Annotated in this window: 47 protein-coding genes (2 of these 47 cut by a window edge); 30 read left to right on the forward strand and 17 right to left on the reverse strand. The window is 32.8% G+C overall.

The window, feature by feature from the left end:
• The 3 genes in view from menD to IMCC3317_RS05860 are tightly spaced (at most 34 nt apart) and all read right to left on the reverse strand, a layout consistent with a single transcriptional unit that may run on beyond the window.
• Positions 1-1,111, reverse strand: partial view of a 2-succinyl-5-enolpyruvyl-6-hydroxy-3-cyclohexene-1-carboxylic-acid synthase gene (gene menD / locus IMCC3317_RS05850; protein WP_170293841.1) — the 5' portion only. It extends 635 nt beyond the left edge of the window; only the first 1,111 of its 1,746 coding nucleotides appear in the window; the start codon lies at positions 1,109-1,111; its stop codon lies beyond the left edge, outside the window.
• A 34-nt stretch (positions 1,112-1,145) separates the two neighbouring features.
• Positions 1,146-2,240: a chorismate-binding protein gene (locus IMCC3317_RS05855; protein WP_228054962.1), complete on the reverse strand. Its 1,095-nt coding sequence runs from the start codon at positions 2,238-2,240 to the stop codon at positions 1,146-1,148.
• Between the two features lie 12 nt (positions 2,241-2,252).
• Positions 2,253-2,672 carry a hotdog fold thioesterase gene (locus IMCC3317_RS05860; protein ID WP_160128575.1) on the reverse strand — a complete coding sequence of 140 codons (420 nt, stop codon included), beginning with the start codon at positions 2,670-2,672 and terminating at the stop codon, positions 2,253-2,255.
• A 79-nt stretch (positions 2,673-2,751) separates the two neighbouring features.
• Here IMCC3317_RS05860 and IMCC3317_RS05865 point away from each other — a divergent pair, with 79 nt between their 5' ends.
• The 3 genes from IMCC3317_RS05865 to IMCC3317_RS05875 all read left to right on the forward strand — a co-directional run bounded on the left by IMCC3317_RS05865 (position 2,752) and on the right by IMCC3317_RS05875 (position 8,201).
• Entirely contained in the window at positions 2,752-3,396 is a 645-nt protein-coding gene (locus tag IMCC3317_RS05865; protein ID WP_160128576.1) for an alpha/beta hydrolase, read from the forward strand.
• A 354-nt stretch (positions 3,397-3,750) separates the two neighbouring features.
• Positions 3,751-5,853, forward strand: a complete 2,103-nt coding sequence (recQ, locus tag IMCC3317_RS05870) for a DNA helicase RecQ (protein WP_160128577.1) — start codon at positions 3,751-3,753, stop codon at positions 5,851-5,853.
• Between the two features lie 695 nt (positions 5,854-6,548).
• Positions 6,549-8,201, forward strand: a complete 1,653-nt coding sequence (locus IMCC3317_RS05875) for an HYR domain-containing protein (protein WP_160128578.1) — start codon at positions 6,549-6,551, stop codon at positions 8,199-8,201.
• Between the two features lie 250 nt (positions 8,202-8,451).
• Here IMCC3317_RS05875 and dnaK read toward each other — a convergent pair whose 3' ends face one another.
• Positions 8,452-10,359, reverse strand: a complete 1,908-nt coding sequence (gene dnaK, locus IMCC3317_RS05880; RefSeq protein WP_160128579.1) for a molecular chaperone DnaK — start codon at positions 10,357-10,359, stop codon at positions 8,452-8,454.
• Positions 10,360-10,690: 331 nt separating this feature from the next.
• Between dnaK and IMCC3317_RS05885 the strand changes: the two genes are divergently transcribed.
• Entirely contained in the window at positions 10,691-12,109 is a 1,419-nt protein-coding gene (locus tag IMCC3317_RS05885; RefSeq protein ID WP_160128580.1) for an L-serine ammonia-lyase, read from the forward strand.
• A 238-nt stretch (positions 12,110-12,347) separates the two neighbouring features.
• Here IMCC3317_RS05885 and IMCC3317_RS05890 read toward each other — a convergent pair whose 3' ends face one another.
• Positions 12,348-12,806, reverse strand: a complete 459-nt coding sequence (locus IMCC3317_RS05890) for a nuclear transport factor 2 family protein (protein ID WP_160128581.1) — start codon at positions 12,804-12,806, stop codon at positions 12,348-12,350.
• Positions 12,807-12,893: 87 nt separating this feature from the next.
• Here IMCC3317_RS05890 and IMCC3317_RS05895 point away from each other — a divergent pair, with 87 nt between their 5' ends.
• The 7 genes from IMCC3317_RS05895 (at position 12,894) to IMCC3317_RS05925 (ending at position 17,581) form a co-directional block, all read left to right on the forward strand.
• The gene (locus IMCC3317_RS05895) at positions 12,894-13,238 is read left to right on the forward strand and encodes a hypothetical protein (protein WP_160128582.1); all 345 of its coding nucleotides are present in this window, start codon (positions 12,894-12,896) and stop codon (positions 13,236-13,238) included.
• Entirely contained in the window at positions 13,235-13,651 is a 417-nt protein-coding gene (locus IMCC3317_RS05900) for a hypothetical protein (protein WP_160128583.1), read from the forward strand. The genes IMCC3317_RS05895 and IMCC3317_RS05900 overlap by 4 nt, the downstream gene beginning before the upstream one ends.
• 63 nt (positions 13,652-13,714) lie before the next feature.
• Positions 13,715-14,590, forward strand: a complete 876-nt coding sequence (locus tag IMCC3317_RS05905; RefSeq protein WP_160128584.1) for a bile acid:sodium symporter family protein — start codon at positions 13,715-13,717, stop codon at positions 14,588-14,590.
• Positions 14,590-15,075 (forward strand): GyrI-like domain-containing protein, encoded by a 486-nt coding sequence (locus IMCC3317_RS05910; protein WP_160128585.1) that lies wholly within the window; start codon positions 14,590-14,592, stop codon positions 15,073-15,075. The genes IMCC3317_RS05905 and IMCC3317_RS05910 overlap by 1 nt, the downstream gene beginning before the upstream one ends.
• 35 nt (positions 15,076-15,110) lie before the next feature.
• The gene (locus IMCC3317_RS05915) at positions 15,111-15,506 is read left to right on the forward strand and encodes a hypothetical protein (RefSeq protein WP_160128586.1); all 396 of its coding nucleotides are present in this window, start codon (positions 15,111-15,113) and stop codon (positions 15,504-15,506) included.
• A 91-nt stretch (positions 15,507-15,597) separates the two neighbouring features.
• Complete coding sequence (gene panB, locus IMCC3317_RS05920; RefSeq protein WP_160128587.1) at positions 15,598-16,416, forward strand: 3-methyl-2-oxobutanoate hydroxymethyltransferase; 819 nt, start codon at positions 15,598-15,600, stop codon at positions 16,414-16,416.
• A gap of 526 nt (positions 16,417-16,942) precedes the next feature.
• The gene (locus IMCC3317_RS05925) at positions 16,943-17,581 is read left to right on the forward strand and encodes an RluA family pseudouridine synthase (protein ID WP_160131872.1); all 639 of its coding nucleotides are present in this window, start codon (positions 16,943-16,945) and stop codon (positions 17,579-17,581) included.
• Between the two features lie 157 nt (positions 17,582-17,738).
• Here the strand turns inward: IMCC3317_RS05925 and IMCC3317_RS05930 are convergent, their stop codons facing one another.
• From IMCC3317_RS05930 to IMCC3317_RS05940, 3 genes are read right to left on the reverse strand one after another with little or no spacing between them, the layout of a single operon-like run.
• A complete protein-coding gene (locus tag IMCC3317_RS05930; protein ID WP_228054964.1) occupies positions 17,739-19,700 on the reverse strand; it encodes a DUF3857 domain-containing protein in 1,962 nt (653 codons plus the stop codon).
• A 48-nt stretch (positions 19,701-19,748) separates the two neighbouring features.
• Positions 19,749-21,701, reverse strand: coding sequence for a DUF3857 domain-containing protein (locus tag IMCC3317_RS05935; protein ID WP_160128588.1), 1,953 nt, complete (start codon positions 21,699-21,701; stop codon positions 19,749-19,751).
• Positions 21,670-24,966, reverse strand: a complete 3,297-nt coding sequence (locus IMCC3317_RS05940; protein WP_160128589.1) for a tetratricopeptide repeat protein — start codon at positions 24,964-24,966, stop codon at positions 21,670-21,672. The genes IMCC3317_RS05935 and IMCC3317_RS05940 overlap by 32 nt, the downstream gene beginning before the upstream one ends.
• Before the next feature lie 273 nt (positions 24,967-25,239).
• Here IMCC3317_RS05940 and IMCC3317_RS05945 point away from each other — a divergent pair, with 273 nt between their 5' ends.
• On the forward strand, positions 25,240-26,277 hold the full coding sequence (locus IMCC3317_RS05945; protein ID WP_160128590.1) for a GMP reductase: 1,038 nt from the start codon (positions 25,240-25,242) through the stop codon (positions 26,275-26,277).
• A 171-nt stretch (positions 26,278-26,448) separates the two neighbouring features.
• Positions 26,449-26,589 (forward strand): hypothetical protein, encoded by a 141-nt coding sequence (locus IMCC3317_RS05950; protein WP_160128591.1) that lies wholly within the window; start codon positions 26,449-26,451, stop codon positions 26,587-26,589.
• 317 nt (positions 26,590-26,906) lie between these two features.
• Here the strand turns inward: IMCC3317_RS05950 and IMCC3317_RS05955 are convergent, their stop codons facing one another.
• From IMCC3317_RS05955 to IMCC3317_RS05970, 4 genes are all read right to left on the reverse strand, one after another.
• Positions 26,907-27,773 (reverse strand): N-acetylglucosamine kinase, encoded by an 867-nt coding sequence (locus IMCC3317_RS05955; RefSeq protein ID WP_160128592.1) that lies wholly within the window; start codon positions 27,771-27,773, stop codon positions 26,907-26,909.
• 106 nt (positions 27,774-27,879) lie between these two features.
• Positions 27,880-28,875, reverse strand: coding sequence for a type I glyceraldehyde-3-phosphate dehydrogenase (gap, locus tag IMCC3317_RS05960; protein ID WP_160128593.1), 996 nt, complete (start codon positions 28,873-28,875; stop codon positions 27,880-27,882).
• 37 nt (positions 28,876-28,912) lie between these two features.
• Positions 28,913-29,899, reverse strand: coding sequence for a 6-phosphofructokinase (gene pfkA, locus IMCC3317_RS05965; protein ID WP_160128594.1), 987 nt, complete (start codon positions 29,897-29,899; stop codon positions 28,913-28,915).
• A gap of 556 nt (positions 29,900-30,455) precedes the next feature.
• On the reverse strand, positions 30,456-34,973 hold the full coding sequence (locus IMCC3317_RS05970) for a translocation/assembly module TamB domain-containing protein (protein ID WP_228054966.1): 4,518 nt from the start codon (positions 34,971-34,973) through the stop codon (positions 30,456-30,458).
• 143 nt (positions 34,974-35,116) lie between these two features.
• On the opposite strand from IMCC3317_RS05970, the gene tsaD reads away from it, so the two are divergent.
• From tsaD to IMCC3317_RS06020, 10 genes are all read left to right on the forward strand, one after another.
• Positions 35,117-36,139, forward strand: a complete 1,023-nt coding sequence (gene tsaD / locus IMCC3317_RS05975; protein ID WP_160128595.1) for a tRNA (adenosine(37)-N6)-threonylcarbamoyltransferase complex transferase subunit TsaD — start codon at positions 35,117-35,119, stop codon at positions 36,137-36,139.
• Positions 36,140-36,356: 217 nt separating this feature from the next.
• On the forward strand, positions 36,357-37,064 hold the full coding sequence (locus IMCC3317_RS05980; protein WP_160128596.1) for a 16S rRNA (uracil(1498)-N(3))-methyltransferase: 708 nt from the start codon (positions 36,357-36,359) through the stop codon (positions 37,062-37,064).
• 286 nt (positions 37,065-37,350) lie between these two features.
• Positions 37,351-37,992 (forward strand): DUF4159 domain-containing protein, encoded by a 642-nt coding sequence (locus tag IMCC3317_RS05985; protein WP_160128597.1) that lies wholly within the window; start codon positions 37,351-37,353, stop codon positions 37,990-37,992.
• A 73-nt stretch (positions 37,993-38,065) separates the two neighbouring features.
• Entirely contained in the window at positions 38,066-38,356 is a 291-nt protein-coding gene (locus IMCC3317_RS05990) for a hypothetical protein (protein WP_160128598.1), read from the forward strand.
• Between the two features lie 2 nt (positions 38,357-38,358).
• Positions 38,359-38,700 (forward strand): cyclic-phosphate processing receiver domain-containing protein, encoded by a 342-nt coding sequence (locus IMCC3317_RS05995; protein WP_160128599.1) that lies wholly within the window; start codon positions 38,359-38,361, stop codon positions 38,698-38,700.
• An 8-nt stretch (positions 38,701-38,708) separates the two neighbouring features.
• Positions 38,709-39,224 carry a TrmH family RNA methyltransferase gene (locus IMCC3317_RS06000; protein WP_160128600.1) on the forward strand — a complete coding sequence of 172 codons (516 nt, stop codon included), beginning with the start codon at positions 38,709-38,711 and terminating at the stop codon, positions 39,222-39,224.
• 36 nt (positions 39,225-39,260) lie between these two features.
• Positions 39,261-40,349, forward strand: coding sequence for an AI-2E family transporter (locus tag IMCC3317_RS06005; protein ID WP_160128601.1), 1,089 nt, complete (start codon positions 39,261-39,263; stop codon positions 40,347-40,349).
• A gap of 3 nt (positions 40,350-40,352) precedes the next feature.
• A complete protein-coding gene (locus IMCC3317_RS06010) occupies positions 40,353-41,537 on the forward strand; it encodes a class I SAM-dependent methyltransferase (protein ID WP_160128602.1) in 1,185 nt (394 codons plus the stop codon).
• A 972-nt stretch (positions 41,538-42,509) separates the two neighbouring features.
• The gene (locus tag IMCC3317_RS06015) at positions 42,510-42,836 is read left to right on the forward strand and encodes an ArsR/SmtB family transcription factor (RefSeq protein ID WP_160128603.1); all 327 of its coding nucleotides are present in this window, start codon (positions 42,510-42,512) and stop codon (positions 42,834-42,836) included.
• Between the two features lie 19 nt (positions 42,837-42,855).
• Positions 42,856-43,329 (forward strand): DUF6428 family protein, encoded by a 474-nt coding sequence (locus IMCC3317_RS06020; protein WP_160128604.1) that lies wholly within the window; start codon positions 42,856-42,858, stop codon positions 43,327-43,329.
• A 170-nt stretch (positions 43,330-43,499) separates the two neighbouring features.
• Here IMCC3317_RS06020 and IMCC3317_RS06025 read toward each other — a convergent pair whose 3' ends face one another.
• Positions 43,500-44,087 carry a phosphatase PAP2 family protein gene (locus IMCC3317_RS06025; RefSeq protein ID WP_160128605.1) on the reverse strand — a complete coding sequence of 196 codons (588 nt, stop codon included), beginning with the start codon at positions 44,085-44,087 and terminating at the stop codon, positions 43,500-43,502.
• A gap of 418 nt (positions 44,088-44,505) precedes the next feature.
• Here IMCC3317_RS06025 and IMCC3317_RS06030 point away from each other — a divergent pair, with 418 nt between their 5' ends.
• The 7 genes from IMCC3317_RS06030 to gwsS all read left to right on the forward strand — a co-directional run bounded on the left by IMCC3317_RS06030 (position 44,506) and on the right by gwsS (position 50,968).
• Positions 44,506-45,219: a glycosyltransferase family 2 protein gene (locus tag IMCC3317_RS06030; RefSeq protein WP_160128606.1), complete on the forward strand. Its 714-nt coding sequence runs from the start codon at positions 44,506-44,508 to the stop codon at positions 45,217-45,219.
• Positions 45,219-45,839: a lipid-A-disaccharide synthase N-terminal domain-containing protein gene (locus IMCC3317_RS06035; RefSeq protein WP_160128607.1), complete on the forward strand. Its 621-nt coding sequence runs from the start codon at positions 45,219-45,221 to the stop codon at positions 45,837-45,839. Before IMCC3317_RS06030 ends, IMCC3317_RS06035 begins: the two co-directional genes overlap by 1 nt.
• Positions 45,836-47,467 (forward strand): ArnT family glycosyltransferase, encoded by a 1,632-nt coding sequence (locus IMCC3317_RS06040; RefSeq protein WP_160128608.1) that lies wholly within the window; start codon positions 45,836-45,838, stop codon positions 47,465-47,467. The genes IMCC3317_RS06035 and IMCC3317_RS06040 overlap by 4 nt, the downstream gene beginning before the upstream one ends.
• A 431-nt stretch (positions 47,468-47,898) precedes the next feature.
• A complete protein-coding gene (locus tag IMCC3317_RS06045; protein WP_160128609.1) occupies positions 47,899-48,150 on the forward strand; it encodes a hypothetical protein in 252 nt (83 codons plus the stop codon).
• 246 nt (positions 48,151-48,396) lie between these two features.
• On the forward strand, positions 48,397-48,612 hold the full coding sequence (locus IMCC3317_RS06050) for a hypothetical protein (RefSeq protein WP_160128610.1): 216 nt from the start codon (positions 48,397-48,399) through the stop codon (positions 48,610-48,612).
• A gap of 100 nt (positions 48,613-48,712) precedes the next feature.
• Positions 48,713-49,732 (forward strand): grasp-with-spasm system ATP-grasp peptide maturase, encoded by a 1,020-nt coding sequence (gene gwsG / locus IMCC3317_RS06055; RefSeq protein WP_160128611.1) that lies wholly within the window; start codon positions 48,713-48,715, stop codon positions 49,730-49,732.
• A 168-nt stretch (positions 49,733-49,900) separates the two neighbouring features.
• Positions 49,901-50,968 carry a grasp-with-spasm system SPASM domain peptide maturase gene (gwsS, locus tag IMCC3317_RS06060; protein WP_160128612.1) on the forward strand — a complete coding sequence of 356 codons (1,068 nt, stop codon included), beginning with the start codon at positions 49,901-49,903 and terminating at the stop codon, positions 50,966-50,968.
• Positions 50,969-51,381: 413 nt separating this feature from the next.
• Here gwsS and IMCC3317_RS06065 read toward each other — a convergent pair whose 3' ends face one another.
• The 4 genes from IMCC3317_RS06065 to IMCC3317_RS06080 all read right to left on the reverse strand — a co-directional run.
• Positions 51,382-52,317 carry an NAD-dependent epimerase/dehydratase family protein gene (locus IMCC3317_RS06065; RefSeq protein ID WP_160128613.1) on the reverse strand — a complete coding sequence of 312 codons (936 nt, stop codon included), beginning with the start codon at positions 52,315-52,317 and terminating at the stop codon, positions 51,382-51,384.
• Between the two features lie 230 nt (positions 52,318-52,547).
• Positions 52,548-54,308, reverse strand: a complete 1,761-nt coding sequence (locus tag IMCC3317_RS06070) for a T9SS type A sorting domain-containing protein (protein ID WP_160128614.1) — start codon at positions 54,306-54,308, stop codon at positions 52,548-52,550.
• Positions 54,308-55,408: a hypothetical protein gene (locus IMCC3317_RS06075; protein WP_160128615.1), complete on the reverse strand. Its 1,101-nt coding sequence runs from the start codon at positions 55,406-55,408 to the stop codon at positions 54,308-54,310. The genes IMCC3317_RS06070 and IMCC3317_RS06075 overlap by 1 nt, the downstream gene beginning before the upstream one ends.
• A gap of 173 nt (positions 55,409-55,581) precedes the next feature.
• A protein-coding gene (locus tag IMCC3317_RS06080; protein WP_160128616.1) for a CHAT domain-containing protein crosses the window boundary here: on the reverse strand, positions 55,582-57,671 show its 3' portion. 652 nt of this gene lie beyond the right edge of the window; the window shows 2,090 of its 2,742 coding nt (coding positions 653-2,742); the start codon falls outside the window, past its right edge; it ends in the stop codon at positions 55,582-55,584.

Raw genomic sequence — 57,671 nt, forward strand, 5'->3', positions numbered from 1 at the left:
AAAATGACTTGTAAGAACTTTCAATCGATTTGGTTTGCCCAAAAAACGATTCAAAGAAATGATTCGGATTCATCTTAAAAAAATGTTCCAAACAGAAAAATGTATCAAACACGCTATTTTCATGAACGTGCCAATGATGTTTTGGTTGGCGCTTCCGCAGAATTGCCTTGACTTTCTTTGAAACTATCATTCCACCAAGCGTTAACAAAATTTCTGGCTGAAACTCATCTAACAATGCTTCATTTTTCTCAATTGGCAAAATCATCTGATCAATTGCGTTGAAAAAAGCATCATCTCGTAAATTAGAAGTCGTTTCCGTAAATACTAAAACTGACGGATCTTTTGCTAAAACTTCTAAATACTTTCGTGAAATTGTATGTGGCGGCAATGTTCCTACCAATACCATTTTTCGAGTAGAACTGCTCCAAATTGTTGCAGCTTTTGCAATCTTTTCAGCGTCAATTTCTTCTTCCAAAACCAACGGTTGCACTTTTGGCGAAACAGTTGGTGCTGCTATCATGTCATACAAAGGTTCATCAAAAGGCGCATTGATATGTACAGGTCCATTTTTTTCAACAGCAGCATTTAAAGCTAGATTAATTTCCTGTTCATTATATGCTTGAATTCCTTGCTGAATCTCGCGTTCCATGTCTGGCGACAGTTGATGCGTTTCACTCAGAATAGTACTCTTATGTGTAATATCTTGTTTTAAATTTGCCTCGTAATTGATGTGATTTTTGAAGATGTGTTTCTGGCGAATCGTTTGTCCGTCACCAACATCAATCAAATATTCTGGTCGGTCTGCCGAAATTACCACCACAGGAACATTGCTATAATATGCTTCTGCAATTGCGGGATAATAATTCAAAACTGCCGAACCTGAAGTACAAATAACTGCTACAGGTTTGCACAATTGCTGCGCCATTCCTAACGCAAAAAAAGCCGCACAACGCTCGTCAACAATACTATATGCATGAATTTTTGGATGTTGCGAAAAACTTAACGTTAATGGCGCATTTCGCGATCCTGGAGAGATCACAACATGATTGATACCTTTGGCAATACAAAGCGAAACCAACGTTTGAGCTAGTGGAATTTTTGAGTATATCATTCGTTCTGTAAAAGTACATTTTTCACATCACTTTTTATAATACTCGCTTCATTATTTGCGATTTTGCAACCGTTTCTTGCCATTCCGATTCCGGATTTGAATCTTTTGTAATTCCGCCGCCAATATAAAGTATTCTTTTGTCGTCAGTTAACTCCATACAACGCAGATTTACGTATAATTCTGAGTTGCTTCTCACAGTTCTGTACGCACTATTTTCCTGATTTTTTCGATTGCGATTTCGAGTCGTTTCTTCACGTTTATTTAATTCTCCTAAATAACCAGCATAGAATTTACGATCATACTTTTCTTCTGCAAGAATAAACGTTTTTGCAGCTTCTGTTGGAAAACCACAAATAGCTGGTGTTGGATGCAAATTTGTAATAATATCGCCAATATTTACAGTCGTAGTCATTCTTCCAGAAATCATCGAACATAAGTGTAACAAACTTCCTGCTTGGTGCGTTTCTGCTTCACTTACCACTAAATTTGTCGTTAAATCTAGTAAACTATTTTTTATATAATCCGTTACAATTTGCTGTTCTTCGAGTTCTTTTTGATTCCAAGAAACAGCAACATTTTCTTGAAACTTTCGCGTTCCTGCCAAAGACATGGTTGTAATTGTATTTCCTTTTGCACTTACCAACGTTTCCGGTGTTGCGCCTGCCCAAAACCCAACTTTCGGATGAAACCAAATGTATACAAACGCCGTTGGATAGTTGATTAATAATTGTTGAAATAATAGAAAAGAATCTTTTTTTGAATCGATTTCTTCTTTTCGTGATACTACAATTTTTTCTATTTCAGAATCTTGAATGGTTTCAATTGCTTTTTGGACTAATTGCTCGTATTTTTTTTTCGCTTCCGCAGAAGGATCATAGATTTCGTTGATGATATTGGCTGATTCAAAATTGGTAATTTCACCTTCAAAAGTTTCATCAAACGGAAGTAAAATAGCTTTCTGAGTCGCATCAAAAGGCGCAAATATAAAACCACTTTCTGTAAAATCTGAAACAGTATGCAACCTATCATCATTCTGAAAAATAACGTTTACAGAAATTGCATTTGATTTGCGATATGCAACAAAAGGAAGTTTTTTATCTAGGTGTTCTTTTAACTTTTTTAGTATCAAATCGAAAGAAAATTATTTTTTTAAAACAATCGTTGTCAATTTACAGAGCGAAATCAAAGCGCCTTCTTCATCTACTACTCTAATTTCCCAAAGATGTGTGGTTCTTCCTTTGTGAATTGGTCGTGCTGTAGCAAAAACTTCGCCCGAAACTTTGCTTTTCAAATGATTTGCCGAAATTTCTAAGCCTTTTACTTTGTATTTTGCCGTATCTATGAATAAATGTGAAGCCGTACTTCCCACAGTTTCTGCCAATGCAACTGTTGCGCCACCGTGTAAAATTCCTTGTGGCTGATGCACGCGAACGTTTACAGGCATTTTTGCGGTTAGGTAATCTTCGCCAACATCTGTATACGAAATTTGCAATGTTTGCAAAAGTGTATTTGGTACAATTGCGTTGAGTTGTTGTAGAATTTCCTGTTTATTCAAATCCATTTAATATATTTATAAACTATTATTGATTACTTTTTTTTTAGAAAGTATAAAAATACAAAACCCAAGCGCAATTATAAAGATGAAAGAAAAAGAAATCTCATACCAAATTACAAATACCTATTCTACGATGAATGAACTGACCGACAAAACAAAAAATGTTTGGTTTGTATGTCACGGAATTGGCTATTTGAGTCGTTATTTTATTACCTATTTTGGTCAGCTAAATGCGGAAGATAATTACATTATTGCGCCACAAGCTTCTTCTAAATATTATTTGAAAAACGAATACAAACACGTTGGCGCAAGTTGGTTGACAAAAGAAAATACTAAGGCAGAAATTGAAAACGTACACGCAAACTTGAATGCTATTTACAATGCTGAACAAATTCCAGAAAATGTGAATTTCTATGTTTTAGGCTTCTCACAAGGTGTTTCTGTTGCAATGCGATGGATTTCACGCTATAAAATTCTTTGTGACAAAATAATTATCTATGCAGGAAGTATTCCATCAGAATTAACAGTAAAAGATTTTGAATTTATCGATCATGAAAAAACAAAAGTGATAAATATTGTGGGAACGCAAGATGAATATTTAACCGAACAACGCATGCAACAAGAACATGAAAAAATGGAGTTACTATTCGGTAAACACTACATTTTCAACACATTTGAAGGCAGACACGAAATGTCCATGAAAGTACTGTTGGAATTAGAAAAAAAATAAAACCTAGTAAACTTACGTACCAATAGTAAGGCGATCACGTAATGGGCTTTCTTTTTTTATCTGTATGTTTGTATCAACGAAAATATAACTGAGCAAAATTTTATTTCCTAAAAAACCTAAATTAACTCAGTCACAAATCAAATAACCAATCAACCAACCAAAAAAGCACAATTTTAAACAAGTTGTGCTTTTTTATTTATCTAATTTTCAAATGATTACAGCGTATTTCCCATTAAATAAATAAAGTATTCATTATTGTTAGTACTATAAATAGTTGTTTTTACAATTTTAAATATAAGTTTCACACTACAAAATCATACATTTCTCGCTATTTTTTTACTTTCTTTGTAAAATATGATAGCCCCGACAAAAATTAAAAGTACCCTAAAAGAGTATTTCGGATATGATGCATTCCGACCACTTCAAGAAACTATAATCAATTCTATTTTTGATGGAAAGGATAACTTGGTGATTATGCCTACTGGTGGCGGAAAATCAATTTGCTTCCAATTACCTGCAATTTTATTGGACGGAATTACGATTGTAATTTCTCCGTTAATTGCATTAATGAAAGATCAGGTTGATGGATTAACGACCAACGGAATTTCGGCAGCATACATTAACAGTAGTCAAAGTGAACCTGAACAACAAGAAATTTATGCTAAGATTGCTGCTGGTGAGATTAAATTATTATACACTGCGCCAGAAAGTTTATCGTATTTAGAGCATGTTTTTAATAGTCAAACTATAAGCTTAATAGCTATTGATGAAGCGCATTGTATTTCTTCTTGGGGACACGATTTTCGTCCTGCGTATACAAATCTTGGTTATTTAAAAAATCGTTTTCCGAATATTCCTATAATTGCCTTGACAGCAACTGCCGATAAAGCTACGCGTGAAGATATTGCCAATCAGTTGAATATTCCGAATGCAACACAACATATTGCTTCTTTTGATCGGAAAAATTTAGAGTTGGAAGTTAGACCTGCAAATGATCGTGTAAAACAAATTATAAGTTTTATAGACGAGCAACCAAACGAAAGTGGTATTATTTATTGCTTAAGCAGAAAAGCCACAGAAGCCGTTGCGGATAAATTAAAAGCCGCTAGTATCAACGCGAAAGCGTATCATGCGGGAATTTCACATGATAAACGTTCACAAATTCAAGAAGATTTTATCAATGATAAATGTCAAGTTATTTGTGCAACAATTGCTTTTGGTATGGGAATCGACAAATCGAATGTACGTTGGGTTATTCATTATAATTTGCCTAAAAACATTGAAGGTTATTACCAAGAAATTGGTCGTGCAGGTCGCGATGGTTTGCCTTCCAATACGATCCTTTTTCACAGTTATAGCGATGTAATTCAGTTACAGAAGTTTGCACAGAATTCTGGAAATGTAGAAGTGCAACTCGCCAAGTTGGACCGAATGAAAGAATACGCAGATGCATTGAGTTGTCGTAGAAAGATTTTGTTGAGCTATTTTGGCGAATTGATTAGTGAAGATTGTGGAAATTGCGATGTTTGTAAAAATCCACCACAGTTTTTTGACGGAACTATTATTGCGCAAAAAGCATTATCAACAGTAGCAAGATTGGATGGACAAGAACCGATTGGCGTTGTGATTGATGTTTTGCGTGGCGCACAAAATAGCGCGATTTTAGAGAAAGGATATGAAAACGTTAAAACATTCGGAATTGCCAACGATATTTCTTGGCTCGATTGGAAACAATATGTAACACAACTCGTGAATCTTGGATATGTAGAAATTGCTTTTCATCAAAATAATAAGTTGAAATTGACCGAGTTTGCGAAAGATGTTTTGTTTAATGGAAAAAAAGTAGCACTTGCTAATTTAGTAGAAGCTGCGGCAACTATTGAAGAAGAAAAGGCAAAAACAACAAAAGTTAAGAAGAATTCGTTATTTGAACGTTTGCGTCAATTACGTTTGGACATTGCCAGAGAAGAAAATGTGCCAGCGTATCAAATTTTTAATGATGCTACGCTTAAAGAAATGGAAATCAAACGTCCAATTACGGACGAAGAGTTTATGGAAATTAATGGTGTCGGACGTAGAAAGATGGAGAATTACGGATATCAATTCATCAAGGAAATCATCAAATTTGCAGAAGAAAAGAAACAAAAACGTAAAGTTGATACGACAAAGAAAACATACGAATTGTATCAACAAGGTTTGTCGATTGCCGAAATTGCAAAAGAACGTAAACTTGCAGAAACGACTATTTTTTCACATATTTCCAAGTTATATGGAGACGGAAAAGATATTGATATGCTTCAATTTATTGATAAACACGATTTGGAAAACATCCGAAAAGCAAAAGTCGAACTTGAAGATCCAGATACTTTGAAAGCGTATTTTCAACATTTTGAAGAAGCCGTTCCGTATGCGACTATTCGTGTTGGATTGTCTATTTTGAATAGAGAGGATGCTTGATTGGTTTTTCTAATTCTATTTATTAAAAAATAGTATTAATAACCCGTTGTGTATTTTGATAAAATTCGTCAATTCGAGTGAATTTTACGATTGAATATGAGTGAAATTTGTATCGAGAATAGAATTTTTTACACTAAAAAGGTTCTCGATACGATTTTTCGTGCCTCAAAATCACTCGAACTGACGCTTCTATTATACTTTTGATTTTAAAATTCACAACGGGTTATTAACAATAATTACAATTGTGCGTAATTTTCTTCACAATCATACAATAGTAGTAGGGTTTTGCAAGCTTCCTATTTTAAAATACTTCAGATAATAAATTTGATATTTCTAAAAAAATCAGCTAACTTCCTGAAATAAAATTCGTCAATTCGAGTGAATTTTACGATTGAATATGAGTGAAATTTGTATCGAGAATAGAATTTTTTACACTAAAAAGGTTCTCGATACGATTTTTCGTGCCTCAAAATCACTCGAACTGACGCTTCTATTATACTTTTGATTTTAAAATTCACAACGGGTTATTAACAATAATTACAATTGTGCGTAATTTTCTTCACAATCATACAATAGTAGTAGGGTTTTGCAAGCTTCCTATTTTAAAATACTTCAGATAATAAATTTGATATTTCTAAAAAAATCAGCTAACTTCCTGAAATAAATCAATTTATACCAACCAAAACCATCTTACCATGAAAAAAACTTTATTTTTTTTACTACTTTTTTGTACAGGAATGTCATTTACACATGCACAAGGAATTTTTGACGATTCCATTCATACAGCGACCAATTTTGGAAGTGTAAATTCGCCAGGAGCTGAAGGCGTTCAGAATATTATTGACCAAAATTCGAACACTAAGTTCCTAGATTTTGATGCTTTTGACGGAATTGGTTTTCAAGTAGATTTACTAGGCGTTTCAAAAACTGCCATCGGAATGGAGTATGTAACTGCAAATGATGCCGAAGAAAGAGATCCAACAAATTATGAAGTATTTGGCTCTAACGATGGAACAAATTATACAAGCATTGCCACAGGAGCAATTCCATGTATTTCTACACGTTTTTTTTCCAGAACATTCTCTTTTGCAAATACAAATTCATATACATATTATAGAGTGAATTTTACAGGAACTTGTGGCACTTCAAATATCAACCAAATTGCAGATGTTCAATTATTTGAATCTATTGGAGATTCGCCAGTAATTACATGTCCTTCAAATATTTCCATGAATAATACAACTGGACAATGTGATACAGTTATAAATTATACAGTTACTGCAAACGATACCGAAGATGGCGCATTAACACCAACGGTAACTTCTGGTTTGGCTTCTGGCGCATCTTTTCCAGTAGGAATCACGGAAATTTTCATGAGCGTTACCGATAGTGACAATAATACTTCGAGTTGTAGTTTTACTGTTACTGTTGTTGATACCGAAAATCCTGTGGCTGGTTGTCCTGCAAATATTATGCAAACTGCCGCTAATTTTGGAGATACTACTGCTGTGGTAAATTATGCGTTGACTCCAACTGACAATTGTGTGTTGATTAATCCGTTGCCGAATTTTACACCTTTGACAACTATTAACGGAAAAGCGTATTATTTATCAGATACTTCATTTTTTCCACAAGATGCTTTTAATGATGCTATTGCGCAAAATGGATTTGTCGGAACTATTAGAAATGCTACTGATAATGCACTTATTACAGAAGCTGTAAATAGAGTTGGTGGCGCAGGAGATTTACTTATTGGCTATAATGACGTAGCTACCGAAGGAAATTTTGTATGGCAAAGCGGCGATACAGCAACTTATAATAATTGGAATCCTGGAGAACCAAATAATGCAGGAAATGAAGATTATACAGTAAGTCAATCTAGTGGCGGTTGGAATGATGTTACGAACGGAACTGCATACAGATATCTTTTAGAAATTGATTATATTCCTACACAAACGGCTGGTTTGGCAAGCGGAAGTGATTTCCCAATTGGAACTACAACAAATACTTTTACAATTACTGATTTGGCAGGAAACTCCGTAATGTGTTCTTTTGATGTAACTGTAGATGCGAATTTGAGCGTTACTGAAAATGCGTTTTCAAATAGTATAAAACTTTTTCCTAATCCAACGAAAGATGTCATTACCATTAATAGTGTTACAAACATTTCCATAGATCGTATAACTATTTTGGATTTGAATGGTAGAATAGTAAAAACTATCACAAATATTGGTCAACTTTCTGATGAAAAAACAATTGATATTTCAACTCTTTCTGCCGGAATGTATTTTGTTAAAATTGAAGATACAGAGAGTAGAATCGCTGTAAAGCGACTTGTAAAAAACTAACATTTAAAAAAATACTCAAAAAAAAAAAAGCAGCTCAATTGAGCTGCTTTTCTTGTATTTATAAATGAACTAAAGTTTCAAATCTGTTCTCGATACAATTTTTATCTACTATGATTGTGCTTCATTTGATGCATTCAATATGATAAAAATTACTCGAACTGACGTTTTTAAATACGAATTACGTCAGATTGAGTGAAATTCTAAAAGAATTTTGTATCGAAATCTACCCTTCGACTCCGCTCAGGGTGAACTACTTGACTTCTTCGAAGTCTACGTCTTGAACGTCTTCTCCGTCTTTAGCTTCATCTTCACCTGTTGGAGCTTCTGGTTCAGCTGCTCCACCTTCTTGTCCGTCTGCTTGCGCTTTGTACATTTCTTCACTGGCAACTTTCCAAGCTTCGTTGATTTTCTCTAAAGCAGGATCAATTACAGCGATGTCTTTTGTTTCGTACGCTGCTTTTAATTCAGCCAAAGCATCTTCGATTGGCTTTTTCTTATCATCCGATAATTTTTCACCAAATTCTTTTAGTTGCTTTTCTGTTTGGAAAATCATTGAATCTGCTTCATTCAATTTGTCAACAGTTTCTTTTACTTTTTTATCCGCTTCCGCATTTTCTTCTGCTTCTTGCTTCATTTTCTTGATTTCTTCTTCTGTTAATCCTGAAGAAGCTTCAATACGAATGTTTTGCTCTTTGTTTGTCCCTTTATCTTTCGCAGAAACTTGGATAATTCCGTTTGCGTCAATATCGAATGTTACTTCAATTTGAGGAACTCCTCTTTGTGATGGCGGAATTCCATCTAAATGGAAACGACCAATTGTTTTGTTATTCGCTGCCATTGGACGTTCACCTTGTAATACGTGAATTTCCACAGATGATTGATTATCCGCTGCCGTAGAGAATACTTGAGATTTCTTTGTTGGAATTGTAGTGTTAGCGTCAATAAGCTTTGTCATTACATTCCCCATAGTCTCAATTCCAAGAGAAAGTGGTGTTACATCTAATAATAAGACATCTTTTACTTCTCCTGTTAAAACTCCACCTTGAATTGCTGCACCAACGGCAACAACTTCATCAGGGTTTACTCCTTTACTTGGTTTTTTATTAAAGAATTTCTCTACTGCTTCTTGTACTGCAGGAATTCGAGTTGAACCACCAACTAAGATAATTTCGTCAATATCTCCTATTGATAAACCTGCATTTTTCAATGCTGTTTGGCAAGGTTCGATTGTTCTTTTTACTAAATCGTCAATTAATTGCTCAAATTTTGCTCTCGTTAATGTACGTACCAAGTGTTTTGGCCCACTAGCTGTTGCTGTAATATATGGCAAGTTAATTTCCGTAGAAGCTGTACTTGATAATTCAATTTTTGCTTTTTCAGAAGCTTCTTTTAAACGTTGTAGCGCCATTGGATCTTTACGTAAATCCATTCCTTCTTCACTGTTAAACTCTTCAGCCAACCAATTTATGATTTTCTCATCAACATCATCACCACCTAAGTGTGTATCTCCGTCTGTAGCTAATACTTCAAAAACTCCATCTCCTAATTCTAAGATAGAAACATCATGTGTTCCACCTCCGAAGTCAAAAACAGCGATTTTTTGATCTATTCCTTTTTTATCCATTCCATAAGCTAATGCCGCAGCAGTTGGCTCATTGATAATTCTTCTTACTTTCAATCCTGCAATTTCTCCCGCTTCTTTCGTTGCTTGACGTTGTGCATCATTAAAATATGCTGGTACTGTAATTACTGCTTCTGTAACATCGTGTCCTAAGAATTCTTCTGCTGTTTTCTTCATTTTTTGAAGAATCATAGCTGATAATTCTTGTGGAGAATATAAACGTCCGTCAATGTCTACTCTTGGTGTATCGTTGTCTCCTTTTACTACTTTATATGGTACGCGTCCAGCTTCTTTAGAAGACTCTGAAAATTTGTTCCCCATAAAACGTTTGATAGAATAAACAGTTTTTGTAGGGTTCGTTACAGATTGTCTTTTTGCAGGATCACCAACTTTGATTTCTCCTCCTTCAACAAAAGCAATAACAGAAGGAGTTGTTCTTTTTCCTTCAGCGTTTGCAATTACTACTGGCTCGTTTCCTTCCATTACAGAAACACATGAGTTCGTAGTTCCTAAATCGATTCCAATAATTTTACTCATAATCTTATTTTTTTACTTTTTATATGTTGTGTTATGATATACTTTTTTTTAACTGTTTACCATAAGACAATGACTATGCCAACACGAAATTGACTAAGTTTTGTCAGACAGATTTGCGATTATATTAAAAATAAATGACAGGTTGTCAGAACTTTTACATTTTCATGTGTTTGTATATATTTGTTTTTCAACGGACACATGCTGTTCGCTATTAATCATTTGTTTAGGTGATACCATTTTTAATATGCTCGTTTCATAAATAAAATTCATGTAATAGATACATATTGTTAATCTTAATCATATATATTTGTTTTACCAAATTGAAAATAGAATGGAATACATCAGTGTTTTCGATATGTTGAAGATCGGAGTTGGTCCTTCGAGTTCACATACGTTAGGTCCTTGGAGAGCTGCTGAAAACTGGATTTCTGAGTTGAAAGAAGCAAATCTTTTTGATGATGTCACTTCGATTCGAGTTGATTTGTATGGTTCTTTGTCATTGACAGGAAAAGGACACGCTACCGATTTAGCTGTGTTACTTGGATTGTTTGGTGCTGATCCTGAAACAATTCCCACAGAAAATATAACAACGATTGTCAATACGATTAAGGAGCGTTCTATTTTACCCTTTAATCAAGAGAAAGATATTCCATTTATACCAAGTAAAGACATTATTTTTAATACTTCTTTTTTACCGTTTCATCCAAATGGCATCACGTTTAGTGCTATTGTGAATCATAAAGTACATTCAGCTACCTTCTACTCTATTGGTGGCGGTTTTGTAGTGAAAGAAGAAGAAAGTCATGCAGATACCGATCATCCAATTCGTATTTTTCCATTTCCTATAAATAAAGCAACCGATTTGGTTCATTTTTGCAGTCAAGAAAAGAAGAAAATTTCTGAGATTGTTTTGTTAAATGAAACCCTGTTGCGCTTTCCAGAAGAAATTGACGCCGAATTACATCGCATTTGGAATACCATGTTAGAATGTATGTACATCGGTTGCCATACTACAGGAATTTTACCTGGCGGCTTAAATGTGAAACGTAGAGCTTTTAATATTCATGAGAAATTGAAAGGCGATTTACCATATGATTCTCCACAAGATTGGTTAAAAAAAATCAGAAGAACAGATGTGAAGTTTCGCGAAATTTTTAAATGGGTAAGCTGTTTCGCTTTAGCAGTAAATGAAGTAAATGCTTCTTTGGGAAGAGTTGTGACAGCGCCAACTAACGGAAGTGCAGGCGTAATTCCTGCGGTATTGATGTATTATTTAGTAATTGAAAATCACAATGCCGATTTTAAACAAATCAAACGATTTTTATTAGTTGCCGGCGAAATTGGAAGTATTTTCAAAAAAGGCGCAACTATTTCTGCTGCGATGGGCGGTTGTCAAGCTGAAATTGGCGTTTCGTCTGCAATGGCGGCTGGTGCATTGACAGAATTGTATGGCGGATCGCCAGAACAAGTAATGATTGCTGCAGAGATTGCAATGGAACATCATTTAGGAATGACTTGCGACCCGATTGGTGGTTTGGTTCAAATTCCGTGCATTGAACGAAATTCTATGGGCGCAATTAAAGCTATTAATGCTGCCGAATTGGCAATGGAAACCGATCCTGCAGATGTAAAAGTTCCACTGGATAAAGTGATTAGTACGATGTGGGAAACTGCAAAAGATATGAATTCTAAGTATAAAGAAACTTCCGAAGGCGGATTGGCAGTTGGTGTGAATTTAGCGGATTGTTAGATTCGCTTCGCTCAATTTAAGAATTTAAAAATTCAATGATTCAAGGTTGTCTGTCGACACTGTTTTTTGCTTTTAGACTTTTCCCGCCTAGACGGGAATCTCTTGGATTTTAATCGCTTTGCTTCTTTTTTTTACGTCAAGCTGAACTTGATTCAGCTTCTCATTACAGTGAGTTAAATGTGATTTTCTCTTGGACTTTGTTAGACTTGTTAGAAAGTATACTGAGGCTCTCGAAGTGTTATTCCTGACAATCATCTTTTCTTCTCGTATCAATTAAATAAATAATTTTCCATTTTCCATTGTCTTTGAAGAGTTGAAACGAATTTACGCCACAATGTAGAAATTTCCCATCGAGCCAGAATTCGTAAGGTGTCCAAACATTTGCCATGTTTCCGTCAACTTGTACATTGTAAGAAAGAATTTTTTCAGTCCATATTGGAGTTTCTGCTCTACTAACAACTGCTTTGATAAAACCTTTTGCATCTTGATTTCTCAGAGTTGCTTCTCCTTTTTTATTGATATATGTAGTTTGCAGAATAATATCTTTATGAACTACTTCTTGCATCAATGTAGAATCTTTTTTATGAAATCCTTCAAAGAATTGAACAACCGCTTGTTTTGCAGCAATTTCATCGTCCGTTTGTGCATTCAAGCGAAAGCTTACTAAAAGAAATAAAACAAGTATATATCGCATCATGATTGTAAATTTTGAAGTAAAGTAACTCAATTTTTATAAATTCTGTTTAGATTTAGCACAGTTTTACTAATTTTTGACTAATTGATTATGAATGAAACCGTTTTAAACAAAACAATTACTTGGTGGGAAACGAAACGAATTATTTTTAATGCCTTTGTTGGAATTGTTGGTATATTTTCTGTTTTTGCTAATATTCCTCATACATTCGGATTAGAAGATTTTATTGGAATCATACTTTGGGGGATTGTAGCTAATATTTTTTATTCTGTAGGAATACTTTTAGAAATAGTAAATCAATATTACTTAAAAGGAAAATTGAATATTTTTTTATTTCGACATTTCTTTTTTATCATAGGTACGCTTATGTACATGTTTCTTACGTGGAGTTATACATTTTTTTATTACTATAACAATTTTATTTATTCTCCATGATGAATTTGATATTTAAAAGAATAGCAGCATCAATTATAGTACTCTTTTTAGTAACTAATTGTTTTGGTCAAAATAATGTCAAAAAATATTTAGCGCATAATCATAATTATAGTACTGATTATTCTTATTCGATTAGAGAAATTATAATTCACCCTGATTCGACTTATATATTTAAGAATTATAGTGTTTCAAGTAAAAAGGAATGGAAAACATATAAACAATATAAGCCAGAAATTTCAAGTGGTACAATTACAAAAAGCAGTGATTATTTCGTTTTAACAGAATATAGAAGTGGTCATGAAACTGACTTTTCTTGGACTGTAAAAATATCAGATAGAAAAATAGTTTTCTTCTTTCCCAATAGAAAAGGAAAAATGAGAACAGCTATAGCCTATAAACGAATTTATAATTAATAGCCAGCAAAAACCCATTCCATTAATTATCACTACATTGTTTTCACAAAAATAAACCAACCAATGATTACAACTATTTTAACCAAAGTATTACTTCCGTTATCACTCGGTATTATTATGCTTGGTATGGGAATGACCTTAGTTCCAAAAGATTTTACTCGAATCACAAAATACCCAAAAGCAGTATTTATTGGGATTGTGAATCAACTTATATTTTTACCTATTATTGGATTTTCATTAGCAATTGCATTCGATTTAGATGCAACAATGGCAATCGGATTGATGATTTTAGCAGCCGCACCTGGCGGACCAACAAGCAATTTAATTACCCAAATTTGCAAAGGAAATATCGCGTTATCCGTAACCTTGACAGCTATTGTCAGTTTTGCAACCATTTTAACGATTCCTGTTATTTTATCATCTGCACTTGCCTATTTTGGAAGCGGAACAGATGTCATAATTCAATTACCAATTTTAGATATTGTACTTCAAATACTTGTCATTGTAATTATTCCAATTATAATCGGAATGCTCATTAGACGCGCAAAACCAGCATTTGCAATTCGAATGGAAAAACCAATGCGAACAGCTTCTACCGTTATTTTTATTTTAATTTTTATCGCTATTGTAGCTGCAAAATGGAAATTTTTAGGAGACGCCATGAAACAAGTCGGTTTGGTTACCTTAGTTCTCAATATTGCCACAATGGCTTTGGGCTATTTTACGGCGCGTTTATTTAAGTTAAACTTAAAAGATTCCATATCGATTACTGTGGAAAGTGGCATTCAAAACGGAACTCTTGCCATTGTAATTGCCACGACAGTTTTAAACAATTTAGACATGGCAATTCCTATTGTCGCCTACTCTATTTGGATGTTTGTCACAGGAAGTATCTTGATGTTATATTTTGGAAAACGAAAAGATTCAGCCATTAAATAATGATAAACAAACCAACTATACAAACGCTTCCGCAGAAGAAACTCATTGGGAGATCAGCTAGAATGTCATTACTACAAAATACCACGCCAATACTTTGGAAAAGCTTCATGCAAAACCGAAAAACCATCAAAAATGCAGTTGGAACCGATTTGTATTCGATTCAAGTGTATGACGATGCTACTTATTTTGAGAATTTCAATCCGCAAACAACATTTACAAAATTTGCCATGATTGAAACGGAAGATTTTTCTTCAATTCCTGACAAAATGGAAACCTTAACAATTCAATCTGGATTATACGCCGTTTTTATTTACAAAGGATTGCCACATGGTTTTTCCGCATTAGCGAATTATATTTTTAGGGAATGGTTGCCAAATTCAAACTACCAACTTGACAACAGACCACATTTTGAAATTTTACCCGAAAATTACAATCCAACAGATGAAAACTCGGAAGAAGAAGTTTGGATTCCTATTAGAAATTGAGCTTGAAATATTATATTCGTAAAATAAATTAACAGATGAAAAAAATACTTGTAATTCTATTATTATTTGTGTCAGGTACGATGCTTGCTCAAAAAGTGAAGTTTAAAAAAGATAAGATTGTTTTGGATGGAGAAAAAGTCCTTTCTTTTGAAAGAGAAAATCTTGGAATGATATTTACAGTGTATTCTTTGAATGGAGAAGACGAATTAATATTTATGCAATACAACCGAAATGCTACTGAAAATTATGATGATGATGACTATTTAAAAATTTTGTTTTTAGACAGTGAAGTCTTGATAGAATCAAATAGTCTAAGAGACGATACATGGAAAAGTGTGATGAGATTATTATTCAAAAATAAAGTGCTAAATAAAGCTGGAGAAATCAATCTGAAGAGTTTGAGAAAATTTAAACTAAAATACCAGTTTTAAATTTTCTTAAGTAGATTGTATTCAAAATTCTACTCAACTACAAAACACATCTTTTTTATCCTTATTTTTACAACCTTACAAAATCGCAACTATGTCAACAGCAAAGAAACAATATAAAAGAATTACCACAAAATCACTCGTGGAAATGAAGAATAATGGAGAAAAAATTTCCATGTTGACCGCGTATGATTATACGATGGCAAAAATTGTAGATAGCGCTGGAATTGATGTGATTCTCGTTGGCGATTCTGCAAGTAATGTAATGGCAGGACACGAAACTACATTGCCAATTACGTTGGATCAAATGATTTATCATGCATCTTCTGTTGTCAGAGCAATTACACGATCATTGGTTGTAGTCGATTTGCCTTTTGGGAGTTATCAATCAGATCCAAAAGAAGCATTGCGTTCAGCTATTAGAATCATGAAAGAATCTGGCGGACATGCAGTGAAAATGGAAGGTGGAAAAGAAATTAAAGAATCAGTTAAGCGTATTTTAAATGCAGGAATTCCTGTGATGGGACATTTAGGTTTAACACCACAATCTATTTATAAATTCGGAACGTATACGGTTCGTGCAAAGGAAGAAGAAGAAGCCGAACAATTGAAAGAAGATGCTAAAATGCTTGAAAAAGCTGGTTGTTTTGGATTGGTTTTAGAAAAAGTTCCTGCAAAATTAGCCAAGGAAGTTGCCGAAAGCATTACAATTCCTGTCATCGGAATTGGCGCCGGAAATGGTGTTGACGGACAAGTGTTAGTCACACACGACATGTTAGGAATGACACATGAGTTTAATCCGCGATTTTTACGTCGCTATTTGAATATGTATGAAGAAATGACAAATGCTTTTAAACAATATTCTAAAGATGTGAAATCGGTTGATTTTCCTAGTGTGAAGGAGCAGTATTAAAGGTTAAATTTTAAATGCTAAATTTTAAATGTAAAAGTCGCTGTGAAACGTCATTACGAGGAGTTTGCGACGAAGTAATCTGTTTAATGTTTAATGTTTAATGAATAATTAAACAATTGAAAGATTGAAAAATTCAAAAATAAAATTACTTTGTAATCATTACTCTTAACGTCACTTCGAATGATTTTCAGAATGAAATTAAGAAAATTGTATCGAGAAGTGTTTTGAAAACTCAAAATGTAAATTGATAAATTCTAAATGTAAAAGTTACGTCATTACGAGGAGTTTGCGACGAAGTAATCTGTTAATCGATAAACAGATTGCCACAAGTTTTTTCCATTTCGACTCCGCTCAATGTAAAAAACTCTCGCAATGACAATTAGTATTAAAAGAAAAACAAAATTGTTATTAATACTTCGGCAAAAACCTCAACTCGAACTGATAAACAGTACACCATAAAATTCCAAAAGCATTGAAAATAATCTCCACAAAAAATAATCTCCAAGTTCTCTACGAAGACAATCATATGATTATTGTCAATAAACGTGCAGGCGATATTGTACAAGGCGACAAAACTGGCGATAAACCACTAAGCGATGTTGTAAAAGAATATATTGCCGAAAAGTATAACAAACCTGGAAGCGTTTTTCTAGGCGTTGTACATCGTTTGGATAGACCAACTACAGGAATTATAGTTTTTGCAAGAACTTCCAAGGCGTTACCGCGATTGAATGCTTTATTTGCAGAAAAGAAAGCAAAGAAAACGTATTGGGCAGTTGTAAAAAATGAACCGCCAAAAACACAAGATACACTGACGCATTGGTTGCGCAAGAATCCGAAAAATAACAAATCGACAGCATTTGCAAGAGAAATTGAAGGAAGCAAAAAAGCAATTTTAGACTATACTATCAAGAAAAAATTAGATCGTTATATATTGTTAGAAATTGCATTACACACAGGAAGACATCATCAAATTAGAGCGCAATTAGCAACGATTGGTTGTTCCATAAAAGGCGATTTAAAATATGGTTTTGATCGAAGTAATAAAGATGCAAGCATACATTTACACGCACGAAAATTAGTTTTCACACATCCTGTAAAGAGTGAATTAGTAGAAATTATCGCGCCATTGCCAAAAGATCCTGTTTGGGATGCGTGCAAATAGTATTTAGTACTACTTTCTGATTAGTAATTAACTAAAGTGATTTTAATAGATTCCTGCACGCATCGCGTCTGCGCTCTATGTGACACGCAATAATATATATTTTTCTTAGATCCAACTCACATCAATTTATCGACATTAAAACGACTTTGATTCGCTCTTATTTTGGCTCCAATATCAAGGTGATTTTGTTGAAATCTGCGGCACTATTAATTACTTTTCTGTATTCTTCGTATTCAGAAGCAGGAATAATGTTCATCCTGTAATATTCGTTAGCAGTTATTGTTAGCATATTGTCTTTTAGTTCGTATTCCGATAAGAAAGAAAGTACTTTTTTTCCTTTTTTGGTATATGAATTATTAATTTTAATATCATCCAAGTTACTTACTTTGTAACCTGCTGGAATTTCTATATTGATCGTTCTTATGTAACTACGCTGAAATTCATTTTCAACTGGCAACACACGTTTTTTCTCTTGATATAGTTGCATTTGACGTCCTATTAAGTCACCTACTTTGAATAGATATTTTTTCCCTGCTTTTTCTACAAGCGCATCAGATTCTACAGCTACAGTAATAATAAATGGTTTTACACCAAATAATTCTGGCGTAGCATTTTGCATGTCTGTACTTATGATTTCAGCATCTTGATGGATTCTTTTTCCAAATCCTTCTTTCAATTCCGTGGTTGTCTCTTCGTTTAATAATTTACCATACGGTTGAATACTCATTGCGTAATAACCGCCCAATTCTTCTTTTAATTTAATCTTAGCAATCGTATAATCATCTTCATCAAATGATACATCAATCGTCATTTTATCATATGATTGAGCTGCTTTGATTGGTTTTATGTATTTTATTTTTCCAACAGCCGACTTGTAACTTCCAACAGTTACTTCTTTGATAAATAAACCGTAATTGTCTGTTAAGTTTGCTGGCGGAAAGCCGTATCTGCTCTCATTTTCTGTTGGCGAAATGTATTTTTTATATTTTGGGAAATAAATTAAGAAATCTCTTAGAAAGTTATTCGCTTCAAAGCTTTTATCAAATTTTAACTCTGTTCGATCTGTAGTAATTACAATCTGACTTTTAATGTTTAACGCACTAAATATTGCTGTGTATAGTTTGATAAATCCTGATTCGCTGGCAACTTTCTTTTCTAGAACTTCTTCTAAATTATTATCAACACTTTCATCGCTGAAGACATTTGTTTTGATGTAAATTTCTAAAGTTCTAATGATTTCTTGTTGATCTGTTAGCTTGTCAATTCCCGCTTCAGCGATAAACTTTTTTATTTTATTTTTCTCTTTTTTAGAAAATTCAGGATAGTAATAACTGTAAATGTTCTGAGAAACCTGACCATATGATGAAATATCATTGGCTCCATTTGCTGTATTTTTATCAAGTTTGTAAACGATAAATCCTTTTTTTGCATCGTACGCAGCTTGTATTTCTTTTTCTAAAGGAATTAGGTTTTTAACACTCATATTCCAATGTTTTTTTGACGTCATAACCGTGTCCAATTGTACATCAGGAATTTTGTTATAGCTCTTGAATTCAAATAGCAAATTTTTTGGAGAATACAAGTCAAACTTCACATCTTTTTTTGGATAAGTTGATTGAATAGAAAGCTTTCTTCCTTTATAACTTGGGCGTTTTTTTACAACGTAGAAATATTCTATGAAACTTCCTTTTTCTATACCTTCAAGCGCAAAATACGTGTAATTGTTTCCTGTTTCTTCATTCACTGCTGACAGAATTTTAGATTTATCGAGTTCTAAAACTTCTCCTTTTTTATTGATAACTCTGGCTTTGCTGACTTCAATGGCTGAACTTGACGAATACGGAATGTATATTTTGTTGTAGTCTTCAATTTTTTCATCTGAGTTTAACCACAAAACTCTATGTTCTAAAAAATATTCTGTCAACGTGTTACTTTCTTCAAAATAAAATTCTGTGATAACGTATTCTTTTAACGAAATCATCTGTTCATCTTTTTCGCTTTCATCAATGGTATACACTGGATTTTCTTGCCAATCATATGATTTGAAAACGGGTGCGTCTTGTGCCGAGATTATGTGTACTGAACATATACATAGAAAGCTAAATAGTATTTTTTTCATGTGTGACTGTCTGATTTTGTTCTTAAAAAAGTATCTATTTTTGAAGTTTTATTTCTTTTTTAGAACGATGATTTCTTTATAGTTTTTTTCAATTTTCTTAATCAGTTTGTTAACTTTCTTTTGCTCTTCAACTGATAAACTTAGGTAATTTATTTCTGCGTTGTGATTGTATTTGATTTGATTTTTGGTACGCGTATATGTAATTGCCGATGATATTAGCGGGTTTTCAATAGCGATGTTTTCAGGAATATATGATACTTCATATCCAGCAGGAATATCGAAAGTAATTTGATATTCGTAGTGACTTTTATACGTGTTTTTTACTTCATACTTCCGATCTTTCTTTGATTTGAAAGACGATAAATCTTTGTTCAGATTTAGATTTACATAGATTTCATCATCAATGCTTTTTACATAGTTTGTAATTTTGAAATCATAGTCTACAATGAAATTTTTATCGTACTCGTATTTGTTTGTTTCTTCAAATTTATCAATCAAAAAACTATTACTTCCTTTTTGCAGAAGACTGTTGTAAAACGATGTTCTTTTTTCGTCTGTTTTTATACTTTCTAAATAGTTGAAATAGTAATTTTTTTCATATCCTGATATTTCAGACCTTCCTTTTCCAACGATGCTTTCTCCATCAATGTAAATAGCTGAAGCATCAATGATTGCGTTCTTTTTAGCCTCAATCACAGGAACTTCGGCTATTCTAAAATCATTTTCACCGTTTCCGATTAACGCTTCTTTTCCTTGAATAAATGACGATGGAAATTCGATTGGCAAATATCTTCCTGTTGCATCTAAGAAATACGTTTTCCCTTCGTATTCATACGCTAAAATCATATGATTATCTACAATTGGCGTTGGTACATCTTTGTATGAATATGGAATGCTTCGTGTTCCAATCCAAGTAAGATTTCCTTTAAGTCCGGCAACATCTAACATAATTGCTAGTATGCTAGAATTGTCTTTACAATCGCCAAATTTTTTCTGAAATACATCATTTGCTTCTCTTGGAATAAAACCTCCTAAAGCATATTCAAATGCAATGTATTTTATGTTTTGCTGCACCCAATAATAGATAGCACGAACTTTTTCTAAGTCATTTTCTTTATTAGCAGTCAATTCGTTTACAATCGTAACCAATTTTGTGTCACATGCTTCATTGTTTATATCTTTTACCAACGAATAATACCAATTGTATAGATTTGAAACATCGCCCAAAAGGCTGACTTTTGCATCGTTTTCGTCAATGTATGAAGTGATAATTGGAACTATGTGCGGCAAAATATTTTTGTATGTGGTTACATTTGATTCATAGTCATATTCTTCTACATCGTTAATTTCCCATGTATAGATAATGTTTCCTCTTTTTTCTTTTTTGGTGAAATTGATTGTTACATGTTCCGTATTAAATTCCTTAAATATGAGCGAAATATCCTTGTCTACAATGATCGTTACTTTTCGATGTGCTATTGGCGAAAATCCTCCAAAATAAAATGGACTTAGAAATCGTGGATTTTTTACTTTTTCCGAATAATTTAAGTACGTTTTAGAGCCTTCTTTTAGGTTTGGATAAATGAAGTTAAGTGATTTTGTATCATCATGAAACGATTGATCCAATTCATCCTTTTCTTTGAATTCTTTTACTTCAACTTCTCTGTATTTTCCATTTATATAATTTAACGATGACGCTTCTACTTTTTCCATTTCAAAAAATGAAGAGAAATTTAGCGATCGTTTTGAACGCATTGTAGCGCTTTCATTTAGATAAATATCTTCTTCTAAGAAGCTTTGTGTAATGCTAACCACACCATTTTTTAATTGAATTTCTATCGTTGTTTCTTCTTGAAGTTTTACTTGATTAGCATTCGGGTATTTCTGCTTCAGGTTTGTGTATTCTGAAGAATGTTGTCCATATATAAAATTCGTTGATAGTAGTACTAAAAAAGTTGCTAGAAACTTCTTAAAGAGTTTGAATGTCATATATTTCTCCATTAAAGTATAATTCTGTTTTTGTAAGTTTTCCTGCTTCATTGTAATGTTTTGCTTCTCCTGTTAGTTCATCATTTGCGTAATTGAAATCACTTTTCATTTTACCATTTTCATGATATTCTTTGACTTTTCCATGAAGCTTTCCATAATTGTGTTCTTTTTCATTTTTTAAATTGCCATTACTATAATATTCTTTGCTAATTCCGTGAAATTCTCCATCCATATAGTGAGTTTCACTTTCCATCTTTCCAGAATAGTAATATGCAATATACGTTTCTACAAAGTCTCCATTTTTGACTTCCATTTCTCTAGAAACTTTTCCGTTAGTGTAATATGCTTTTATGTTGGCTGTTTCATTTGTGATAGGAATCATTGGCTTTTCTTTACCATTTGTATCTAAATAGCTGTAACCAACCAATCTTCCATGATTGTAAAAACGAACCAATTGTAAATTCCCTAATGAATCAAAAAATTCTTTTCGTCCATGAGTTTGATTATTTTTGTATGGTGTAGAAATTTCTACTTTTCCATTTTTATAATACGTAACTTCTATTCCTTGTTGTTCACCACGATAATATTCAGCTTTCATTTTTATTGAACCATCTTCGTTGTATCTCAGTTCTTCTCCATGCTTATTTCCATCAAAATAGTGTCGAATTAATTCTGGCTTTCCGTTTTCAAAATACCAAGTCCATTTCCCAGATTCATTCCCGTTTGTGTAAGTTCCATCTACTAATTTCTTTCCATCAAATGCGTGTCGTGTGTAATTTCCATGTTGCAATCCATTTACATACATTGTTGATATGTTTGGTAAATTGTTCGTAAAGTTGTGTGTTAATACACCTTTTACTCCATCTTTCAAATAGTTGATCACTTGGTATTCTTCTTCATTTTCATCAAAGAATTTATCTGAAATTAGTGATCCAAATTTATAGCCTATTATTCTATTCAATTTACCTGTATTTGAATATTCTTGTTGATCTCCGTGTAAATCTCCTTTATGATAGTAGTAACTATTTTTAAGTGTTCCATCTACATAATACGCTCTCCATTCTCCATAAGCCTGATCTTCTTTATACCAACCCTGATTTTTCATTTTTCCATTTTTATGGTATGCTACATAATATCCAGCTAACATTCCATCTTTATAGACGGCTACAGATTCTTCCTTTCCATTTTTGTAGAATGTTTTGTATTCGCCAATAGTTTTATCATCTACATAACTTCCCGAAGCAGTTAAAACGCCATTGTTAGAGTAAAATTTCCAATCGCCTTTTTTCCCTCCTTTAATATCATAAATACCTTCCGAAGTAATATTTCCGTCGGGCGAATAGCTTTTATAAAGAAATTCGCCTCCTTTTTTCTTTGCTTCCTTGATTACTTTTCCAGCTTTGTCATAAAATTTATACGCGATGATTTCATCTTTTCGGTATGTGTATTCGTAATGTATTTTCCCGTCTGTATCAAAGCGTTTGTAGCTTCCATTCAATTTCCCTTTTGTGTATTCATATTCATCAGAAATTGTGTTGTCGTCATAATATGTTTTCCACATTCCAGTTGGTTCGCCTTCTAAATATTGTCCTTTATCATTTACAGCTCCATTAGCAAAATATGTTGTGTATACACCATCAAGTTGATTTTCTTTATAGTTTGCTTCTACAACTAGAGTTCCATCTATATGATATTTTTTTTCTATTCCTACAATTTTCCCATCATCTGTATATGGAGTTTCTCTGTATACAGCACCATTCACATAATATTCAATTACGGTTCCTTGTAGAAGGTCTTCTTTGTAAACAACATCATATTCTAATGCATCTTTTCCAACAGCAAAATAAGAGAGGTATTTTCCATTCAATTTTCCATTCTTGAAATACTTTTTTTGAATCAACGCGCCATTCTCATTATAAAATTTGTATTCTCCATCTAACTTACCATTTGCGTAGTTTCCGTCAATATACATGCTACCATTAGCGTAGTGCATTACATTTTTCCCATTCAATTCACCATTCAAATAGACCGCAGTTTCTTTCTCGTCTCCAGTTTCGTAATACCATTTCCAATTGCCTATTCGTTTGCCATCTTCTGCAAAATTTCCTTCTCCTGTTAAACGCCCATAACTGTTGTAAAACTTCCAGTGCCCAACGGGAGTTTCATTAGTAAATACTCCTTGTCCTTCAACAAAAGATCCTTGGTAAGAATTATGCAGTTCTTTTTCTTCGCCATCAACAACAACTGTATTTTTACTTAATACTAGTTTCCATTGTTCCAAAGCTATTTTTAGAAACTCAACAATATCTTTTTGTTTCTTCTGCACCTGTTTTTTATACTTTTCATTTTGAATGGAAGCAACTAATGTATAACTGAAATCTTCAAAATATTCATTTTTTTGAATCCAATTAAAAAATGGCACGTACTTTTTACTCCAAAAACCGTCAGTTCCTTCAAAATTTTCAAGTTGCGTTAGCATTGCATGATTTTGTCTAATAAGTGCTATATCTATTTCGTGATCAATTTCGTAGTCTTTATTTAATGCAATTTTATTGTCTATTATTAAGTCTAAATCTTCAAAATACTCATCATCTTCTGAGATTTCAATTTCAGGATCGCTTTCATTTTCATTTTTAGAAGAAACTATGTTGTTTAGCGATTGAAGTGTTTCAAAAGAACCTGAACCATCAGGATCTAATAATAAATACATGTTGTAACACATTAATGCTTGTGTTATTTTCCCCTGTTTATAACATAAATTACCCAATCGTAATTGAGGAGATCTATATAGCGGATTCAGTGTAATTGAACGTTGATACGCCGCAACAGCTTCATCTATTCGATCAAGTTTTTCCAATGAAAGTCCTTTGTTATACCAAAGTTTATAATAGGTTGGAAAATGTTTTATTCCTTCGTTATAAACTTCTAATGCTTTTGCGTAATTTTCTTTACTAGCATAAGCAACTCCTTGATTTACATAAAAAAACACTCTAACATCTCCACAACTATAGGTTTTTGCTTCATCCATTAGCTCGATGACTTCGTCATATTTTTCTAAATTGATGAGATAATATGCTTTTGATGTGAGAATAGAACAATAAGTAGAATCATTTTTATGAATCTTATTTAACAAATCTAATGCTTGCTGAGTTTCTCCACTTTGTTCTTTTTCTCGAACTTGATCAATGATTTTTTCGACATCGATTAATGGAATTTTTTCTTGAGAGAAGCTTAAAATTGGTGCTAAAAGTAAACAGAAGTAAAGAATGTTTTTCATTGATTAAAATAAAAGGATTGTTAATGTATCGAGTTAAGTCTCAAAAATACATTATTTTATGTTCATATAATAATCCTGAAAACACCTTCTTACATCCTAAACACGTAACAAATTTAACAAGCACTCATTTTTTTGTACGAATGCAACTTTTAGACAGATTTTTCTTCACTATTATTCCAAATCCTGTTAATAACCTATGAAAAAATTACGTTTAATTAGAAGTCTGTTTCCATAGAAATTTCTACTTTTAAAAACAACAAATAAATAGAAAGTATGCGCATTGAAAGTGGATTAAAGCTTGGCTTTAAAGATGTTATGATTCGCCCAAAACGTTCAACCTTAAAAAGTCGTTCACAAGTTTCTTTAGAACGAACTTTTAAATTTTTACACAATTCATACGAATGGAGCGGCATTCCAATTATGGCTGCAAATATGGACACTGTCGGAACTTTTGAAATGGCAGAAGCATTGGCTTCAAAACAGCTATTTACCGCAATTCACAAACATTATACGCTAGATCAATGGAATGCGTTTATGCAAGCAATTCCGAAAGCATATATTCCGCATATTGCCGTTAGCACAGGAACGAGCGCAAAAGACAACGAAAAGTTAAAAACGATTTTGACAAAGCATCCGCAATTAAAATTTATTTGTATTGATGTTGCCAATGGTTATTCGCAACATTTTGTAGATTTTTTGAAAAATGCACGCTCGCAATTTCCCGATAAAGTGATTATTGCAGGAAATGTGGTTACAGGAGAAATGGTAGAAGAGTTGATTCTTTCTGGAGCAGATATTGTAAAAGTTGGAATTGGTCCAGGTTCGGTTTGTACAACGCGTGTAAAAACTGGTGTTGGGTATCCGCAACTTTCTGCAATTATTGAATGTGCTGATGCTGCACATGGTTTGGGCGGACATATTATTTCGGATGGCGGCTGTTCAACGCCTGGCGATGTTGCTAAGGCTTTTGGCGCTGGAGCAGATTTTGTAATGCTTGGCGGAATGTTTTCCGGACATCACGAAAGTGGCGGCGAATTGATAGAACGCAATGGTGAAAAATTCAAACAATTTTATGGAATGAGTTCAGCTACAGCGATGGAAAAACATGTTGGCGGCGTTGCAGAATATAGAGCTTCCGAAGGAAAAACAGTTGAAATTCCACTGAAAGGTCACGTTGCAGATACAGTTCAGGATATTTTGGGCGGAATTCGTAGCACGTGTACATACGTTGGCGCACCAAGATTAAAAGAATTAACGAAGCGCACTACTTTTATTCAAGTTTCTGAACAGGAAAATAGAGTGTTTTCTTAGTTTTTTGATAGAAAAAATTAATGTCAATGTAATCTTCTTGTAGCAAAATCTTATTCTTAAATATTAAAATCATTAACTTTGAGTATGATTTTAACCAAAATATATTATACCATGAAAAAAAGAAATTCTAATGCGTTAAAACTGAATAAGTATTCAGTGTCTAATTTAAAAATGACGACAATAACTGGTGGACTTGAATCATCATCTAATAATTCATTAGATAATTATACTTGTGCCCCAAGTGATTCTTGTGACACCTATTTCTGTCCTACTGGAGGATGCACGTCTAATGGACGCCATTGTCAACAATAATAAATTATTATGTTTCAAGTGAATTTCGGTTCGCTTAATAAAAAAACCTATACTGAAAGAGTGGCAAAATTTCTTGTCGCTCTTTGTTTGTCTGTATAAATGAAATTACTTTTTAATTTAAAATTCAACATTTATAATTTATAATTTATAATTTATAATTTCAACAACGTCATTTCGAGTATTATTGAGATCAAAATATATTTTGATTGAAAATACCTAGCATGGCGACTTCAATATGAAAGAAAATTGTACTTCGGTAAACTAAGTATTCATAAACACCTAAACTATTAAACTTATAAACCTTTAAACTAAAAAAACTATTCTTTCAAAGCATTCGTATGAAAAGCCACTAAACCTTCAATTGGTCTTCTAACAAAATTTCCAACGGTAAATCCAAATTCTGTAGCAACTTCTCTAATCTCCTTTTCTGAGAAAAATGCAATTGAACCTGCAAAGTGTACAGGAATCGTTTTGATTTCTTCTTTAAACTGCATGATCATGTTGGTAGCAAATTCACGAAATCCTTTTTTGATAAGCTTCAAAATGTAATCAGAATCTTTGTTTAAAAACATAAATTCGGCAAAGTTTGCCAAGTATGCATTTGGATTTGGTTGCTTGTAAAGATTGTATTTTATATAATCACTGTCAAGATTGTACTTTTCTTCAAAAGCAACTCGTATTGCAGTAGGCATTCTATGGAAGTAATAATCGCGAATAAGTTGTTTTCCGTAGTAGTTTCCACTTGCTTCATCCATTAAGGTATATCCTAATGAGTTTACACGTTGATGTAATTTTTCTCCATCATAATAACTACAATTCGAACCAGTTCCTTGAATACAGACAACTGCCGCTTCTTTTTTATGATTTATGGTAGCATAGACAGCCGCCAACGTATCTTCATTGACCTCAACGTGCGCATTTGGGAAAAACTCTTCCAAAACACCTTTTAATAGCAATCGTGGATTTTCCGTTCCGCAACCAGCGCCATAAAAAAAAATGTGTGTTACTATATGACGATTTGCTGAAAGTTCTTTGCTTTTTTTGATGGTTTTTGTCAGCTTCTTCTCCGTCAATATCGCAGGATTTAATCCTTTTGTACGAAGTTTGTCTAATAATTGATTCCCATCTTTGTCCACTGCAATCCAATCGCATTTTGTGGAACCACTATCTACTACTAAAATCATGTAATGAATATAAAAGTAAATTCCCGATTAATCGGGAATGTTATAAAAAAAAATCAATAAACACAGTACATTTCAACTTAGTTCCATGCACTGTGTTTGTATAATATTATAAACCGTGAACGTATACCGCTAAGTCTACTAATTTGTTTGAATATCCAAATTCATTATCATACCAAGAAATGATTTTATAGAATTTTGGACTCAATTCGATTCCTGCGCCAGCATCAAAAATACTTGTGCGATCATCACTTACAAAATCTTGAGAAACAACTGCATCTTCTGTATATCCAAGAATTCCTTTCAATTCACCTTCCGATGCTGCTTTGAATACTTTTTTGATTTCTTCGTACGAAGTTTCTTTTTCCAATCTAACTGTTAAATCTACCACAGAAACATCAACTGTTGGCACACGAAACGCCATTCCTGTAATTTTTCCGTCTAGTTTTGGAATTACTTTTCCAACAGCTTTTGCAGCTCCAGTTGAAGTTGGAATGATGTTATTCATTGCCGAACGACCTAATCTGTAATTCTTTTTTGATGGAGAATCTACAGTATGTTGCGTAGAAGTTGCTGCGTGTATTGTTGTCATTAACGCTTCATCAATTCCGAAATTATCATCTAATACTTTCGCAATTGGAGCCAAACAGTTTGTTGTACAAGAAGCATTTGAAACTACATTGTCAGTTGCTTTTGCATCTTTATGATTTACGCCCATTACAAACATTGGTGCATCTTTAGAAGGTGCAGAAATAACTACTTTTTTTGCTCCGGCTTGAATGTGGTAATCAGCAGTTTCTAAGGTTGTGAAAATCCCAGTACATTCAGCTACTACATCAACTCCGGCAGCATCCCATTTTAAGTTTTTTGGATCTCTTTCCGCAGTCACACGAATTGTTTTTCCATCAACTACAAGATTTCCATCTTTTACTTCAATCGTTCCATCAAATCTTCCATGAACAGAATCGAATTCTAATAAGTAAGCTAAGTGATCTACATCTAATAAGTCATTAATAGCAACTACCTCTACATTAGCACGTTTTACGGTTGCTCTAAATACTATTCTTCCGATTCTTCCAAATCCATTAATTCCTAATTTCGTCATTTTATTTGTGTTTAATCTTTTCGTTCTTAATTTATATTTATACAGATAATATATCTGAAATTCTCAATAATTCTTTGTTGATGGTATGTTTTCCTTTGACTGCTTTTTCTATACTCGTGACTAATAATTTGTTGTCAGCTACACCAACCATTACATTGGTTTGTCCGTCCAAAATCAATTCTACAGCTTTTACGCCAAGTCTACTTGCCAATACACGATCAAAACAGGTTGGTTTTCCGCCACGTTGCATATGTCCTAAAACAGAAACGCGTGCTTCATAGTCAGGTAAGTTTTCGGTAACATATTCTGCCAATTCAAAGACATTTTTACCAATTTTGTCTCCTTCAGAAACAACGACAATACTTGATGATTTTCCGCTTCTGCGACTTCTCTGTAATGATTCTAACAATCTGTCTAATCCTAAGTCTTCTTCAGGAATTAGAATTTCTTCTGCTCCTGCTCCAACTCCTGCGTTTAGCGCAATAAATCCTGCATCGCGTCCCATAACTTCTACAAAGAAAAGTCGGTTGTGTGAACTTGCCGTATCACGAATTTTATCAATTGCTTCTACAACTGTATTTAATGCAGTATCGTAACCAATGGTAAATTTTGTTCCAAAAATATCATTGTCTATCGTTCCAGGAACTCCAATAACAGAAATGTCGTATTCTTTACTAAAAATCATTCCACCAGTAAATGTTCCGTCACCACCAATAAGAATCATGGCATCTACGCCTTCTTCTTTTAGATTTTCATATGCTTTTTTTCGTCCTTCTTTTGTTTTGAATTCGATAGAACGTGCCGATTTTAAAATCGTTCCGCCTTTGCTGATTATATTTTTTACATTACGAGCGGTAAGTTCTACACTATCACCTTCAATCATTCCTTGATAACCTCTGTAATAACCAACACATTTTATGTTGTAATATGAGCAAGCTCTTGCGACAGCTCTAATCGCAGCATTCATTCCTGGAGCATCGCCTCCAGAGGTCATAACGCCTATTTTTTTGATGTTTTGTTGCATGCAATTTTTAATTTGAAAAGTAAAGCTAGGAAACTTATTTTGATTTTATAGTACGCTTGACTCTAATTTTACATTGTTTTAAAATTTCAAACGTTTTCGTTAATAAGTTCTCAGATTTTTAATGATTTAGATTGAAATTTTGCTATTATTTTAACGTGAGTTTGACATAATTTTACTCAAATAAAGCTTTGAACATATTTAAAAATAAGTGCTTAAGTATTTGATTTTCGTTTTCTTTGCTCGCACAAAGAAAAGAAACAAAAGAAAGTGCGCTTTTCCAGAGGTATTTTTAGTTTTTCTTTTTGAAAAAAACTAAAACCGCATGAATTTTTCTAAATTTTCTCCAAGGATTCGAAAATTCTTAACGAAAAATCCCTGCTATACTGCGGAAAAGACAAAAAATACATTGGAATTTTATATAACTGACGTTATTTTAATGATTTTTCATTTTGAAAACAAGAAGATTTTGACTGTTTTTAATGAAATTTGGAAAGTATATTTTTATTGAAGATACAAATAAAGAGCAACTAATTAATCACTAGAAACTAGTCAAAAATTATTCATCCTTTTTGTCTTTATTACTATCGTCTTCTTTGCCTTTTTTATCCGTTTTATTTTCTTCTTTTGTAGATTTTTCTTTTTTAGGAGTTTCCTTTGCCGTAAAATTTACAACTCCATTACCTGCTTTGGCTTTTTCTTCTTCGGCATCTTTTTTCTGCTTTTCCTCCGCCATCTTCTTTTTTCCTTTGAAGACTTTATCTACCAATTCTTTTAACGTATTGAAATCAACTTGATACGACAATCCAATTCCTTGTGTGAATCCTTGAATTTCACCAACGTACTGAATTTGGTTTTGTTTGTTGAAGATTTTCGCTGTCAGTGTTCGATCTTCATTTAAAGAAATTTCTATTTCCGCATCACCAACAATTGCCGTTTGTGCAACGCCGCCAACAGGAACACCAATTTTACCATTAAAAGTTATTCTTTCACTAATTTGACTCGAAACCGTAAATCCTAACTGATCTGCCGCATCTGGGTTTAATTGATTGTAACGATCTGCCTGACTGTAATTTAAACCAACATTCAAAATTCCGTTTCCATCGCCTGTAAGTGCGTCATTTATAATTCCTGTTGCCGTTTCAATTAAGTTTCCAGTAATTGCGCTTTGATTGATGTTTACTTGATTTACAAAACGTCCTTGTGATAATAGCGAAAGTGCTTGCAATCTACGTTTGTCTTGGTCATCTAATAAATAATCTAATTCCGATTTCGCAACTCCTTTTGCATTTGGAAAGTTGATGTTAAATTTTGGTTCTATTTGATCTAAACTTCCCGTAATTTGGATGCTTACTTCCGTAGGCACTTTTCTGTTATACGTTGGCGTTTCTAACAATACGTCAGGATTCGCGTTTAGGTTGTACACAGCTTCTAAATTTAATTGCGCACGTAACGGATCGCCTTCCCAAGTAATAGTTCCTTCAGGTTTTACGATGAATTTTTTATTTATAACGCCTCCATACTTAAAATTATATTCTCCTTTTTGAGTAATAAAATCGCCCCACATGTTGAATTTACCATTGGTATTAATTTGTATAAGTAAACTTCCAAAACCACTTCCTTTTATAGTACTTCCTGCTTTTTTGTCCACTACAATTTCTACTTCAGCATCTGGTGTAATACCAATATCAAATTCTAATTCTAATCCTTTGAAGTCTTCTAACACTTGATCTTCTTGTACTTCTGGGTTGTAGAAATCTTTTTTATTGACAAATTTTATAAAAGATGCATCTCCGATAGAAGCCACATCACTTATTGGTATTTTGAGCGAAGTTCCTTTCTCAGTATCTCCAGAAACTTTAATGGTTAATGCATCTGTTGGTCCTTCAATTGTAGCTTCTCCACTAATATAACCCGTTCCATAATACAAGGTTTCTTCATCGTTATTTTCATCTGTGTTTAACACTAATAAACGATCTGTTGTTATATTTAAGCCTAATCGCCAATCGGAAAATCCTGTGTGCGTAATAGTTCCGTTGAGTTGTCCTTTGGTATAATCTTGTGTGTCCAAAATAGTCACATCCGCAAATTCAAAAGTCTGGTCATATAATTTTACAATAGAACTATTTGCCATATCCAAATCTACATTGAGATACGGAATGTACAATCCGCCAGCCAAAATACTGAGTTCCCCATTTATTGTTGGATTGTTGAGATTTCCAGTAATTTTTGCTTCTCCCGAAATAAGTCCTCTAATGTCTGTAATGATATCTTCTCCAAGCGCACTAAATGGTGAAATGTCAAATTTATCAATCGTTGTGTCAACATTGATCGTGTTAACTTCACCAGAAACATTGATGTTTCCAACAGCAACTAACGATTCAATAGTTTCATTGACCAATTTTGCATTTACATCAAAACTTTCTAACCGATCATCGCCAGAAATATCAACAGTTAGATTTCCAAGTTCTTTACCATTAACAATCAAATCCGCAATATTCAAATTCGATTTTGGCACATAACCTCCATTAATTTGTTTAACATCTAACTTTCCATTCACCTTTCCGCCTAAGCGAATACTATCAATAGATGGCGTTATTTTTTCCAATGCAACATCAATGAATTGTAGTTTTATGCTTTTGTTGTTTTCACCAAATAATTGCCCTTCTAAGTCAATTTCTTCATTTTCATGACTCATTACAATTTTTTCAATAAAAATAGAATCGAGTGTTTTATTAAAGATGAATCTGTTTTTTCTATCATTTTTTTCGTTCACAAACCATTTATATCCACGAAAAGAAACATCTGATTTTTTAATTCCGACAACGGATTTATTGGTTTCATTAATAGTATGATAGAAACTTAAATTGTAATTATCTTCAAAACCTTTTCCGCCTTTAAATTCCGTTTTAAAGAATAAAGTATCATTTAACGTCGTGTTAATCAAGCTAAACTCTTTTGCATCATACCATTTCGTAGCTATATCTGCAATTTCTATATACGTGTTAAAAATTGGGTTTTTATTATCAATTTGTATTTCTACATTATCAATCGTGTTTCCGTACGCAATAATTTGTGGCGTTTTGAATGTAAGATTAAATCTATTCTCGTCGCCAGTAATGCTTCCACGAAGCGATGTGTTTTTAGACAATTCTACATCTGGCAAAAATACATCAACAATTTTATTATAAATTTTAAAATTGAACGTTAAGTACTGATTTGGAAGCACTTCAATTGGTCTGTAATTTGTGTAAATACTTCCCACAGAGTTTTGCACTAAGTCAATAACTTCGTCAAAATGAAAACGTCCTGTCACAGTTCCGCGAATGATGTCTGGCGAATCTACTGTGAGCGTTCTAATATCTTTATCAAACTCCGAATTAATATTGAAATTTTCAAACGAGTACGTTTCATTTTGATTGGTATATGCAATTTTCTTAAAGAAAATATCGCCTGCCATATTATCAATCGTATTTCCAACCACATCAATTACGACATCTCCTTGTAAAACAGAAGTTTTATCTCTTTTGACAAAATTCAGCTTATACAAATCAAGTTTATCAATAGAAGCTTTAAAGCGGAATTCGTTAATTTCTCCTGCAAAATTAGCCAAACCTTGAAAGTTAAATTTCGCATTTGGATCGCTTGAAGATAAATTTCCGTCAAATAATTGATCTTTTAAAACTCCAGAAACACTTAAGCCTTTATAAACGTATTTGTTGTAACCAAGTTTCGTCACTTTCCCTACAACTTCCGTGTTTAGGCTTTCTTCCGTAAATCCTTTTCCATCTACAAAAACATCAAGCGAAACTTTTCCGAGTGTTTCATCTTCTAAATAACGACCAATATTAAAATCTTGCAACACTATTTCTCCAATATATGAAGCGTTGATATTATCACTTACATTTTTAAACTTTACGTCTAAAATTGAACTTCCAATTTCTGTATCAATCTTTACATCTGCGTTGATAGTGGTTTCCGTAATTTCCGTAACACCGCGCAAGTTAAATTGCCCTAATTTGTTTAAAGATGTAGGCAAATTTTTCCCTAGAATATTTGGCAACAATGATGACATTTGATAGTAATTTGAAGTAAAACGATCAAAGTCACCTTTCATATAAAAAGGTCTGCTGGAATTTAGTAAGTTTTTATAATGAATGTCACCTTTTATCAAAGTACTTGGCGATCTGAAGTGGAAATTTTTCGTAGTGAAGTCGTTCAAAACACCTGTCAACTCTGTACTGAACGCTCCTTTTTTGTTTCCAAATTCGTCGTAAAAATAATTCAATTCACTAAAATCAAGTTCAGAATCAGTGAAAGTTGCGTTGATTTTCACTTTGTCTAAAAAGTTTGCAAAGTCTTCTCGATCATAATCAAACACCACAAATCCATTTAATATGGAACCATCAGTTTTTACAATCAAATCATCAAAACGCATTTGCGTCAGCGTATATTGAAATTTAGCATACATTTCATTGACTCGCAAACCATTACTATCTAAAAATGTAAGTTTACGAACATCTCCATAAACACTTGGACCTTCAACTTTAAAATCATTTACCGTTCCTGAAAGCTCCGTAAAATCAAGCATATTTGGCGTAGCATTATTTTGATCTCTGTATCTAAACTTGCCATTACTCAAGCGCATTTTAGATGTTTTTAATAGAAAATCGGAAGGAGTATCATCGGGAGTTTCTGTATCAAACTTGGCAATAAAAACATCCAACGTTGTATCAATTGAATCCTTTTCAGTATTAATATTCAGGATTAAACCGTCAACATTAACAGCTCCAAATTCAAGTTTACTATTTATAAGATTATTGAAACTTAAAATAGAAGTTTCCAATGTATTTACATGAATCAATGTATCTTTTAGATAATCTTCAATATAAATATTTTTAAGAGAAATATCGCCATTCCACTTTAAACCAATCCGTTCAATATTGATATTTGTTTTGTAAGTATCATTGATCCAATTGGTTGCTTTTTTTCCAACGGCTGTTTGTACGGCTGGAATAGAGAATAGAATCACCAAAAAGATGAAGAGTAGCAAAATTGCCAACACGATACGCTTCAATATTTTCCAGACTCTTTTAATGACGTTTAGTATTTAAGTTACCTACTTTTAAGACTATGCAAATTCACGAAAAAAACAATACAAAACACGATGTTTAGCATATCTTTGTGACTTTATACCAAATTTTATGCCTTTTTAAGTTTATGAGCACAAAAGATGTATATATTTTAGCTATTGAATCATCTTGTGATGACACTTCCGCCGCTGTTTTACAAAACGGAAAAGTATTGTCAAATGTTGTTGCAAATCAAAAAATTCATGAAGCATTTGGAGGCGTTGTTCCCGAATTGGCTTCGCGCGCACATCAACAAAATATTGTTCCAGTTGTTCATCAAGCGTTGGCTAACGCAAATATCGATAAAAAACAGTTAACTGCCATAGCTTTTACGCGCGGACCTGGATTAATGGGTTCATTACTTGTCGGAACTTCATTTGCAAAGTCGTTAGCACTCGGATTAAGCATTCCGCTAATTGAAGTCAATCACATGCAAGCACATATTTTAGCGCATTTTATTGAAGAAGAAGGACAAGCAATTCCGAAGTTTCCATTTTTAGGAATGACCATTTCTGGAGGACATACGCAAATTGTGCTTGTCAAAGATCATTTTGATATGGAAGTCATTGGCGAAACCTTAGATGATGCTGTTGGAGAAGCGTATGATAAAAGCGGGAAAATTTTAGGACTCACCTATCCTGCGGGACCAGAAATTGACAAATTGGCAAACGAAGGAAATCCGAAAGCATTCCCGTTTCCAAAACCGAAAGTACCTGGTTTAAATTTTAGCTTTTCAGGATTAAAAACAGCTATTTTATATTTCATTCAAAGGCAAACCAAAGAGAATCCAACGTTCATCGAAGAAAACTTAGTGGATATTTGCGCGTCAATTCAATATACGATTGTGAATATTATTTTGGATAAATTAAAAAAAGCTTCCAAACAAACGGGAATCAAAACCATTGCTATTGGCGGCGGCGTTTCAGCGAATTCAGCAATTCGAAAAGCATTAAAAGATGGCGAAGTCAAATATGGTTGGACAGCGCACATTCCAAAGTTTGAATATACAACAGATAATGCCGCAATGATTGGGATTGTTGGTTATTTGAAATATTTACGAAAAGATTTTGCGGACGAATCTGTAACGGCGAGTTCGAGGATTAAAATCTGATAAATAGTATTGAGATTTGTTGGCTTTTTTTTTGTTGATTTGTTTATTCGTTAATTTGAATGATATCCTGTCACATTGAGCGCAGTCGAAATGTTGTTCTTTGTTCTTTGTTCTTTGTTCTTTGTTCTTTGTTCTTAAAAAAATACATTTACATTTAAAATTCAACATTTAGCATTTAGCATTTAGCATTTATAATTTACAATTTAACATTCAAAAAATGCAACTTTTTTACACACCTGAATTAACATCTGAAACGAAACACTACACGTTTTCTAAAGAAGAAAGCAAACATATGGTGCGCGTTTTGCGAAAGAAAGAAGATGATGTTTTACATATTACGAATGGAAAAGGAGCTGTTTTTTTGGCTAAAATTACAATTGCTGATCAGAAGAGTTGTGTCGTTAAAATTATGTCGCACGAGTTTCAAGAACCGAAAAGTTACAAATTGCATTTGGCAGTTGCGCCAACAAAAATGAACGACAGATATGAATGGTTTTTAGAAAAAGCAACTGAAATCGGAATTGACACGATTACGCCAATTATTTGTGATCACTCGGAACGAAAAATTATTAAAGCGGAACGTTTTGAGAAAATTATTCAATCGGCAACGAAACAATCATTAAGTACTTATTTTCCAGAATTGAAACCTATTAGTTCGTTTTCAGACTTCATTAAAAGACATTCTGACGATCAATTATTTATCGCACATTGCGAAGAAGATAAAAAACAATCGTTAAAACAAGTCTTAAAAGCACGAAAAGATGTCACCATTTTAATTGGTCCTGAAGGTGATTTTTCTACGAAAGAAATCGAACTCGCGTTAGCAAATAACTATATTCCTGTTACTTTAGGAGAAACACGTTTACGCACAGAAACTGCTGCAATTGTAGCGTGTCATTCGGTTGCTTTTATGAATGAGAATTGAAATTATAAATGTTGAATGCTAGATTTTTAATCATTTAATTTTCAATCATTCAATCTTTTAATTCTAATTAGATTTTCGTTTCATGATCTTAAAGTTTAACTTGCATTATTTAATACCAAATAAACTTTAAAATAATTGTTTAAAATCGTTTCTATTTACTTTATATTTTAATATAAAACAGAACCGTAGCTAATGCTATGTTTATATTTTCTATTTCATCTAAAGCAACTTTAATTCAATTTTTCATCAATCATTTTAAAGACTATTTGATATAAGACTATTTTACATGAAGAAGCTTACGATCCTTTTATTTTTATTGAGCATTTCGCTTACGCATTCGCAAGAAATTGGAATTTTGAAATACGGCGGTGGCGGCGATTGGTATTCGAATCCGACTGCGATTCCGAACCTGATTCAGTTTTGTAATGAAAATATCAATACAACGATTAAGAAGAAACCACAAACCGTAGAAGTTGGCAGTGTCGATTTGTTTCAGTTTGCGTTTGTACATATGACAGGACACGGAAATGTGTTTTTCTCAGATGAAGAAGCCGAAAACCTGCGAAAGTACTTGACTTCTGGCGGTTTTTTACATATTGATGATAATTATGGAATGAATCAATATATCCGAAAGGAATTGAAAAAAGTATTTCCAAATCAAGAATTAAAGGAAATTCCAGCAACGCATCCAATTTTTAAACAACCATATTCATTCCCGAAAGGATTGCCAAAAATTCATGAACATGACGGTTTGCGTCCGCAAGCATTAGGATTGTTTCATGAAAATAGATTGGTGTTGTTGTTTACGTTTGAAAGCGATTTGGGCGACGGTTGGGAAAATAAAGAAATTCACAACGATTCAGATGAAATTCGACTGAAAGCCTTGCAAATGGGCGCAAATATTGTAAACTATGCGTTTAAAAATTAATCAATTTCCTTACTAATTATTTATGAAACTTAGTTATTATTGTACATCTCCTTCATGTGGAAAAATAAATTATATGAAAGTTGATTCTGATAATAGATATGATTTGAAACAAGAAATTGGAAGTGATCATTTTAATGAACGTTGCAAATATTGTGGAAATCATACGAAAAAGCACATCAACAGATTGTATGGAGAAATAAATACAACTATTGTGTTGTTTTTTATATTTGCTTCGCTGGTATTAACTGTTTTTACTTGGAATTTGGGTTTAATAGTTGGAAAACTAACTATAGGAATTCCGCTTTTTGTTTGGTTTGATCAAAAAAGAAGAGCGAGTAATTTTAATAAAATAATGATTGATTAACAATGAGTTACAACCTTTTTTTAGATGACATTCGTGTGCCAGAAATGGTATATAGAAATCCTGCTGATTACGATTTTGTGATTGTGCGTACGTATGAAAAATTTGTAGCGTATATTGAAGCAAATGGACTTCCTAAATATATTAGTTTTGATAATGATTTAGGATTAAATACTGAAGGAGAAGTTGCTGAAGATGGTTATGCAGCCGCAAAATGGTTAGTATATGAATCTGGTTTGGATTTAACGAAACTTGATTTTTATGTACATTCTGCAAACCCTGTGGCAGCCGAACAAATTAAAGGTTTGCTTCAAAATTATATCAAACATTTAAAATCGAATTCTTAAGATTATTTATGTCCCAACTCACACATTATACCACCAATTTTAAGAAACGAACATTTCCGATTACGTTGGTTTCCGATCAAGTTTCGAATGCGCCAAATATTGGTTCGCTGTTTCGAATTTGTGATGCTTTTGGTGTAGAAAAGATATTTTTTTGTGGAGATAATATTCCTGTTTTCGGAAGAAAGATGACCAAAACAGCGCGCGCAACCGAAAAAGTTGTGCCTTTTGAAGTTACAGCAAATATTCATGAAGTAATTTCAAAACTAAAAAAAGATGGTTACACAATTATTTCATTAGAAATTACTGAGAAAAGTGAATCGATTCATGAACTAGATTTTTCAAAGTTTGAAAAAATTGCGTTGGTTGTTGGCGATGAAAAATTTGGCATAAATCCTGAAACTATGCACGAATCCGATATGGTGACACATATTGAAATGTTCGGTCAAAACAGCAGTATGAATGTTGTACAAGCCACAAATATTGTACTCTACGAAATAACGCGTCAACATATAGTTGCGAACTAATTTTATTGTTTTAATTTTAGCTACAAATTGATTTAGATGACTTCAAACACAATTGCAAACGGAATTTTAAAAGCCTTGGGAATTATTTTAGGCGTTTTTTTAGTCCTATATTTTCTCTACAAAATACAAACAGTAATCACATACATTGCGATTGCCGCCGTTATTTCTTTAATTGGAAGACCAATTGTACGTTTTTTAAAACGACGTTTAAGGTTCAGAAATACACTTGCCACTATTTTTACAATGGTGATATTGATTGGCTTATTTGTTGGTTTAATTTCTATGTTTATTCCGCTTATTGCAAAACAAGGACACAATTTATCCTTACTGAATATTGAAGAATTACAAGGAAGTATTGAAACCTTGTACATACAAATTTCTGAATTTTTAGATACGAAAAATATCGATTTAGATCAATCATTAAAAGACTCAAAACTGCTTTCAAATATTGATTATTCTATTCTTCCAAACTTTTTCAATTCACTAATTAGCGGTTTAGGAAACTTTAGTATTGGCTTATTATCTGTATTATTTATCTCGTTCTTCTTACTGAAAGACAGCAAGTTACTTGAAGATGGCGTCATGGTTTTTGTATCAAATAAAAGTGAAGATAAAATGAGCAGATCGTTTGAAAAAATTAAAGATTTATTGTCACGATACTTTGTCGGTTTGGTATTTCAGATTCTAATTTTATTCATCATTTATACCATTGCGTTGCTTATTTTCGGAATTAACAATGCTATTGTAATTGCCTTTTTATGTGCATTATTAAACCTAATTCCTTATATCGGACCTTTATTTAGTGGAGTTTTGATGATGATTTTATGTATGACAAGTGATTTAGATAGTGATTTTAGCACCATCATTTTACCAAACACAATTGGCGTAATGATGTTCTTTGTTGCGGGACAATTGATTGATAATTTTTTGAGTCAACCAATGATATTTTCAAACTCTGTAAAATCGCATCCGCTAGAAATTTTTCTTGTCATTATTATTTGGGGAATTTTATTCGGGATTCTTGGAATGGTAGTCGCGATACCTTCATACACAGCAATTAAAGTGATTTTGAAAGAATTTCTTTCCGAAAATAAAATTGTACAATCGCTTACTAAAGATTTGTAAATTTTGAATTTAGCGCTTCTTACACCAAAAATTCAGCAATTTATCAACGATCATTTACATGAAGATTCAACGAAACTTTTGTTGAAATATAAAGACGTTAATGGAATTCCGTTTGCCGAAATTATTGAGCAAATTCAAGCGAAAGCCAGGTGTGAAAAGAAATTACCAACTTGGTTTTCTGCTGAAAGTATATACTTCCCGAACAAATTAAATATTGAACAAACTTCTTCTGAACAAACAGCAATTTATAAAGCAGGTTTAGTGCAAGGAACTTCTATGATTGATTTAACAGGCGGTTTTGGTGTAGATTGTTATGAATTTTCAAAACGATTTCAAAACGTAACACATTGTGAAATTTCATCAGAATTATCTGAAATTGTAACACATAATCACAAAGCACTTGGAGTTTCAAATATAAAAACCATTGCGGAAGATGGAATTCAGTATTTGCAAAATTCAAAACAGAAATACGATTGTATTTATATTGATCCTTCACGCAGAAATGACACAAAAGGAAAGGTATTTTTATTAGAAGATTGTTTGCCAGATGTAGTTTCGCATCAAAACGTTTTATTTCAACATGCAGATACAATTTTGATTAAAACGTCTCCGTTACTCGATATTACAAATGGTTTGCGCGCTTTGCAACATGTAAAAGAAGTTCATGTAGTTGCGGTTCAAAATGAAGTAAAAGAATTGTTATGGTTGTTAGATAAAAATGTAGTTTCAGCAGCTATTTTAATTCAAACTATAAATATAAAGAAGAAAGAAACGGAAACATTTAGCTTTCATTTGTCTGAAGAAAAAGAAGCAACTGCGAATTATTCGCTTCCAAAAAAATATCTGTACGAACCAAATGCCGCTATTTTAAAAGCTGGCGGATTTTTAAGTATAGCAAAAGCTTTTGGACTTGAAAAATTGCATCAACATTCACATTTATACACATCAGATGAACTGATTACGTTTCCTGGAAGATGTTTTGAAGTGCAAAAAACAGTTCCATATACTAAGAAAATTATTAAAAAAGAACTAAATTTAACCAAAGCAAATATTACGACTCGTAACTTTCCTGAATCTGTTGCTTCCATTCGGAAAAAATTAACAATTGCGGACGGCGGCACCGATTTTTTGTTCTTAACTACTGTGTTTACTGGAAAAAAAACAGTTATACATTGTAAAAAAGTCTAAGAAATACGTCATAAAAACCACTTTTACGGTTTTACCGTAGCTTTTATAACAAGACACCTTATCTCAAAGTTAAGACTTCTGCATACATTTGAACTATGCAATACAGTTTTAGGGATTTAGGGGAATCCACTATACTTAGGGGAACTTTGAAAAAAGTTCCCCTTACTTCTTTTATAGGGTTAAGCGAATTGTGTTCATTGTCATTTTCTTCTTTTATTATCTTCTTTCCAATACTGCTTTATATCTGACAAATCATACACTTAAACGATTCACTCCATTTTGAAAGATTCAGAAAAAAGTTCTCAATAGTATATACTTAAATTTATATATCCTTTTTGGGTAATTAGTACATAACGATACTTAAAGCCGTAGATTCTGAATAAGATATATGGCTTTTTGTATTTAATATGACATAATTTTCTGGAAAAATCTTCATTTGACAAACCTCATATTTAAAACTTATATTTTTTTTCGTAGCGAAAAACCTACAATTCATAGCGTTGAACGATTATATATGGAGTTTGTAGAAAGGAATTTAAAACCTGCCCGATTATCTAATGTATTTAATAGTTTTACTAGACCATATTTAGAATGCAAACCTTATTATTTATTGTCTTAGTAGGCAATCATTCCAAGTTTTGTACTCTTTAGAGCTGAAAACAACACAATATTCAGACTAACAGCAAATGAAAATTCTTTATGGATTTTTATTAGTGTTGTATATTTATTTATACAACTCTTATTTAAGGGAGGTTTATGGTAGGGCCTCCCTTTTTTTAGTGAAACTAAATTTTCAAAAGCTCGTGCTGAACTTGATTCAGCATCTAAGACGCATTGAAAATTGTAAGTTGAACTAATCCCGTTGCAAAACGGGATCTTGTAAGTTAAATTCTATATTCTTTTCCACTCTTTTTTAAAAAATTTAACATCAAAAATTGTTTCTAATTCAAAAACATATTCTAATATTGCAATATGGGAATAACTAAAACTATAGGGTTTTCTGAAGAAATCAATACAATGGCTGATATTTTAAAAGCGCTTGGTCATCCAGCGCGATTGTCAATTATGCAATATTTGGCGAATAGTCCGTCGTGTATTTGCAATGATTTGGTATTGGAACTTCCACTCGCACAACCTACGATTTCAAGACATTTATCAGAATTGAAACGTGTTGGATTGATTCAGGGGCAAATATCTGGAAAGAATATTTGCTATTGCATCAATCCGCAAAAATGGAATGAAGTTTTACAACATTTAGAAACTATTACAGTTTTGGTATCCAAAAACAAAAAATGCTAATCTTTTTATATATAGAATTATGAAATTATCAGAAGTTAAACGTCATTTAGAAAATTTAGAACAACTCGATTTTTATTTACCAAATTCACAAAAAGTAGAAAGTCATTTTCATGTGACAGAAGTTGGACAGGTTTCAAAACACTTTATTGATTGTGGCGGCGTTGTGAGAACTGAGAAAGTAGTAAACTTTCAATTATGGTCAGCAGATGATATTGACCACAGAATTGAGCCAAAGAAATTAATGAATATTATTGAGCTTTCCGAAAAGATTTTACACATTGAAGATTTGGAAGTTGAAGTAGAATACCAAGCAGAAACGATTGGAAAATATGGCTTGGATTTTGAAGACAATCACTTTGTATTAACAACAAAACAAACCGATTGTTTGGCAAAAGATAATTGCGGAATTCCAGTAGGAAAACCTAAGATGAAAATTTCTGAATTGCAAGCGAATGTAGCTGCTTGTTGTACTCCGGAATCTGGTTGTTGTTAAGAAGTTTTAGACATACAAATAATAGTGTCTTTAACTAAAAAATGATCGTTAAGGACACTATTCTTTAGAACTATATGATACAAAACAAATATAAATTATAAATTTTACTGAATTTACTGAATTTACTGAATTTACTGGAGTTGCATTTTCTTAAATAAGTATTTACTAGATTAAAACTGATATTTAAAACCAATTAAGTAATCACCTTTATTAGCACTAAAACCAACTTGCATCTGATTTTTTTGGTATGGTTTTGTAAAAATATAAGTACTACCAATTCCAACTGTAGCGCCTGCTAAAACATCCCAAATGTCGTGCCAGCCATCCGGACCTTCCATTCGGCTAACACCTACTATGGCTGCAAGTACATAAGCCCATTTACCATATTTCCATCCATAACGACGTTGTATAAAGGTAGCACCTGAAAAAGCCGAAGTTGTATGTCCAGATGGAAAAGCATCAAAAAGATTACGACCTTCAGGTCGTTCTTTACGCACTATTCTTTTTAGCGAATGTGTAATTATAAAACCAGTACCATAAGACAATGCAAATTGCTTAGTACCTTGCCAATCTTTTTTAATTATTGTTGTTATTACTGCTGTTAATGGTAAAGCAATTTGTAAAACATCGCCCGTATCTTCTAATACAAATTCCCATTTATCGTGTGTACTAACATTGCCTGTTTCTAAAGTTTGTGAAAAAGAGGTTTGAGAAACTATGAAAATGGACAGTAAAAAAAATAGTAAATGTGTTCTCATCAAAACGGAAGATTAGTTTTATTCATTATCACGAAATTTAGTATTATTAATGTCTTTCCTTTTTTTTTAGTTTTTTGACAAGATACAAACACCAAATTCGATACATTTCTCGTATTACTAAACCTATTTATTTAAATAAACTTAGTTATTCTTAAAACTACAATAATCTTATCCAAAGTCAAAGTCGTTTAAAGAGTTTTTTTTATACTCTGCCAAAAATATACGTTTCGCAAATAAAAAATTAAATTTTGAAATAATACACCTCTACAAAAAAGCACTAAAAAAAGTAACAATCACAATCCATTACACCACTAATTCCATTTTTTCCCAACTAAAAAACCCATATGACAGTCCATTTTATAAAAAAACAATAACTTTGGGGCATATTTTAAGCTATTTATAGAACAAAGTCTTGATAATGGATAAAGAACTAACGATCATCGTTCCTGTATATAATGAGGAAGATAACTTGGAAAGAGTTGAAAAAGAGTTGACTGCGTATGCGAAATCAGCTAAAATTCCTGTCAAAATTTTGTTTGTAAATGATGGCTCCAAAGATAAAAGTCAGGAACTAATTGAAAAAATCTGTGCAAACAGTACTATTTTCAATTTTCTTTCTTTTCAAGAGAATCGTGGTTTGAGTGCCGCAATTAAAGCAGGATTTGACGAAACTACCACAAATTTGGTTGGTTATATTGATTCCGATTTGCAAACGGCACCTTCCGATTTTGATTTACTCCTAGAACATATTGGCGAATACGATTTGGTAACTGGCGTTCGTGCCAACCGAAAAGATTCGTTTGTTAAAAATATGTCTTCAAAAATTGCGAACGGAATTCGTAGAGCATTCACGAGCGACGGAATGGACGATACAGGTTGTCCGCTAAAAATTATCAAAACAGATTTCGCAAAACGAATTCCGATGTTTAAAGGTTTGCACCGTTTTCTTCCTGCAATGATTTTATTGCAAGATGGAAAAATAAAACAAGTTCCTGTGCAACATTTTCCAAGAATTGCTGGCGAAGCAAAATACGGTTTATGGAATCGCTTACTCGGTCCGTTACTAGATTGTTTTGCATACGTTTGGATGAAGAAAAAATACATCAATTATACGATTGCTAAAAAAGGATGATGACTTCTTGGTACATTTTTGCAATTGGCGCACTTGCCCAACTTTTATTTTCGGGTAGAACGTTGCTTCAATGGATCATTTCTGAAAAGAATAAAAAGGTATTAACGCCTGCTTTATTTTGGAAACTAAGTTTAATAGCTTCCTTCCTACTCTTTATTTACGGCTATTTACGAAACGATTTCGCCATTATGCTTGGGCAAGTTTTGACGTATTTTATTTATATCAGAAACATGCAATTGCAAGGCGAATGGAGAAAAATGCATCAATTCATTCGGGTTTTTATTTTGATATTTCCGCTAATCATTATCGCGATTGGATATAATAATAACAAACAAGATGTTGATAATTTACTGAACAGTGAAGCCATTCCCGATTGGTTATTGATTTTGGGCGTCATCGCACAAATAATTTTCACGTTACGTTTTGTGTATCAATGGATATATTCTGAAAAAAACAAAGAATCAAGTTTGCCGTTTGGTTTTTGGATGTTAAGTTTACTCGGTTCAAGTTTAATATTTACGTATGCGATTTTTAGAGAAGATCCAATTTTGATTGCAGGTCATATTTTTGGAATTGTCACGTATATTAGAAACATAATGCTATTAAGAAATCAGTCATGAATTTTATACACGAAAAAAACTACGTTTGGATTTTAGTGATTGTATGTTTTGCCATCTTTTTTATAAATCTTGACGTTTTGTATCCGAATATCATGGAAGCCAGAAACTTCATCACAGCACGTGAAATGGTTTCCGATGGAAATTGGCTTTTGACAACAATGAACGGAGAAGCTCGTTACGAAAAACCGCCTTTACCAACGTGGCTCGCGGCGATTTCAGGTATGATTTTCGGTTTTAAAAGTTTGGCTGGCTTGCGAATTCCTTCTGCAATAATAACGCTAGTTTTAGTGCTTTTCTCCTATCGTTTTGGAGTTTATTTTTTGAAGAATAAAAAACAAGCATTTATCAACAGTTTGCTACTTGCGACTTCGTTTTACATCATTTTTGCAGGACGAAACGGAACTTGGGACATTTTTGCACACGGTTTTATGATTGTTGGAATTTACTATGTTTTTCAATTCTTCTCATCGGAAGAAAAAATATGGAGAAACGCTTTAATAGCAGGAACTTTCATCGGGTTATCCTTCATGAGTAAAGGTCCAGTTTCACATTTTGCGCTGTTTTTACCGTTTATCATTTCGTACAGTATCGTTTATAAATACACGAATTTTAAGAAAAAATGGTTGCCATTACTAGGATTAATCATTGTTACAGGAATTTTATCTTCTTGGTGGGCAATTTATATTTATGAAATGGACACAGAAACCGCAACTGCAATTGCGGAGAAAGAATCAACTGCTTGGCAAGACCGAAACGTACGTCCGTTTTACTATTATTGGAGCTTTTTTGTACAATCGGGAATTTGGACAGTTGTTGCGTTTGTGAGTTTATTATATCCGTATTTAAAATTGAGAGTTTCGAATTTAAAAGCGTATAAATTCAGTTTGTTTTGGACGATTTTTGCGGTGATTTTATTATCAATCATTCCTGAGAAGAAATCACGTTATATATTGCCTGTACTGATTCCATTAGCGTATACAACAAGTTTCCTGATCGAATATATGTTTCGGACGTTTAAAGTGAATAAAAACAAGCTTGAAACGTTTCCTGTGTACTTAAATTTCGGAATTGTGGGCGTTATTGGCGTTGTGTTCCCAATTGTTGGCTATATTTTCTTGAAAGATAACTTATCAGGGTTTTACACTCGATTCATTATCACATCTTTGGTATTCGTTCCAATTGGATTTTTCATCTTAAAATATCTATTCAAAAAAGAAATTCAACGTTCATTTTACCTCATCATTCTATTTGTAATGTCGATTATAGTACTTGGTTTTCCTTTGGCAAATGCATTATTAGACAATCCAAACTACAATTCACTTCAAGATATATCGCGCAAAGCGGAAGTAGAAAAAATTCCTGTGTACATGTTTAATATTCAATCGCCCGAATTGGTGTGGGATTATGGTGGAAAGATTCCGCTTGTTCACAGTCACGATTTAGAAATTCCGAAAGAAGAAACATTTAAAGTTTTGGTAATGATTGATGGCAAAAAAGGACTCGAAAAAGCATTTCCTAATTATACAATTACCTATCAAGAAACCTTTGATTTGAATCCGATTGATGAAACAAAAGGTGGTTATAAAGACCGATTGCGAACGGAAATGTATTTGGTTGAAAAAAATTAATTGAAAGATTAAAGGATTGAAGAATTAAAAGACTCAAGTATTTGAGAATATTTGGAGTTTTAAAGCACTTTTCGATAGTTCTACTGAGTTTATCGAAGTACTAATTTTTCGTCTATCTTGATAGCTTCGCTAGGTATTTACTATCAAAATATATTTTGATCTCAATAATACTCGAAGTGACGCTAGTGAACATCTTCAAATTAGCGTATTAACCAATTGACATACATTCAAAACTATTTCAAATTTACATAATTTTTTAGTTACTCAAAATAATGCTTTAGTCAAAATTCACTTTGAAGGCAGCTAAATACGCTTCTAAAACTACCAAAATAAAGAGAAAATTCTTCACAAAAATGTACACTAAAGGGTAACAAAACAAGTATTTTTTATCTTAATCATAGATTATGCATTAAACCGTAAAAAATGTTACCATGAGATTTATTGAAAAAATAGAAGTACTAAAAAGAGTTGATCAACTCATACGAATAAAAGCCACTGGTTCCGCACGTGATTTGGCTGTAAAGTTAGGGATAGGTAAATCTACTGTATATGAAATTATTGAAATCCTTAAAAATATGGGAGCAGAAATAAAATATTGTAATTACAGAAAAAGTTTTTATTATATCTCTGATAAAATTTTGGCTATTGGATACATAAAAGCAAGCCAAGTTAGAAGAATTTGATCTTCTAAAAATAATTTTTAATATCTGACTTTTTCGGACAATTATAGGCTTATTTTGATATGAATCAAATATGACGCTGCAGATTTATAATTTGATCAGAGTGTTCTCTAGTTGCAATAATGTTACATTAATCAAAAAATATATTTTTTTTCTAATTCACCAACGGTGATTCAATTGAAAAAATGAGGAACGTATCATATTGTAAAATAGAGGTTTAAAAAAAGTTAAATCCTTAAAGAAAAAAAGATGAAAAACAAATTGTTTAAAAAAAACGTAATTGAAAAAAGTGAAGCAAACGAAATCCTTGGAGGTTACATTTATGATACCATTGGAGAAAGAGCAACTGCAACTTACAGACTCTTTTATGGAGTAGTACATGACAGAGAGCCATATACAGACAGAGAAAGTAGTTCAGCACCAACACAAAGTCAAGAACCTTCTTCGGCTGAAACTGCACAATAATTATAGTAGTAATAGACAGCGAGAGAGAGCATTTATGCTTTCTCTTCTGTTTTATAGAGTATAACATTTAGTTGAAAGTATTTTTTATTTGTAATCAAGTATGATTTTAATATTAAGCAGAGATGAACTTGAGGATACGACAAATCGAGTTATAGATTGGTTAGATTATTTTGGAGCCAATTACGTGCGATTAAACGGGGCCGAATTTAATCAAGAAGTTGTTATTGAAGATGGTAAAATGGTATTGGACTCCATAGATTTAGATCGTGTCAATATCATTTGGAATCGTCGTTGGATTTCAAAACTACCTATTGACGAAACAAAAGAAGCTCATTTAGATGCAATCGGAGCAAAAAATGCATATCATTTATTAAGTTCACTTCTTGATGAAACACACGCATTGAAAGCTTGTTTTAATCGTTTATTAGCCTCTAAAAAATGGACCACAAAGCCGTACATGGTCACCGCAAATAAATTACAAAATCTAACACTTGCAACCCAATGTGGTTTGCAAACACCTAAGTATATAATTACAACGAAGAAAAAGATTGTATCAAGATTTTTAAAAAATCATCACAGAGTTATTTGCAAACCCATAGCCGAAGTTCCCACTTTTTCAGCTCAGACAAATGAAAATACAACGGAATCTTTAATTATCTATACTTCTAGCTATGAAGCTGATCAACTTATTGAGGAACTTCCTGAGTCTTTTAAAATGTCTATGTTTCAACAGGAAATTGATAAAGAGTATGAAATACGAGTATTTTACTTAAATGGTGCTTGTTATTCAATGGCAATATTTTCTCAACAAGATCCACAAACTAGCGTAGATTTTAGAAACTACAATAGAAAGCGTCCTAACAGAAACGTACCTTTTAAACTACCTTTAGAGATAGAAGATGCAATCATTGAATTTTGTAAAAAAGGAGGATATACTATAGGATCTATTGATTTGATTAAATCCAAAGACGGAGGATATTATTTCTTGGAAATCAATCCAGTGGGTCAATTTGGAATGGTTTCTTATCCATGCAATTATAATTTAGAGAAAAAACTAGCAAAATATTTAATAGATGAAGATCAATTCATTAGCGAAAGGAACCTTAAAGAACTCGTTTGATGAGTTACATGAGGATTTACCCATTTTTTTTAAGAAAATAAAAGTAAACGAGTATCAAAATGATATAAATGGACAAGGTGTAAGTCTGTTTGATGAATTCTCAGTTTACAATTCCAAACTATCAAGTTGTCGACATAGTCCAAAACCAATATCAAAATTACATACAAAATGATTGATCAATCTTTATACGTTAATTTATTTGCTGGTTGTATACCCGTACAAGGTGCAAAGAATGTTATTATTTGTGATCTTCAAAGAGGAGTATATTTTGAAATTGACATTATTTTGCATGAAATTCTCATAAATCATGCTGAGAAAAACATAAAAGAGATTATATCGAACTTTGGGATCGTTCACGAACAGGATATACTAGATCAACTTACGCAACTTTTACAAAATGATTTGATCCATCTAACGAACGAAAAAGAGTTATTTCCTAAATTGGATACAAAGTGGCAAACACCTTCTGCGATTACCAATATGATTATTGAATATGGTAATTATTTCAAAAAAAGAGAAACAGAAATTATTCAAGATCTTATTACTTTAGGAGTACAATATTTAGAGCTGAGATTTTATTCAGAATGTAGTATGGATGAAGTTTCTTATGTTTTAAACTGTTTACGTAAAACTAAAATAGCTGGAATATATTTAATACTTCCCGATTTACCTGTTATCAATGTAGAGGAATTTCTAGTAAAAAATCCCAGAATCATGGGAATACTCCTAACGGATGCCCAAGACCCTAAACGATTTGAATCTCAACAAAAAATAGCGTTTTCAGCAAATAAAATCTGTAACAACCAAAACTGCGGTACAATCTGCAAAGAATTGTTTAGAACAAACTATGAAGTCTATATGGAGAGCCAGGAATTTAATTCTTGTCTCAACAAAAAATTAGCCATTCTTGAAAATGGAAACATAAAGAATTGCCCATCCATGCCAGAAGTATTAGGTCATATTGATTCCTCCAGATTAACCGAGGTATTAAAAAAACCTGAGGCTACTAAATACTGGAATATTACGAAAGATCAAATAGACGTTTGTAAAGAGTGTGAATTTAGATATATATGTACTGATTGTAGAGCTTATGTAGAAAATCCTAAAGACATGCTGAGTAAACCCCTAAAATGTGGCTACAATCCTTATACAGGAGAATGGAGTGACTGGACTTTAAACCCTTTAAAACAAAAAGCTATAGATTTTTATGATATGCGAAAAACAGTACAGAAGTAAACTAATGAATCACAGGATTCCTGAGTTAATGACAGCACATTATGAAAATAAAAGATATTAATCATTTATAAAAGTGTAATATAAATCGAAAAAAGGTCAACTCTATTTAGAGAAGTATAATTTTTTAGGCAAAATAAAAAACTCAGTTATAGAAGTTTATTTAGAGTTTTAAAGCACTTCTCGATAGTGCTGCTGAGTTTATCGAAGTACAAAATTCTTCCAGATAGCTTCGCTAGGTATTTACTATCAAAATATATTTTGATCTCAATAATACTCGAAGTGACGTTAATAATTAACGATTAACGATTGTTGATTTCAGATTTTTGAATTAACACATCTTCAAATTAGAACATTTTCAAATTGACGAATTGACGAATTATCAAATCTTCAAATTAACACATCTTCAAATTAATTTAAAGCTTCCGAAACCATTCCAATTGCTCCGCAACACCTTCTTCCAATGTGACAGTCGGATTGTAGTTTAGGAGTTTCCGAGCTTTATCAATGTTTGCTTTTGTTCGTTGTTGATCGCCTGAGCGTGGCGGTAATTGCTTAAATTTTATCGTAGTGTTTAGTAGTTTTTCAACAGCATCAACGCCTTCTTGTGTTGTATATTCGGCTTCTGTTCCAATATTGAAAATTTCGCTATTGCAAACAGCTTCTTTCCCAATAACACTTGTTATTCCTTTTACAATATCACTTACATGTGTAAAGCTTCGCAAATGCAGTAAACTTCCTTCGAATAAAGGAAATGTTTTATTGTTCAATCCGCAATCTAAAAGTTTTGTAAAAAGCTTGTCTGGACGTTCTCGCGAACCGTACACAGAGTATAATCGCAAAGAGCACGATTTGAGTTTATTCAACCTTGAGTTGCATAAAACTAATTGTTCGGCTGCCAATTTCGTAACTCCGTAATGCGAAGCAGGTTTTGGTGTCACTGTTTCGGCAAACGTAGCATTTAAGCCATAAATAGACGAAGTTCCAATATTGACAAATAATTGTAAAGTAGTTAATTTTAACGCGTACGAAAGTAGGTTTTGTGTTCCAATTACGTTATTTGTTAAGTAATCTTCAAAGGTAGAAGTTGCGGCAATTCCGGGTTGTGCTGCAAAGTGAAAAATGTATGCAACATCTTTTGGCAATTTGCCAATAACAGCAACATCGCGTAAATCTGCTTCCAAAATTTCAATTCCTTTTGATTTGAGAACCGCAGCATTTTTATTTTTTAATTCGACCGAATAATAATCTGAAAAATTATCTATTCCAACGACGTCGTGACCTAAACTTTGTAAATGTTCTGCAACATGCGATCCTATAAAACCTGCAATTCCCGTGATGAGTATCTTCATTGATATACTTCGTAATGTGTTTGTCGCATAAAAGTATACATAATTTATGAAATGCTTTTGCTATTTTTAAATTCTATGCTCTTTTGATAAAAATCACCAAAGGCTTTCCTGTGACAGAAAGCCTTTTTTATATGCATAATCAACGCAAAAATTGTGATACAGTTATTCAGTTGGTCTGAGGTTTGTATCTATTATACATATAGTTTCAATGAGTATTAATGGTTTGTGGATTATTGTTTAATGAGTTTTGCGCTATACGACGTTATTCCATTTGAAACTTTCACAAAATACATACCCGTAGTCAGTCTGCTAAGATTCAATACTGTTTTTTGAACTTGTGTATTTAATGTAAGTTGTTGAACTCCTTGCATATTATAGATCGCTATTTGATAGTTTGTGTCTTCTTCAAAATCTTTAATGAATAATACTGTTGCATTTTTCGTCGGATTTGGATAGAATGCGATTGCGTTTTCATCAAGTTTACTATCACGTCTATCATTTTGTGCTACTTGCACAGGTGTTAATACTATTGGCTTCGAAGTTGCAGTACGCGTTCTTTTACAAGGCACAATTTCTGCAAAGTAATTTCCACCTGGTTGTACTGTAAACCCTGGATTTAACATGATTTCAGTTCCTGCGCGCATTTCTACATCCGCGTTGTTCGTTACTGTTACAGTATATACTGGCGCGACATTGATTGTACTGATGACTTGGTAATCTAACAATCCAATTCCTGGCAATAAAGTATTATCTATAACTAAATCCGGTTCATATACACAACATGGTTTTGGTGTGATGATTCCTGAAGTGTTACAATTAATATTATTTACTAATGCTGGATGATTTCCTGCTTTTTCTACAACAGACGTTTTGGTTTCTGTTCCGCAATCATTTGTATACGTAACTTTTAGTAAATAGGAAGCATTAGCTACCAAACTGCCAGTATTGTTTCGTCCATCCCAAAAAATAGGATCTACAATACCGTTCGGACAGCTTACACTATAATTCCATATTGGTTGTCCAAGCATGGTAAATATTTCCGTTGTAACAGAAGCTACATTATTGAGGTTTGTAATTTTTAATGGAACTGTCGTTGATACAAATCCATTATGATGTGGAAATACTTCGCCACTTGTTCTGCTACAATCTGGAAATATGCACGATTTTGCAAGTTTAAAGTCATCCAAAAGTATGTACGAACCATCACATAGACTGGCAGATTCTGTTTCAATCACAATCCAATCATAACTATCGGAAGGCGCTACAAATTCTATGGTAATTGGATACCATTCTCCTGTCGGATAATTTACAATATCAATTGGTTTATTGAGAACTTGTAGCGTATTTGACATACTTTCTTTGTTGTAATATTTACTTGGATCGCATCTATTATCAAACTGATTTGCGCCTAAAGAATATTCCATATCATTTTTTCTCAAGTAGACATTTAAGTCTAATCCTGTAGACCAATCGCGTGATGCGTTATTTATAGAACGAATATAAAATCGTAAGGTATAGGTTTCTCCTTCTTCAAATTTATTGGCATTAAAGAATTTTTGCTGCACGAGTTCGCCAGGTGCCATTCCCATGTAACCAAGTCCTGAATATGGCATCACTACTGAGCCATCTTCATCATAAGCTCTTAGTTTATTGGTTCCACTATGTGTATTAACCATAAACCAATCAGGAGAATGCAAAAGAAATTGGCTTTTTACAGGTAATTCTCCAGGTGCTGTTATAATTTTTGTTACGGTACGCATGTCACTTTCCCAAACAGAAAGTCCTTCTTGATTTCCAAAATTAGTGGTATTCCATCCGCCTGAATACGTATACGCTTTCGGCGAATAATCATCCACCAAACCTTTATAAAAAGGTGTTGGATTGTATGTAGGCTGATCCGCGACTGCGTTGTGGACCAAATTATCTTGTCCAAAAGACGTCCATCCAAAAAACAAGAATAATGCTAGTATTATGTTACTCTTGTTTTTCATTATTTCTTACTTTTTAATTCATTAACTTCCTTTTTCAATTGAATTACATATAATGTAAGTTCTTCTATTTTTTCTAATAGTTTCGCGTCCATTTCACCCAAATTCAATCCTTCTTTTTCAATTTCTGTAGCCGAAGGAACGTTTGGCAAATGACCGTTAGTATTAATAAACGCTTCAACTTCTTCTAATGGTTTTAAGTTGTAATCGCTTTTAAAAACATAATCTGCCCAAATACCAGCAGCCAATTCTACTTTTACTTTTTCGGTACGAATTCCTTTTTTTACAAATAATTTATATTCGTCACAATCTGTACAAGGATCAAAATCAAACCAATCACCAATCAATGTTTTTCCTGCAGCAATCCAAAGGTTATCATTCTTTGAACTTACAATACTTAAAATATTATCATAACCGCCTGCAAAGTTACTGAACGCTCTTATACGCCAATTTTCGCTTCCGTCACTGTGTTTAAAAGAGATTCCTCCAAACGTGTTTGGTACTTCCGATTGAATTCTAATTTCTTGCTTGTCGCCCAATCTAATATCTAAACGTGCTTGCGGGTCGTCAGTTGCAATACCAACTTTTGCTCCAATAATATTATCTTTTGTTGCCATGAATACTGGTCGTTGGTAGTCAAATCCAATTAAGAAAGAATAATTTTTAGTGTTAACTGTATTTCTTCCAATTGCAAAAGAAAAAGCACCACTAGCTTTATTACTATGTCCAAAGGCAAATGAAAAACTTCCGCTAGTTCTGTTGCTATGACCTATTGCAAACGAGTTTAAAGCATCTACATAATTGTTAACTCCAAAAGCACCAGATTGTGTGCTTTGTACTGCATTTGACATTCCTAAAGCAAACGAAAAACTATTATTCACTGTATTTCTGTGTCCAGCAATAAAAGACGATCTTTTGGTACTTAAGTTCATGTTATTTTGAGTTCCTACAACTGTAGAGGTTTCTCCAGCTACCGTATTTCCTCCGCCCAATGCTGAAGATGTAGGATTCACTGTATTTGTTGTCCAATTTACTTGAGCATTACTATTAGTTGTTAAAAATAGTCCGAATGCTAGGACTAAAAAAGATAGTTTATTTTTCATGATTTTTCAATTAGTTGTAATCCCTACTCTGTTTTAAAGGTTTTCAGGTTTCCCTCAATAGATCTATATATCTATATGGGAAGTTTTGAGAGATTCATTACCCAATTAAAAATGAAAAAGGTGAATTTTTATAAAAAATTTATACACAAGCTGTTTATTTACAAGTGTTTAGCTTACGCTAGAGTTTTCTTTCGGTAATAGAAAAATAGCAACAAGAATACTACAATTGTGATTCCTACCACGATATACGCATAATTTTGCACTGGTTGAAGCGTCACAGAATTTGTACTTCCTGTCAGCGTGAAAGCTGCCCAATAATACGGAATGCTTTGCGCGCGATCATGGTTTTGCAGATATGCCTTTTTAGCCAATTGCAATGCTTTAGATTTGGATGTTCCTTTTTCGATTTCGGTGTAAAATTCCTGTAAAATTTCGTTTCCAGCTTGTTCGTTTACATTCCATTGTGAAGCCAACACGCTTTGTGTTCCGTTATAGAAAAATCCTCTTGACAAGTTTATTAATCCTTCGCCAGAAAGATGCACGCCATCGTTTGTTTTACACGCGTCTAAGATCACTAAATCTGCCTGATTTTCCAATCCGAAAAGTTCACTGAGCGACATTTTTTCGTCGTAAAAAGCAATCCAAGGTGTTTGTGTTTTCGCATCTAAACCTGCATGTGTATTGAGATGAATAATTTCAAAATCGTTTCGATACTTTAAAAAATTCTCTTTGGAAGCTTCTTTTTTCGTTAATAGTACTGACGAATCATATTTTGATAAAAACTCCAATACTTTTTCCGTTCCTGTTAGTGTTGGTAACGCTGAGTTCTTAAATTCATACGGCGCAATTGCTAATAATTTTTGCGTTGGCGAATTTTGTTTTTGCTTTATTTGTTCGAACAAAGAAAACGATTGTAAATACGAAGTTTCTACATTATTCACTAAATACACTTCCGAAAGTTCTCCACTTTGTTGCGTTGGCAATAATTCAAACGGAATGTATTGCAATGTTTCATCGGCAATAATGGTTAGTTTTTTATTTTTTAAACGTTCCGAAGCATTTTCAAACGGAAATAATTGTTCAAAAACTGCATAACCAACTTCCTGATATGCTGTTAATTCGGCAGAATTCATGGTGCGTTTTGTCATGAAAGTCTGCAACGTTTTCAATTGCTCATGAAAAGTAGAAATATTTGAAATTTTAAAAAAGATAGGTTTCTCTGTATCATAGTAAATTCCGTAACCGCCAGTTTCATGCAAAATGTATTCTACAAATGCGGTTTCTTTCGCTTCAAATTCAGCTATAACACTATGTAATGAAGTAATTCCAACTTTCTGTTTTGTTTTAATATATTCAGGATGTACATGTTTCATGGAATCCATAAACATTTGATATTCTTTGTTTTTAGCGCTATAGGTTTCTTTCCATTCGTCGTTTTCAACATGTTGCTGAAATTCTTCTTGCAAGGTCAATACATCATAATGCAATTTGTATTCGCGTTCTAGCGATTCAGCCGAAATATTGTATGCTAATTTGGTTTGTAATGTCTTTATATTTTCTTGCAATACTAATGCTTTATTTTTTTCCATAAAGTAGAACGCATTCGCAGTATCATCAAGCAAATAACAAATTTCAACGGCTAACATATACGTATTCACTCCTTTTTCAATCCAAAATAATTTAGAAGCCTCTGTATCGGCTTCATAGCGAATTAAAGACACTAATTGGTCAATAAGTGTGACCGTTTTTTTAGCTTTTATAAGATACGATTTGTCGTTTTCTTGTTTGAATGCTTGCATGTAATGATCTGCCAAATCAATTAAATAGATTAAGACATCTTGCTCATAATCAGACTTTTTTATTTCTGCTAAAGTTGGTAATTGAAATGCTGATAATTTATTTTCTCGTTCCAGAATAACAGAAATTGCCTTTTCAAAATAGGGTAATTTTTCTTTAGTGATAGAGGTGTTTTTGTAATAACCCAAATCATCATAGGCAGTTGCAATCTGTTCTTTATCAGAAGATTTATGAATCACTTCTTCGAAACTCTTATCAGCAGCTTTATAATTTTTAAGCTTTGCTTGAATGATTCCAATATTTGTAATTACGTCCAATTCATTTAACAAATCTTCACTTTTAGTAAAATAATCTTTCGCCAATGTATAGTAAGTCAATGCTTCTTGCAAATCGCCAAACGCATCGTAAATAATTGCCAAACTGTTATGTAAAATCGCTAATGACTTACCTTTCAACCTAAATTTCT

Source organism: Kordia antarctica (assembly GCF_009901525.1).
GTDB classification, from domain to species: Bacteria; Bacteroidota; Bacteroidia; order Flavobacteriales; family Flavobacteriaceae; genus Kordia; species Kordia antarctica.

Coding starts and splice junctions, on each gene's coding strand:
- panB (WP_160128587.1), top strand. CDS start 15,598: ATGTCAACAGCAAAGAAACAATATAAAAGAATTACCACAAAATCACTC.
- IMCC3317_RS05945 (WP_160128590.1), top strand. CDS start 25,240: ATGCGCATTGAAAGTGGATTAAAGCTTGGCTTTAAAGATGTTATGATT.
- IMCC3317_RS05905 (WP_160128584.1), top strand. CDS start 13,715: ATGATTACAACTATTTTAACCAAAGTATTACTTCCGTTATCACTCGGT.
- IMCC3317_RS06020 (WP_160128604.1), top strand. CDS start 42,856: ATGAAATTATCAGAAGTTAAACGTCATTTAGAAAATTTAGAACAACTC.
- gwsS (WP_160128612.1), top strand. CDS start 49,901: ATGATTGATCAATCTTTATACGTTAATTTATTTGCTGGTTGTATACCC.
- IMCC3317_RS05950 (WP_160128591.1), top strand. CDS start 26,449: ATGACGACAATAACTGGTGGACTTGAATCATCATCTAATAATTCATTA.
- IMCC3317_RS05860 (WP_160128575.1), bottom strand. CDS start 2,672: ATGGATTTGAATAAACAGGAAATTCTACAACAACTCAACGCAATTGTA.
- tsaD (WP_160128595.1), top strand. CDS start 35,117: ATGAGCACAAAAGATGTATATATTTTAGCTATTGAATCATCTTGTGAT.
- IMCC3317_RS05895 (WP_160128582.1), top strand. CDS start 12,894: ATGAATGAAACCGTTTTAAACAAAACAATTACTTGGTGGGAAACGAAA.
- IMCC3317_RS05925 (WP_160131872.1), top strand. CDS start 16,943: ATGATTATTGTCAATAAACGTGCAGGCGATATTGTACAAGGCGACAAA.
- IMCC3317_RS05985 (WP_160128597.1), top strand. CDS start 37,351: ATGAAGAAGCTTACGATCCTTTTATTTTTATTGAGCATTTCGCTTACG.
- pfkA (WP_160128594.1), bottom strand. CDS start 29,899: ATGCAACAAAACATCAAAAAAATAGGCGTTATGACCTCTGGAGGCGAT.
- IMCC3317_RS05955 (WP_160128592.1), bottom strand. CDS start 27,773: ATGATTTTAGTAGTAGATAGTGGTTCCACAAAATGCGATTGGATTGCA.
- IMCC3317_RS06065 (WP_160128613.1), bottom strand. CDS start 52,317: ATGAAGATACTCATCACGGGAATTGCAGGTTTTATAGGATCGCATGTT.
- gwsG (WP_160128611.1), top strand. CDS start 48,713: ATGATTTTAATATTAAGCAGAGATGAACTTGAGGATACGACAAATCGA.
- IMCC3317_RS06015 (WP_160128603.1), top strand. CDS start 42,510: ATGGGAATAACTAAAACTATAGGGTTTTCTGAAGAAATCAATACAATG.
- IMCC3317_RS06025 (WP_160128605.1), bottom strand. CDS start 44,087: ATGAGAACACATTTACTATTTTTTTTACTGTCCATTTTCATAGTTTCT.
- IMCC3317_RS06075 (WP_160128615.1), bottom strand. CDS start 55,408: ATGAAAAATAAACTATCTTTTTTAGTCCTAGCATTCGGACTATTTTTA.
- IMCC3317_RS05990 (WP_160128598.1), top strand. CDS start 38,066: ATGAAAGTTGATTCTGATAATAGATATGATTTGAAACAAGAAATTGGA.
- IMCC3317_RS05915 (WP_160128586.1), top strand. CDS start 15,111: ATGAAAAAAATACTTGTAATTCTATTATTATTTGTGTCAGGTACGATG.
- IMCC3317_RS05875 (WP_160128578.1), top strand. CDS start 6,549: ATGAAAAAAACTTTATTTTTTTTACTACTTTTTTGTACAGGAATGTCA.
- IMCC3317_RS05865 (WP_160128576.1), top strand. CDS start 2,752: ATGAAAGAAAAAGAAATCTCATACCAAATTACAAATACCTATTCTACG.
- IMCC3317_RS06045 (WP_160128609.1), top strand. CDS start 47,899: ATGAGATTTATTGAAAAAATAGAAGTACTAAAAAGAGTTGATCAACTC.
- IMCC3317_RS05940 (WP_160128589.1), bottom strand. CDS start 24,966: ATGAAAAACATTCTTTACTTCTGTTTACTTTTAGCACCAATTTTAAGC.
- IMCC3317_RS05890 (WP_160128581.1), bottom strand. CDS start 12,806: ATGATGCGATATATACTTGTTTTATTTCTTTTAGTAAGCTTTCGCTTG.
- IMCC3317_RS05935 (WP_160128588.1), bottom strand. CDS start 21,701: ATGGAGAAATATATGACATTCAAACTCTTTAAGAAGTTTCTAGCAACT.
- IMCC3317_RS06000 (WP_160128600.1), top strand. CDS start 38,709: ATGTCCCAACTCACACATTATACCACCAATTTTAAGAAACGAACATTT.
- IMCC3317_RS06030 (WP_160128606.1), top strand. CDS start 44,506: ATGGATAAAGAACTAACGATCATCGTTCCTGTATATAATGAGGAAGAT.
- IMCC3317_RS05930 (WP_228054964.1), bottom strand. CDS start 19,700: ATGAAAAAAATACTATTTAGCTTTCTATGTATATGTTCAGTACACATA.
- IMCC3317_RS06070 (WP_160128614.1), bottom strand. CDS start 54,308: ATGAAAAACAAGAGTAACATAATACTAGCATTATTCTTGTTTTTTGGA.
- IMCC3317_RS06035 (WP_160128607.1), top strand. CDS start 45,219: ATGACTTCTTGGTACATTTTTGCAATTGGCGCACTTGCCCAACTTTTA.
- IMCC3317_RS05995 (WP_160128599.1), top strand. CDS start 38,359: ATGAGTTACAACCTTTTTTTAGATGACATTCGTGTGCCAGAAATGGTA.
- IMCC3317_RS06050 (WP_160128610.1), top strand. CDS start 48,397: ATGAAAAACAAATTGTTTAAAAAAAACGTAATTGAAAAAAGTGAAGCA.
- IMCC3317_RS06005 (WP_160128601.1), top strand. CDS start 39,261: ATGACTTCAAACACAATTGCAAACGGAATTTTAAAAGCCTTGGGAATT.
- IMCC3317_RS05980 (WP_160128596.1), top strand. CDS start 36,357: ATGCAACTTTTTTACACACCTGAATTAACATCTGAAACGAAACACTAC.
- IMCC3317_RS05885 (WP_160128580.1), top strand. CDS start 10,691: ATGGAATACATCAGTGTTTTCGATATGTTGAAGATCGGAGTTGGTCCT.
- IMCC3317_RS05910 (WP_160128585.1), top strand. CDS start 14,590: ATGATAAACAAACCAACTATACAAACGCTTCCGCAGAAGAAACTCATT.
- dnaK (WP_160128579.1), bottom strand. CDS start 10,359: ATGAGTAAAATTATTGGAATCGATTTAGGAACTACGAACTCATGTGTT.
- IMCC3317_RS05900 (WP_160128583.1), top strand. CDS start 13,235: ATGATGAATTTGATATTTAAAAGAATAGCAGCATCAATTATAGTACTC.
- recQ (WP_160128577.1), top strand. CDS start 3,751: ATGATAGCCCCGACAAAAATTAAAAGTACCCTAAAAGAGTATTTCGGA.
- gap (WP_160128593.1), bottom strand. CDS start 28,875: ATGACGAAATTAGGAATTAATGGATTTGGAAGAATCGGAAGAATAGTA.
- IMCC3317_RS06040 (WP_160128608.1), top strand. CDS start 45,836: ATGAATTTTATACACGAAAAAAACTACGTTTGGATTTTAGTGATTGTA.